We start from the raw sequence: 57,160 nt of genomic DNA, 5'->3' as shown, positions 1-57,160 counted from the left end.
GCTGGAGTCTTGATGTTTACAGGTGTTGGCGATTGCAGGGTGAAGCCTGGCACGCCAAGGCCAGCGGGCACGATGCCGGCTTCGGTAATCAGTAGGGAGGCACCGACCTGGCCCAGGCGCATGGCCCGCTGATGAATGCTGCTGGTCACGCTCACAGGGCAATGAATGAGCCCAAGGCTGGCCATGGCAAACAGCAGCGCGACATAACCCGTGCTGTTTTCCAGTTGCGTGGCCACCACGTCGCCTTCACGCAGGCCTGCGGCGTGCAGCCTGGCGCGCAATTGGTCGATGTCCTGCAGCAATTCGCCATAGCTGCGGGTTTTGCCATGGCTGTCGACGACCGCCGGATAGTCACGATGGCGCGCAACCATGCTAAAGAACTGTTGCTGGAACATGCAGGGGTCTCCTTGAGGGTCAGCCGAAATACAGCTTCAGGTGTCTTCCCGTGCCGTCCATGTGCAAAGTAGTGCCGCCTGCCGGTGCAGGCTGGTGCCACGCTAGTAAATAGGTTGCGCGCGCTGCCTGGTACCTCCCAGAACAGGGAGGTTGTGGCCGCGCCGGCAACTGAATAGTGTCTGCGACCGTTTGCGTCGCGCGTGTATCTCGTCGGCGGACATTACTCGCACGTTGATTTCAAAGTGCCATGTAACTATCTTATCGACCCACCTGAATGAGGGAGTCGATATTCCCTCGCGTGTTGTCTCGACATGAGACCACCGTCAAACGGTGTCTACGAGGAAGGGAATGGCCCTACTGGTGATGGATGAGCTGCTGCAACTCAGCGAAATGGAGCGCTTTGAGGACTGGCTGGCTCACCTGAAAATCTTGACCCGCAAGCTGGGATATTCGAACTTTCTGATCGGTCTCAAGCCTGCGCCCACTGACGCCAATCAGCAGGTGCTGATTTACAGCGATTACCCTGATGCGTGGCGTACCCGTTACGATGCCGAGTCTTACGCTGCGGTTGACCCGGTCGTTCAGCATTGCCTGAATGCAAACCGGCCCTTGCTGTGGGACCGGGAAAACTACTGCCGTCCCTCTGAATCGGAATTCTTCGAGGAAGCCGCGGCACATGGCTTGGAGCAAGGGCTTGCGCTGCCCTTGCATGGCCCGCGAGGCGAGGCAGGCATGCTCTGTCTCAAGCCAGACGAGAGCGGCGCGCAGGCGGCGGTCGCGATGATCCAGTCCTTGCCCATGGCGACCCTGCTGCGCGATTACGCGATGGAGGGGATGCTCAGGGCGCGCATTGAGTGCTCCGCGCCGGTACACCTGACGAGCCGGGAAAAAGAAGTGCTGCAGTGGAGCGCGGCAGGCAAGACGACCTGGGAAATCTCGATGATCCTGTCGTGCACGACCTCGGCCATCGACTTCCACTTCAAGAACATCCGCCGCAAGTTTCAGGTCAGCTCGCGTCAGATGGCGGTGCTCAAGGCCATCCAGCAAAAATCGATCACGCCTTGAGTGCTACTTCGGGCGTTGCGCCAGGTCGCTTTCCTCAAGGCGGCCGCTGAGGTACAGGCGCAGCAGGATGTATACCGGGGCGGGGACTTGGCTGGTGCATTCGATGCGGCTGGCGCAGGCCTGGCTGATGCCGAATCTTGACCAGAACTCGGTCTGGCTCTGCTTGAGCCCCAGGCGCAGGCTGATGGCTTGATGGGCGACCTCGCGCACAGCTGAGGTATTGAGTAGCTTCATCGGGAATCCATCCTGCAAAAGCCGAAAAATTAACAAGCCTGATTAACTTCGGCCACCTCCCAAATTAGGTAGGATTTTATTTATTCAGCGTGAATATACCGTGGGCGGCAACTCCAACCCCTGCCGGTATTTGCCACTATGCTTATCTCCATTGATCGCCGCACGAACATCGACCCACAAGCGCTGAATGCCATGCATAAACTTCGGGCGCGTATTTTCAAAGTTAAGAAGATGTGGGACATTCCGCTGATCAATGACATGGAGATCGATGGTTACGATGCACTCGACCCCTATTACATGATCATCAACCGCAATGACGATGAGGGCTATGTGTGTGGTTGCTGGCGGATACTGCCGACCACCGGCCCGAACATGCTGGCGCATACGTTCCCTGAGCTGCTACATGGGCATCCTGCGCCTTGCTCCGACACAATCTGGGAGCTTAGCCGCTTTGCCATCGAGCTGCCTGACGGCAATCGGTTCGGTTTCTCGCAGGGCACCACGCAGGCCATTCATGCCATCGTCAACTATGCCGTCGATTGTGGTGTAAAACAGTTTGTCACAGTGACCACGGTAGGGGTCGAGAAGATGTTGATTCGTCTGGGCCTGGATATCAGCCGCTTCGGCCCAGCGTTGCAAATTGGCGTTGAGCGGGCGGTAGCGCTGCGCATCGAGTTGAATGAGAAGACCACGGCAGCCTTGGAAACAGCAATTAATAGCAACTGCCATTGAGTGGCTGTTTGCTGGGATCCGGTGTTTTATCAATACGTTGCACAGTCAGCTAAATGCCAAGCGCTCTGCGTGCCCATAAAAAAAGCACCCCTAGGGGTGCTTCTTTAAATGCAATTCGCGCTTAGCGCTTCATGCTCTCTGGCAGGTGCGGCTGGATAGCCGTCAGTACCGCTTTGAAACACTTGATGTTGCCAGCGACGATGTGGCCCTTGTCGAGGAAGTCATGGCCACCGTTGAAGTCGCTTACCAGGCCGCCTGCTTCCTGAATCAGCAGTACGCCTGCAGCCATGTCCCACTCGGACAGGCCCGACTCCCAGAAGGCATCGAAACGGCCAGCGGCGACGTAAGCCAGGTCCAGGCTGGCGGAGCCCGCGCGGCGGATGCCGGCAGTTTGGCCAGTCAGGGCGCGGAACATGCCCAGGTAGTTGTCCAGGCCGTCCATCTGGCTGTCACGGAACGGGAAGCCGGTACCCAGCAGGGCGCCGTCCAGGCTGGTGCGCGAGCTGACGCGCAGGCGACGACCATTGAGCTGGGCGCCACGGCCACGGCTGGCGGTGAATTCTTCCTGGCGAACCGGGTCGAGAACCACAGCGTGCTCAAGGCGGCCACGGTATTTGCAGGCGATGCTGACGGCGAAGTGAGGGATGCCACGCAGGAAGTTGGTGGTACCGTCCAGTGGGTCGATGATCCACAGGTAGTCCTTGCCTTCTTCACCGGTGCCCGCGTGCATGCCGGTCTCTTCACCCTGAATGGAGTGGTTCGGGTAGGCCTTGCGCAGGGCGTCGACGATTTTCTGTTCGGCGGCGCGATCGACTTCGGAAACGTAGTCCTTGGCCTCTTTCTCATCGACCTTGATGCTATCCAGGCGTTCGATGGAGCGGAAAATCAGTTCACTGGCGCTGCGAGCGGCGCGCAGGGCGATATTCAGCATAGGCTGCATGGGCGGGTCACCTGGAGATGTTAAAGAAGAAAGCCGATCATTCTAGCAGAAATCTTTGACGGCAGAAGTGTCACATTTGCTTTCATGGCGTTACGTCTGTCGGTTCTGTAAGATCGAAGCCCCTGATATCTGCCTCTGAGAGCACAACACCGTGCTGCAAAATATTCGTGTTGTTCTGGTCAATACCAGCCACCCCGGCAACATCGGCGGCGCTGCGCGTGCCATGAAAAACATGGGCTTGTCGCGTCTGGTGCTGGTGCAGCCGAAAGAGTTTCCCGCTGCCGAAGCCAGTGCGCGTGCCTCGGGCGCCGACGATGTGCTGGGCAACGCCCAGGTCGTCGACAGCCTGGAGCAGGCGCTGGTCGGCTGCAACCTGGTGATGGGCACCAGTGCCCGCGAGCGCAGTATTCCCTGGCCGCTGATCGACCCTCGCGAATGCGGGGCCAAGGCTGTGGAGCATGCGCTGGGCGGCGAGGAAATCGCCCTGGTGTTCGGTCGCGAGCACGCCGGCCTGACCAACGAAGAACTGCAGCGATGTCACTTCCACGTGCACATTCCCTCGAACCCCGACTTCAGCTCGCTGAATCTGGCTGCCGCTGTCCAGGTGCTCTCTTATGAGGTGCGCATGGCCTGGCTGGCGGCCGAGGATGCACCGGCCAAAGTCGAGAAGGTCGACGCCAGCGAGCTGGCGACCATGGACGAAATGGAGCTGTTCTACGACCACCTGGAAAAGACCCTGGTGGACATCGGCTTCCTTGACCCCGAGAAGCCCAAGCACCTGATGGCGCGCCTGCGCCGGTTGTATGGGCGAAGCTCCGTCGAGCGTCCGGAAATGAGCATTTTGCGCGGTATCCTCACCGAGACCCAGAAAGTGGCTCGGGGCGAACCGCATAAAAGGAAGGGCTGACAGATGTTCGAACGTCTGCGTGAAGATATTCAAAGCGTATTCCACCGTGACCCCGCTGCGCGCAACGCCTTTGAGGTGCTGACCTGCTACCCCGGCATGCACGCCATCTGGCTGCACCGGCTTGGCAATGCCTTGTGGACGCGTGATTTCAAATGGCTGGCCCGGCTGGTGTCGAACTTCGGGCGCTGGATGACCGGGATCGAAATCCACCCCGGCGCCACCATTGGCCGGCGCTTCTTCATCGACCACGGCATGGGCATCGTCATTGGCGAGACCGCCGAGATTGGCGACGATGTCACGCTTTATCAGGGCGTGACCCTGGGTGGTACCAGCTGGAATAAAGGCAAGCGCCATCCGACCCTGGAAAACGGCGTGGTGGTGGGGGCGGGGGCCAAAGTGCTGGGCCCGTTCACGGTCGGTGCCGGGGCCAAGATCGGCTCCAACGCCGTGGTCACCAAGGCGGTGCCGGCAGGGGCGACCGCCGTCGGCATCCCAGGCCGCATTATCGTCAAAAGCGAAGAGACCGAAGTCGAAGCCCGGCGCAAAGCCATGGCCGAGAAGATCGGCTTCGATGCCTATGGCGTCAGTGGCGACATGCCCGACCCGGTTGCGCGCGCCATCGGCCAGATGCTCGACCATCTGCAAGCGGTCGATGAGCGCCTGGAAGGCATGTGCGGTGCGCTGACCAAAATGGGCAGTGACTACTGCGCCAAGGAGTTGCCGGCACTGCCGGAAGACGATTTCACCGAAGTTGCCCAGGGCGCCCAGCGCGACACTCAGTCGCATTGATCGCGCCGCGCTGAAATCATAGTGACATACGGGGCGTGTGCTCACGCCCCTCGTCTGCTACAATCGCGCCCGCCTCCCGACGCAAAACCCGACTAAAGCAGTAGGTCTAATAGTTGACTTAAATGCTCGGGAATCGCATACTCGCTCACATCCTGTAACTCCCGTGGTACCCAATAGCCATGCGACTGACTACCAAAGGCCGATACGCCGTGACAGCCATGCTTGACCTGGCGTTGCACGCGCAGCATGGGCCGGTGTCTTTGGCCGACATTTCCGAGCGCCAGGGCATTTCCCTCTCTTATCTGGAACAGCTGTTCGCCAAGCTGCGCCGCAGCAGCCTGGTATCCAGTGTGCGCGGTCCAGGCGGTGGCTATCAGCTGTCGCGGGGCATGGAAACCATCCAGGTGGCGCAGGTCATCGACGCGGTCAACGAATCGGTCGATGCCACCCGTTGCCAGGGCCTTGGGGATTGCCATGCCGGTGACACCTGCCTGACCCACCACTTGTGGTGCGATCTCAGCCAGCAGATCCATGAATTCCTCAGCGGCATCAGCCTGGCCGACCTCGTCAAGCGCCGTGAGGTGCAGGAAGTCGCCCAGCGCCAGGACCTGCGTCGTGTCGCAGGCCGATCCGCCCAGTTGGACAAGATTGAGACGTCCGCCGTCGACTGACCTTTATGAAAGCGACGAGCGACGCCACCGCCTGATAGGAGATATCCATGAAGTTGCCGATCTACCTCGATTACTCCGCGACCACCCCGGTCGATCCCCGCGTCGCCCAGAAAATGGCCGACTGCCTGCTGGTCGACGGGAACTTCGGTAACCCGGCTTCGCGCTCCCACGTCTTCGGCTGGAAAGCCGAAGAAGCGGTCGAGAACGGTCGTCGCCAGGTCGCCGAACTGATCAACGCCGATCCGCGCGAAATCGTCTGGACCAGCGGTGCCACCGAGTCCGACAACCTCGCACTCAAAGGTGTCGCGCACTTCTATCAGACCAAGGGCAAGCACATCATCACCTCCAAGATCGAGCACAAGGCGGTCCTGGACACCGCTCGCCAGCTCGAGCGTGAAGGTTTCGAAGTCACCTACCTGGAGCCAGGCGAAGACGGCATCGTCACCCCGGCCCAAGTCGAGGCCGTGCTGCGCGACGACACCATTCTGGTCTCGCTGATGCACGTCAACAACGAAGTCGGCTCGATCAACGACATCGCCGCCATCGGTGAGCTGACCCGCTCCCGCGGCGTGCTGTTCCACGTCGATGCCGCCCAGTCGGCTGGCAAGGTCGAAATCGACCTGCAGAAGCTCAAGGTCGACCTGATGTCGTTCTCGGCGCACAAGGTCTACGGCCCTAAAGGCATCGGCGCGCTGTACGTCAGCCGCAAGCCGCGTGTCCGTCTGGAAGCGATCATCCACGGTGGTGGCCATGAGCGCGGCATGCGTTCGGGCACTCTGCCGACTCACCAGATCGTCGGTATGGGCGAAGCCTTCGCCATTGCCAAGCAGGAAATGGCCAGCGAGAACGCGCGCATCAAGGCCCTGAGCGACCGCTTCTTCAAGCAGGTCTCGGACCTTGAAGAGCTGTACGTCAACGGCAGCCAGACTGCCCGCGTGCCGCACAACCTGAACCTGAGCTTCAACTACGTCGAAGGCGAGTCGCTGCTGATGTCCCTGAAAGACATCGCCGTATCGTCCGGTTCGGCCTGTACCTCCGCTTCGCTCGAGCCGTCGTACGTACTGCGTGCTCTGGGCCGCAACGACGAGCTGGCGCACAGCTCGATCCGCTTCTCCTTCGGTCGCTTCACCACTGAAGAAGAAGTCGACTACGCCGCGCAGAAAGTCTGCGAGGCCGTTAACAAACTGCGTGAGCTGTCGCCGCTGTGGGATATGTACAAAGACGGCGTTGACATCTCCAAGATCGAGTGGGCCGCCCACTAAGCAGTCGCCGGCAAGAGCGGCTCCCTGATGAGGAAGGAATTGCACCATGGCATACAGTGAAAAGGTCATCGACCACTACGAAAACCCACGTAACGTCGGCAAGATGAACGCCGAAGACCCGGATGTCGGTACCGGCATGGTCGGCGCGCCGGCCTGCGGTGACGTGATGCGTCTGCAGATCAAGGTCAACGAGCAGGGCGTCATCGAAGACGCCAAATTCAAGACCTACGGCTGCGGTTCGGCCATCGCCTCCAGCTCCCTCGCCACTGAGTGGATGAAGGGCAAGACCCTGGACGAAGCCGAAACCATCAAGAACACCCAGCTGGCCGAAGAACTGGCGTTGCCGCCGGTCAAGATCCACTGCTCGGTACTCGCCGAAGATGCCATCAAGGCAGCCGTACGCGATTACAAGCAGAAGAAAGGCTTGATCTAAGTCGCCTGTTGCGAGGTAAGGAGTTCCGATGGCTATCAGCATGACAGAAGCCGCCGCCAACCATGTGCGGCGTTCCCTCGAAGGGCGCGGCAAGGGCGAAGGTATTCGCCTGGGCGTGCGCACCACCGGTTGCTCGGGCCTGGCCTATGTGCTGGAGTTCGTCGACGAATTGGCTGACGAAGACACGGTCTTCGAGAACCACGGCGTCAAGGTGATCATCGATCCCAAGAGCCTGGTGTACCTCGACGGTACCGAGCTGGACTTCGTCAAGGAAGGGTTGAACGAAGGCTTCAAGTTCAACAACCCCAACGTGCGCGGTGAGTGTGGCTGCGGCGAAAGCTTCAACGTCTGAGGCTGGCTGTGGGTACTCCTTGTCATTTCGCACTGTTTGACCTCCAGCCAAGCTTCCGCCTGGATCTCGACAAGCTGGCCACTCGCTATCGCGAGCTGGCCCGCGAAGTCCATCCCGATCGCTTTGCCGACGCTTCCGAGCGTGAGCAGCGCGTTGCGCTGGAAAAATCCGCGGCCCTCAACGACGCCTACCAGACCCTGCGCAGTGCGCCGCGCCGAGCCCGCTATCTGCTGGCCATCGGTGGCCACGAAGTGCCCCAGGAAGTCACGGTCCACGACCCCGACTTCCTGTTGCAGCAGATGCAGTGGCGTGAAGAGCTCGAAGAGCTGCAGGACGAAGCCGACCTTGATGGTGTTGGCGTGTTCAAGAAGCGCCTCAAGGTCGCTCAGGACACGCTGAACGAGGATTTCGCCGCCTGCTGGGATGTCGCAGACGAGCGCGAGAAGGCTGAACGCCTGATGCGCCGCATGCAGTTCCTCGACAAGCTCGCCCAAGAAGTGCGCCAACTGGAAGAGCGCCTCGACGATTAACCCGGTGTCTCCCGTGATGACGCCTAAGGTATTCAGATAAGCATGGCCCTACTGCAGATCGCCGAACCCGGTCAGACCCCTCAGCCGCACCAGCGCCGCCTGGCGGTGGGTATCGACCTGGGTACCACCAATTCTCTGGTCGCTGCCTTGCGCAGCGGTCGTAGCGAGCCCCTGCCCGATGCGCAGGGTAATGTCATTCTGCCGTCTGCGGTGCGCTACCTCGAAGGGCGCAGCGAAGTCGGGCAGGCTGCGCGCGATGCCGCTTCCAGCGACCCACTGAACACCGTGCTGTCGGTAAAGCGCCTGATGGGGCGTGGTCTGGCCGACGTCAAGCAGTTGGGCGAACAGCTGCCGTACCGCTTCATTGGCGGTGAGTCGCACATGCCGTTCATCGACACCGTCCAGGGGCCGAAAAGCCCGGTGGAAGTGTCCGCCGACATCCTCAAGGTACTGCGTGAGCGCGCCGAGCAAACCCTCGGTGGCGATCTGGTGGGGGCGGTGATCACCGTGCCGGCCTATTTCGACGACGCTCAGCGCCAGGCCACCAAGGACGCCGCGCGCCTGGCAGGCCTCAATGTGCTGCGCCTGCTCAACGAGCCGACCGCAGCGGCCGTGGCCTATGGCCTGGACCAGAACGCCGAAGGCGTGGTGGCCATCTATGACCTGGGCGGCGGTACCTTTGATATTTCCATTCTGCGCCTGACTGCCGGCGTCTTCGAAGTCCTGGCCACCGGCGGCGATACCGCCCTGGGCGGTGATGATTTCGACCACGCCATCGCTGGCTGGATCATCGAGCAGGCAGGCCTTTCCTCCGACCTAGACCCGGCGACTCAGCGCCAGTTGCTGCAGGCCGCGTGCGCCGCCAAAGAGGCCCTGACCGATGCCGACGTGGTCAGCGTCAGTCACGGCGCCTGGCAGGGCGAGCTGAGCCGCGCAGCCTTCGAAGCCATGATCGAGCCCTTGATCGCCCGCAGCCTCAAGGCCTGCCGCCGCGCTGTGCGCGACAGCGGCGTCGAGCTGGAAGAAGTCGGTGCGGTGGTCATGGTTGGCGGTTCGACCCGCGTGCCACGCGTACGCGACGCCGTCGGCACGCTGTTCGGCCGTACCCCGCTGACCTCCATCGACCCCGATCAGGTGGTGGCCATCGGTGCTGCCATCCAGGCCGACACCCTGGCTGGCAACCGCCGCGAAGGTGGTGAGCTGTTGCTGCTCGACGTCATCCCGCTGTCCCTGGGGCTTGAGACCATGGGCGGGTTGATGGAGAAGGTGATCCCGCGCAACACCACCATTCCGGTGGCGCGCGCGCAGGAGTTCACCACGTACAAAGATGGCCAGTCGGCCATGATGATCCACGTCCTGCAGGGTGAGCGCGAGCTGATCAGCGACTGCCGCTCCCTGGCGCGCTTCGAGCTGCGCGGCATTCCGGCGATGGTTGCCGGTGCCGCGAAGATCCGCGTGACCTTCCAGGTCGATGCCGATGGCCTGCTCAGTGTCGCTGCCCGCGAACTGGGGTCGGGCGTCGAGGCCAGCATTCAGGTCAAGCCGTCCTACGGCCTGACCGACGGTGAGATCGCTCGCATGCTCAAGGATTCCTTCGAGCACGCAGGCAGTGACAAGCAGGCGCGTCAGCTGCGTGAACACCAGGTTGACGGCGAACGCCTGCTCGAAGCGGTACAGGGTGCCTTGGACGCCGACGGCGAACGCTTGCTCAGCAGCGAAGAGCGCGAAGCCATCGAATTCCAGATGCAAGAACTACGTGATTTGCTGACCGGCACCGATGGCCCCGCCATCGAGCAACAGACCAAGCGTCTGTCGCAGGTGACCGATGCATTTGCCGCCCGTCGCCTTGATTCGACGGTCAAAGCCGCACTGGCCGGGCGCAACCTGAATGAGATCGAGGAGTAACCGATGCCGCTGGTGACATTCCTGCCGCACGAGAAGTTCTGCCCAGAAGGGCTGACCGTGGAGGTACCGACCGGGACCAACATCCTGGAGTTGGCCCACGATCATCACATCGAGATGGAAAGCGCCTGCGGTGGCGTCAAGGCCTGCACTACTTGCCACTGCATTGTTCGCAAAGGTTTCGACTCGCTCGAGGAAGCCGACGAGCTCGAAGAGGACATGCTGGACAAGGCCTGGGGCCTGGAGGCCCAGTCGCGCCTCGGCTGCCAGGTGGTCGTCGGTGATGAAGACCTGACCATCGAGATCCCCAAGTATTCGCTTAACCACGCTGCCGAAGCGCCCCACTGAGGATTTTTGCATGAGTCTGAAATGGGTTGATGTACTTGAGATCGCCATCCAGCTTGCAGAAAGCAAGCCGGACGTCGATCCTCGTTATGTGAATTTCGTCGATCTGCACCGCTGGGTGCTGGCATTGCCTGACTTCAGCGACGATCCGTCACGCGGCGGTGAGAAAGTGCTCGAGGCCATCCAGGCGGCCTGGATTGATGAAGCCGACTAAGTGCGACGCTGCAGGTTAGGCAATCCCCTTGAACCCGCGTATAATTCGCGGGTTTAATTTTTCGCAACACTCATATTTCTGGAGTTTTCCATGGCTGTTCAACGTACTTTCTCGATCATCAAGCCTGACGCAGTTGCCAAAAACGTCATCGGCAAGATCACCACTCGCTTCGAAGACGCCGGCCTGAAAATCGTTGCTTCGAAAATCAAGCAACTGTCCAAAGCCGAAGCCGAAGGCTTCTACGCTGAGCACAGCGAGCGCGGCTTCTTCGGCGACCTGGTTGCCTTCATGACTTCCGGCCCGGTTGTTGTTCAGGTTCTGGAAGGCGAAAACGCCATCGCTCTGAACCGTGAGCTGATGGGCGCTACCAACCCTAAAGAAGCTGCTGCCGGCACCATCCGCGCTGACTTCGCCGAGTCGATCGACGCCAACGCCGTTCACGGTTCGGACTCCGAAGCTGCTGCTGCTCGCGAAATCGCTTACTTCTTCGCTGCTACCGAGGTAACCACTCGCTAAGCGAAAGCTTACGGGTGAGGGTGAATCCATGACGACATCTACTGGCAAAATCAACCTGTTGGGCCTGACCCAGCCGGAAATGGAACAATTCTTCGACTCTATCGGGGAGAAGCGCTTCCGTGCCGGCCAGGTGATGAAATGGATTCACCATTTTGGCGTCGATGATTTCGCCGCCATGACGAACGTCGGCAAGGCCTTGCGCGAAAAGCTCGAGGCTGTTGCCGAAATTCGCCCTCCGGAAGTGGTCAGTGAAGACATTTCCGCCGACGGCACCCGTAAATGGGTGATCCGCGTTGCCTCCGGCAGCTGCGTCGAGACCGTCTACATTCCAACCGACGACCGCGGTACCCTCTGCGTCTCGTCGCAAGCCGGCTGCGCCCTGGACTGCAGTTTCTGCTCCACAGGCAAGCAAGGCTTCAACAGCAACCTCACCGCCGCCGAAGTAATCGGCCAGGTATGGCTTGCCAACAAATCCTTCGGGACCGTCCCGGCCAAAGTCGACCGCGCGATTACCAACGTGGTCATGATGGGCATGGGCGAGCCTCTGCTGAATTTCGACAATGTCATCGCCGCCATGAAGATCATGATGGATGATCTGGGCTATGGCATTTCCAAGCGTCGCGTCACCTTGTCCACCTCGGGCGTGGTGCCGATGATCGACGAACTGGCCAAGCACATCGACGTGTCGCTGGCGTTGTCGCTGCACGCGCCGAACGACGAGCTGCGCAACCAGCTGGTGCCGATCAACAAGAAGTACCCGCTCAAAGTGCTGCTGGAATCGTGCATGGGCTACATGGCCACCCTGGGTGGCAAGCGCGTGCTCACCGTCGAGTACACCCTGCTCAAGGACGTCAACGACCAGCCCGAGCACGCCGCACAGATGATCGAACTGCTGCGCGACGTGCCGTGCAAGATCAACCTGATCCCGTTCAACCCGTTCCCGCACTCCGGTTACGAGCGCCCTAGCAATAACGCTATCCGCCGCTTCCAGGACCTGCTGCACCATGGTGGCTTCAACGTCACCACCCGCACCACCCGTGGCGAAGACATCGACGCCGCCTGTGGTCAGCTGGTCGGCCAGGTCAACGACCGCACCCGCCGCAGCGAGCGCTACATCGCCGTGCGCCAGCTGTCTGCCGACGCCGAGCTGCAAGACAGCGCTGCGCGCCACTGACCGAGAACCCCGCCATGAGCCTGCGCGCCGCGCTGTCGATCCTTGCGCTTTTGCTGCTGGCCGGCTGCGTGTCGGGTGGCGCGAACGACCCACTGGCCAGCCGCCAGGGGCGGGTAGAGGCGGGTAGGGCGTATGTGCAGCTTGGTCTTGGGTATTTGCAACAAGGTTTGACCGAGCAGGCGAAGGCGCCGCTGGGCAAAGCCCTTGCCCTGGACGGCAGTGATGCCGGTGCACATGCTGCGCTGGCACTGGTGTTCCAGGCTGAAGGTGAGCCGGCCCTGGCCGAGCAGCACTTTCAAAAAGCCCTGCAAGTCCGCCCGGATGACACGCGAATTCGCAACAATTACGGCAGTTTCCTTTATGCTCAGGGGCGTTTTGCCGAGGCCAAGCAGATGTTTCGCCTGGCCAGCGCCGATACCCTGTATCCTGAACGCTCCCGCGTGTACGAGAACCTTGGTTTGACCGCCCTGAAGCTCGAGCGTCGAGACCAGGCGCACGCGTATCTGTTCAAAGCGTTGCAACTCAACCCACGGCAACCCAAGGCGTTGCTGGAAATGGCTGAGTTGTCCTACGAAAACAGGCATTATGTGCCTGCCCTGGACTACTACGATCGTTTCAGCCGGTTGAGCGACCCTGACGCCCGTAGCCTTCTGCTGGGTAGCCGCCTTGCCCGGGTATTCGACGAGCAGGGCACAGTGGCCGACCTGGGCCAGCAATTACAACGACTTTATCCCGGTACGCCGGAATATCAGCAATACCTGTCGGAGCAACGATGAACGCCGCGCATCCCGAAGTAGCAGTAGCGCCTGGCCAGAACCCCGGTGAGCTTTTGCGCCAGGCCCGTGAGAAGCGGGACTGGTCACAAGCCGAGGTAGCCCGCAAGCTCAACCTCACTGTGAGTTCGTTGAACCACGTGGAAACCGGCGCCTTCGACAAGCTGCCTGGGCATACTTTCGCCCGCGGCTATATCCGCGCCTATGCCAAACTGATGGACCTGGACCAGGCCGCTCTGGTCGAGGCTTTCGACCGTTACACTGGCACCCACGCCAAGGGCAGCGAAGTGCATTCGCTGGGCCGCATCGAAGAGCCCGTGCGTCTGTCGCACAACATCCTGCGCGGCGTCAGCCTGTTGCTGCTGGTGGCGGTGGTCGGCGGCGGTTTCGTCTGGTGGCAGGACCAGGGCAGCCTGCGTGGCAAGGACCTGGCCAAGATTGCCCTGGAGCACGTCGAGGTCGAAAGCGCCGACGGCACCACGCAGATCCACCCGCTGGACGAGCCTGAAGACCAGGCCGTGAGCGCAGGCCAGCAACCCGAGAGCGCACCGTTGCCGCTGGAGCAGGCCGCTGGCGAACAGCCGGCTGCCGCTGCCGAGCAAGCACCCGCCAGCCCTGCGCAAACCCCGGCTGCAACGCCCGCGCCGGCGCCGCAAGCACAAGCGCCAGTGGCAGCCATAGCGCCAACGCCAACGCCAACGCCCGCTCCGGTAGCACCTGTGGCCGCGGCCCCCGTTGCTGTTGCACCGGTGGTAGCCGCCGCTCAGCCGGCTGCGCCTGTCGCAGTGCCAGCCGGTAGCGCCAAGGTCGCGATCCAGTTCGTTGCCGATTGCTGGACCCAGGTCAGCGACGGCAACGGCAAGGTGCTGTTCAGCGCCGTCAAGCGCAAGGGCGACAACCTGGAACTGACCGGCAAGCCGCCATTCTCGGTGCGCCTGGGCTTTGCCCGTGGCGCCCAGGTCAGCTACAACGGCCAGGCCGTCGATGTTGCTCCGTTCACCAGTGGCGAGACCGCTCGCCTGAAGTTGGGACAGTAAGTCATGCACGGCGAATCTCCGATCAAACGTCGCGAATCCCGCAAAATCTGGGTCGGCAATGTGCCGGTGGGTGGTGATGCGCCCATCGCGGTGCAAAGCATGACCAACACCGACACCAACGATGTCGACGCCACCGTGGGGCAGATCCAGCGTCTGGTCGATGCCGGTGTCGATATCGTGCGCGTCTCGGTGCCGGACATGGACGCCGCCGAGGCGTTCGGCCGTATCAAGCAACGGGTGAGCGTGCCGCTGGTCGCCGACATTCACTTCGACTACAAGATCGCCTTGCGAGTGGCCGAGCTGGGCGTTGACTGCCTGCGCATCAACCCGGGCAACATCGGCCGTGAAGACCGTGTACGGGCTGTGGTCGATGCGGCCCGTGACCGCGGTATCCCGATCCGTATCGGCGTCAACGCAGGCTCCCTGGAAAAGGACCTGCAGAAGAAGTACGGCGAGCCAACCCCAGCTGCGCTGGTCGAGTCGGCGTTGCGCCATGTCGAGCACCTGGACCGCCTGGATTTCCAGGACTTCAAGGTCAGCGTCAAGGCCTCGGACGTGTTCATGGCCGTCGAAGCCTACCGCCTGCTGGCCAAGCAGATCATCCAGCCTCTGCACCTGGGCATCACCGAAGCCGGTGGCCTGCGTTCGGGGACAGTGAAATCCGCCGTCGGCCTCGGTATGCTGCTGGCCGAAGGCATTGGCGATACCATTCGTATCTCCCTGGCCGCCGACCCGGTCGAGGAAGTGAAAGTCGGCTACGACATCCTCAAGTCGCTGCACCTGCGTTCGCGTGGCATCAACTTCATCGCCTGCCCAAGCTGCTCGCGGCAGAACTTCGATGTGGTCAAGACCATGAACGAGCTGGAAGGGCGCCTGGAGGACCTGCTGGTGCCGCTGGACGTCGCGGTGATCGGTTGTGTGGTCAACGGCCCCGGTGAAGCCAAGGAAGCCCATGTGGGGCTGACCGGCGGTACGCCGAACCTGATCTACATCGACGGCAAGCCAGCGCAGAAGCTGACCAATGACAACCTGGTCGATGAGCTGGAAAAGCTCATCCGCCAGAAAGCGGCCGAGAAGGTCGAGGCCGACGCGGCGCTGATCGCCCGTGGCTGACACACAGCATTCGTAAGGACTTTTCGTGAGCAAATCGCTGCAAGCCATCCGTGGCATGAACGACATCCTGCCAGAACAGTCGCCTCTGTGGCGCTACTTCGAGGGCACCGTGGCCGGCCTGCTGGACACCTACGGGTACAGCCAGATCCGCACGCCGATCGTGGAGTTCACCGAGCTGTTCAAGCGCTCCATCGGTGAAGTGACCGACATCGTCGAAAAAGAGATGTACACCTTCGAGGACCGCAACGGCGATTCGCTCACCCTGCGCCCCGAAGGCACCGCCGCCTGCGTGCGTGCCGTGCTGGAGCATGGCATCACTGGCAATGGCCAGGTGCAGAAGCTTTGGTACATCGGCCAGATGTTCCGCCACGAGCGCCCGCAGAAGGGCCGCTACCGCCAGTTCCACCAGATCGGCGTGGAAGTGTTCAACCTCGACGGGCCGGACATCGACGCCGAGCTGATCATGCTGACCTGGCGCCTGTGGGGCCTGCTGGGCATCCAGGACGCGGTCAAGCTCGAGCTCAACAGCCTGGGCACCAGCGAAGCGCGTGCGCGCTACCGTGATGCGCTGGTCGAGTTCCTCTCGGCACGCCTTGAGCAGCTGGACGAAGACAGCCAGCGTCGCCTCAAAAGCAACCCGCTGCGCATCCTCGACAGCAAGGACCAGAACACCCAGGCGGTGCTGGTCGGCGCGCCGAAACTCGAAGACTACCTGGACGAAGCGTCCCGCGTGCACTTCGAAGGCCTCAAGGCCCGCCTTGATGCTGCCGGCATCCCGTTCGTGATCAACACCAAGCTGGTGCGCGGCCTGGACTACTACAGCAAGACCGTGTTCGAGTGGGTCACCGACAAGCTCGGCGCCCAGGGCACCGTCTGTGCTGGTGGCCGCTACGATGGCCTGGTCGAGCAGATGGGCGGCAAGCCGACCACCGGCGTCGGTTTCGCCATGGGTATCGAGCGCCTGATCCTGCTGCTGGAAACCCTCGGCAAGGTGCCTGAGTCGATCAGCCGTCAGGTCGATGTCTACCTGTGCGCCTTCGGCGAGCAGGCAGAACTGGCGGGCCTGCGCTTGTCCGAAAGCCTGCGTGATCGCCTGCCGGGCCTGCGCCTGGTGGTCAACGCCGGTGGCGGCAGCTTCAAGAGCCAGTTCAAGAAAGCCGACAAGAGCGGCGCGCTGTTCGCCCTGATTCTGGGCGACGACGAACTGGCCAAGCAAGAGATCGGCTTGAAGCCCCTGCGTGGCCAAGGCGAACAACAGAACATTGCCTGGGATGCTCTGGCTGAGCACCTGGAAACCGCGGTCGCTCAGGCGTAACGCGGTTCAACAAGCGAATAGGCGAAAAGGAGTATTGGGGTGTCGAGTACCGATGATGATGACCTGGCAGGGGTCAAGGACTGGTGGAACCGCAACGGCAAGCCGCTGCTGACCGGTGCCCTGCTGGCCGGCGTGGTGGTGTTGGGCTGGAATACCTGGCACAAGTACCAGAACAACCAGTCGCAAGGTGCCTCGCAGCTGTACCAGGCGTTGCTTGAGACCAGCCTGACGCCGAGCGGCCAGCCCGACGCGACCAAGGTCGCCGAACTGGCCGGCAAGCTCAAGAGCGAGTTCGGCGGTACCGCCTACGCCCAGTACGGCAGCCTGTTCGTGGCCAAGGTCGCGGTCGAGAGCGGCAAGCTCGACGACGCCGCCGCCGAGCTCAAGGGTGTGCTGGACAAGCCTGCCGATGCCACCCTGGGCGAAATTTCGCGCCAGCGTCTGGCCCGTGTACTGGCAGCCCAGGACAAGGCCGAAGAGGCCCTCAAGCTGCTCGACGGCGACGCCGACAAGGCGTTCCTGGCCAGCCGCGAAGAATTGAAGGGCGACCTGCTGGTACAGCTGGGCCGCACCGACGATGCTCACAGCGCTTATGAGAAAGCCAAGGCCGCACTGTCCGATGAAGCGGCGGTCGGTGGCCTGCAACTGAAGCTGGATGACTTGGCCAAAGGGGACGCGTGACGTGATCGGTTGGAAACAAGCAGCAGTGCTGACCCTGGCCGTACTGGCCGCAGGTTGCAGCAGCAACAGCAAGAAGGAACTGCCCCCGGCCGAGCTGACCAAGTTCACCGAGGAAGTGGTACTCAAGAAGCAGTGGAGCCGCTCGATCGGTGACGGCCAGGGCGAGACGTACAACACCCTGGTTCCGGCCATCGAAAACGACCGTATCTACGCCTCTGACGTCAATGGCGAAGTCTTCGCCCTTGACCGTATCACCGGCGACGTGGCGTGGAAGAAAGACCTGGATCTGCAGGTGTCGGGCGCCGTCGGCGTGGGTTACGGGCTGGTCATGCTCGGTACCCTCAAGGGCGAAGTCATCGCGCTGGACTCCAGCACCGGTGAAGAGCGCTGGCGCTCGCGCGTGACCAGCGAAGTGCTGGCACCACCCGCCAACAATGGTGACGTGGTGGTGGTGCAAACCCAGGACGACCGCCTGATCGGCCTCGATGCCGCGACCGGCGACCGCCGCTGGATCTACGAAAGCACCCCGGCCGTACTGACCCTGCGTGGCACCGGTGCGCCGATCGTGACCAACCGCATGGCGGTTGCCGGGCTGTCCACCGGCAAAGTGATCGCGGTGGATATCAACAACGGCGTGCCAGTGTGGGAGAGCCGTGTGGCCATCCCGCAGGGGCGTTCCGAGCTGGATCGCGTGGTGGATATCGACGGCGGCCTGCTGCTGTCCGGTGGTACTCTGTACGTCAGCACCTACCAGGGCCGCGTAGCGGGCCTGGACCTGGAAAGCGGCCGCGTGCTGTGGCAGCGTGATGCTTCCAGCTACGTGGGTGTCGCCCAGGGTTACGGTAACGTCTATGTCAGCGAAGCCTCGGGTACCGTTGAAAGCGTCGACGAGCGCTCTTCCAGCGCCCTGTGGACCAACGATTCCATGGCTCGCCGTCAACTGTCGGCACCGGAAGTGTTCTCCAGCTACGTGGCGGTGGGTGACTTCGAGGGTTACCTGCACCTGCTCAGCCAGGTCGATGGTCGCTTTGTCGGCCGTGAGCGCATCGACAGCGATGGCCTGCGCGCCCGGCCCCTGGTGGTCGGCGACACCATCTACGTCTTCGGCAACAGCGGCAAGCTCGAGGCACTGACCGTCCGCTGAAGCTAAGCTCAAGACCGCCAACGGTCTTGAGCCGCGGTGTAGGAAACGCCGCACAAACTCCGGCCGCTGCCTTGCAGCGGCCTTTGCATTTTCAAGAATTCAAGAATGGAGAGCCGCATGGTTCCCGTAATAGCCCTGGTGGGACGGCCGAACGTCGGTAAATCCACCATGTTCAACCGCCTGACCAAAACCCGCGATGCCATCGTCGGTGACCTGTCGGGCCTGACCCGTGACCGCCAGTATGGTGATGCCTCCTGGCAGGGTCGCTCCTTCATCCTGATCGACACCGGTGGTATCACCGGTGACGAAGTGGGCATGGACGAGAAAATGGCCGAGCAGTCGCTCATGGCCATCGAAGAAGCCGACTATGTGCTGTTCTTGGTCGATGCCCGTGCGGGCATGACCGCGGCAGACCAGATGATCGCCGAGCACCTGCGCAAGCGGAACAAGTCGGCGATTCTGGTTGCCAACAAGATCGACAACATCGACCCCGATGTTGCCCGCGCCGAGTTCTCGCCGATGGGCATGGGCAATGCCATTCCGGTGGCGGGTTCCCAGGGCCGTGGTATCAACGCCCTGATGGAAGCCGTGCTCGGCCACCTGCCGCGCGATGCCGAGGACGAAGCCCTCGACCAGGACGTCGCCGAAGGTGAGGAAGCCGTGCGCATTCCTGGCCCAAGCGAGAAGGATGGCATCAAGATCGCCATCATCGGCCGCCCGAACGTCGGCAAGTCGACCTTGGTCAACCGCATGCTCGGTGAAGAGCGCGTGGTGGTCTACGACGAGCCGGGTACTACCCGTGACAGTATCTACATCCCGTTCGAGCGCGATGGCGAGAAGTACACCTTCATCGACACCGCCGGGGTGCGCAAGCGCGGCAAGATCCACGAGGAAGTCGAGAAGTTCTCGGTGGTCAAGACGCTGCAGGCGATCAAGGATGCCAACGTGGTCATCTTCGTCATGGATGCCCGCGAAGGTGTGGTCGACCATGACCTGAACCTGCTGGGCTTCGCCCTCGAAGCCGGCCGCGCCATCGTCATCGCCCTGAACAAGTGGGATGGCATGGAGTCGGGTGAGCGCGCCTACGTGAAGACCGAGCTGGAACGCCGGCTGTTCTTCGTCGATTTTGCCGACATCCACTTCATTTCCGCGCTGCACGGCACGGGCGTGGGCAACCTGTACAAGTCGGTGCAGGCCGCCTTCATGTCGGCGGTGACCCGCTGGCCGACCAGCCGCCTGACGCAGATTCTCGAAGATGCCGTGAGCGAGCACCAGCCGCCGCTGGTCAATGGCCGCCGCATCAAGCTGCGTTATGCCCACCTGGGGGGTGCCAACCCGCCGCTGATCGTGATCCACGGCAACCAGACCGACAGCATTCCCAAGTCGTACTCGCGTTACCTGGAAAACACCTACCGCCGTGTGCTGAAACTGGTCGGTACGCCGATCCGTATCGAGTACAAGGGCGGTGAGAACCCGTATGAGGGCAAGAAAAACACCCTCACCGATCGCCAGGTCAACAAGAAGCGCCGCTTGATGTCGCACCACAAGAAGGCCGAGAAGAAGCGCCGCGACAAGCGCTGATTTCGCGTCAGCTTCTTCGCGGGCAAGCCCGCTCCCACAGCGATCGCACATCCTTAAGGACAGCGCGGTACCTGTGGGGGCGGGCTTGCCCGCGAATAGGCCCTTGATCCAAAGCAATCCCCCTATTGTTTCAACCTTTTTCCTGACTGCTTGATCCGCTATGCTCGGGCTCCACCCCCGTGCCGGATAAACCCCAGGAAAGAGGGCTCCATGATCCGCAGCAAACTGCCGAATGTCGGCACGACCATCTTCACCACCATGTCCCAGCTCGCCGTGCAGACTGGCGCGCTCAATCTCTCCCAAGGCTTCCCCGACTTCAACGGCCCGCAGGCGTTGCTCGATGCAGTGGGCCGGCATGTGGCCGCCGGGCATAACCAGTACGCACCGATGACCGGCCTGCCGGCCCTGCGCCAACAGGTAGCGGCCAAGGTCGCGCGGCTGTATGGCGCCCAGGTGGATGCCGACCAGGAGGTGACCATCACCCCCGGTGCCACCGAGGCGATCTTCTGCGCTATTCAGGCGGTGATCCACGCCGGTGACGAGGTGATCGTCTTCGACCCGTGCTACGACAGCTACGAGCCTTCCGTGGCACTGGCCGGTGGCCGCTGCGTGCATGTGCAACTGAGCGACGGCGATTTCCGCATCGACTGGCAGAAGTTCAGCGATGCCTTGAGCCCGCGTACGCGCATGGTCATCCTCAACTCGCCGCACAACCCCAGCGGCGCGCTGATCACCCGTGAAGACCTCGACCAGCTGGCGCGGTTGATCGCTGATCGCGATATCTACCTGGTCAGTGACGAAGTCTACGAACATCTGGTCTACGACGGCGTACGCCACGCCAGTGTGCTGGCCCATGCCGAGCTTTACAGCCGTGCCTTCGTGGTCAGTTCGTTCGGCAAGACCTACCATGTCACTGGCTGGAAGACCGGCTACGTGATCGCACCCCCGGCCCTGAGCGCCGAGCTGCGCAAGGTGCACCAGTACGTCAACTTCTGTGGCGTCACGCCCTTGCAGTGCGCGCTGGCCGATTTCATGGCCGAGCACCCGCAGCACCTTGACGAACTGCCAGGCTTCTACCAGGCCAAGCGCGACCTGTTCTGCGGCTTGCTCGAAGGTTCGCGCTTCAGCTTGCGCCGCACGGCCGGCACCTACTTCCAACTGGTGGACTATTCGCAGATCCGCCCGGACCTGAGCGACGTTGACATGGCGCTATGGCTGACCCGCGAGCACGGCGTGGCGACCATTCCGGTGTCGGTGTTCTACCAGCAACCCATCCCCGAGCAACGCCTGGTACGCCTGTGCTTTGCCAAACGTGAGGAGACGCTGCGTCAGGCAGCGGAAAAACTATGCGCGATCTGAGCACACTGCCCGACCTGAAAATCGCCCTGGTGCAAACCACCCTGGCCTGGCACGACCGCGAGGCCAACTATGCGCACTTCGAGGAATTGCTCAAGCAAGTGGGGGAGGTGGACCTGGTGATCCTGCCGGAGATGTTCACCACCGGCTTCTCGATGCAATCTGAAACCCTGGCCGAACCCGAGAACGGCCCGACCTACAAATGGCTCAAGGCCCAGGCGAAGAGGTACGACGCGGTGATCACCGGCAGCGTGATCATCCAGGCCGCCGATGGCAGCCACCGCAACCGCTTGCTCTGGGCGCGCCCGGATGGCGAGATTCTGCATTACGACAAGCGCCACCTGTTCCGCATGGCGGGCGAGCACAAGCATTACACCCCGGGCGAGCGCCAGGTGCAGTTCGAAATCAAAGGCTGGCGGGTGCGCCCATTGATCTGCTACGACCTGCGCTTCCCGGTGTGGAGCCGTGATGCCCAGGACACCGACCTGCTGCTGTACACCGCCAACTGGCCGGCCGCGCGCCGCCAGCACTGGAACCGCTTGCTGCCGGCGCGGGGCATCGAAAACCTGTGCTTTGTGGCGGCGGTGAACCGCGTGGGCACCGATGGCAAGGGCTTTGCCTATTCTGGCGACAGCCAGGTGCTGGACTTCCAGGGTGAGAGCCTGCTCAGTGCAGGCGAGGCGGACGGGGTGTTCACGGTGGTGCTCAGGGCGGCGGAGCTGGCGGCGTACCGGGCCAAGTTCCCGGCCAACCTGGATGCCGATACCTTCGACTTGCACTGAATCCTTACCGGCCTCTTCGCGGGGCAAGCCCGCTCCCACAGGAACCTCGCTGGACATGAGTACGGCAGGGAACCTGTGGGAGCGGGCTTGTCCCGCGAAAAGGCCGGTACTGTTTACATCAATAGGCGATCAGTAAACATCCCTGCGATACCGCCCATCTTCGATCAACTGCTCGACCACTTCATCGCCGAGAATGCCCTTCAGCGCCGCATCAACGCCGGCCGCCATGCCCTGCAAACTGCCGCAGACATACACACAGGCGCCATCCGCCACCCAGCGCTTGAACTCATCAGCCTGCTGCAGCAACACATCCTGCACATACACCTTCTCTGCCTGATCCCGCGAAAACGCCAGGTCCAGGCGTGCCAGGTCGCCGCTGTCGAGCCAGCCTTGCAGTTCGTCACCGCATAGCATGTCATGCGCCCGATTGCGCTCACCGAACAGCAGCCAGTTGCGTTGTTCGCCCGCGTTGACCCGCGCGCGCAAAAGGCTGCGCAAGCCGGCCAGGCCAGTACCATTGCCGATCAGGATCATCGGCACCGGCGACTCGGGCAGGTGGAAGCCACTGTTGCGGCGCAGGCGCAGGCCAAGCACGCCATTCACCGGCAGGTACTCGGTCAGCCAACCGGATCCCAGGCCGAGGTTGCCATCTGGGTGACGCTCCTGGCGCACGATCAGTTGCAGTACACCGTCACTGGCGATCGAGGCGATGGAGTATTCACGCGTGCCGATTGGCACCAACGCATCGACCAGCGCCTGTGCGTGCAGGCCCACCAGTTGATCGCGGCGGCTGGGCAGTTGGCGACTGGCTAGCGCCTGGCCGAGGGTTTCGCTCAGGCCGTCCAGTTGCACGGTCGTGTTGGCATTCAGGCCCAGGCCGTCAAGGAAGGCATCCACCCGCGGCTGGCCATTGCGCGGCAGGATTTCCACCAGGTCGCCGGCTTGCCAGCTGGCAGGTGCTTCGGCGCGCAGGCCGATCAGGTAAACCGGCAGGCCCTGGCTGCCAGGGTTCATCAACTCACGCTGCACCAGGGCCCAGTTGCCGAAACTCGGCGGCTGCCAGGCCGTTACCGGTTGTGCGCCGGTCAGCTGCGCCAGTTCCTGCTGCCATTGCTGCAGGGCCGCCTGGTCGGCGTTGTCCACCTCCACCGGGCTGAACGCAGTGCTGGCACCGCGCTCACCCAACCAGGCTTGCAGGCGACGGGCAAAGCCGCAGAAGTGCGGGTATTGACGGTCGCCCAGGGCGAGCACGGCATAGTGAAGGTTGTGCAGCGCCCAGGGTTGGCCAAGCACCTTGCGTTCGAACGCGCGGGCACTGTCAGGGGCTTCGCCGTCGCCGAAGGTACTGACCACGAACAAGGCGCGGCGGGCCTGGCGCAAGTCATTTTCGCCCAGCTCGGCCAAGGCGCGGACCTGCACGGGCAGGCCTGCCGCCTGAAGTTGCCCGGCACTCTGCCAGGCCAGCTGTTCGGCGAAACCGCTCTGGCTGGCGAAGCCGATCAGCCAGCTGTCGCTGCCTGTACTGGCACTGTCAACGCTGCCACGGGCGGCGCGAACCTGGCGTTTCTTGCGGCGGCGGTCGAGGTACAGCAGCCAGCCGGTGACGAAGAACAGCGGCATGGTCAGGCTGGCGAGGGTGACGATGATCCGCCCCGGCAGGCCAAAGTATTCGCCCACGTGCAGGGCGTAAACGCTCTGTAGCAGTTGCGCCTTGAAGGATTTGTCGGTGTAACGGTCGTGGTTTTTCACCTGGCCGGTGGCCGGGTCCAGCACCAGGGTGTTGAACGCACGTGGGTGCGCGGCATCGTCGAGGAGGTAGAACAGGTTGGCCGGCTGGCCGCCCGCAGGTGGCAGGCGAAGGTTGTACATGGCCAGGCCTGGGCCGGCGGCATCCTTGAGGTTGGCCCAGATGGCATCGTAGTCGACCACCAGCGGCGGGGCATTCTTGTCGACTTTCTGCGGCCCGTGGCGGCCCCGGCCTTCGCCGCGTTTTTGCTGCTGGCCAGCGGCCGGCGCGTCGGCCAGCAACTTGTTCAGGCCCTCGCGGTACCATTCATACGACCAGAACAGGCCGGTGAGGGCGAACAGCAGATAGAACAGCAGGCACCAGGTACCGGCCACGGCGTGCAGGTCCCAGTTGAAGGCGCGGCCTTTCTTGGCCCACTCGAAGGTCAGCCAGGTGCGCCAGTTGAGCGCCTTGCGCGGCCAGCGCAGGTACAGGCCGGAAAGGCAGAAGAAAATCAGCATCAGGGTGCAGGCACCGGTGATCTGCCGGCCACTGTCGCCCATGGCCAGGAAACGGTGCAGGTTGAGCATGAGGTTGAAGAAGTCTTGCCCGGCCACTTCACCCTTGAGCTCGCCGGTGTACGGGTCGGCATAGCGCAGTTCGCCACGGCGCTGGCCCGGCGGCGGGGTGAAGAAGACCCGCGCAGCGTTGCCTTCGTGCAGGTCGACCCACAGCATCGACACCTTGTCGCCTTGCGCGGCCTCGACCCGCTGCACCAGCTCGGCGGGCGGCAACACGCCCTCCGGGCGTACTTCGACCTTGAGCACATCGGCATTGAATGCGCGCAGCAGTTCTTCCTGAAACGAGTAGAGCGCGCCGGTGATGCCCATCAAGGCCAGCACCAGGCCAGCGGTGATGCCAAAGAACCAGTGCAATTGGAACAGCGTCTTCTTCACCACATCGATCACCTTGTGTTGCCGTTTCAGTTCAGGCGGCGAGCATTATGCCTTGGTATGGGCGAACCATTGATACACACAAACCCTGTGGGAGCGGGCTTGCCCGCGAATGCGTCGGTGAATCCACCAACCCATTCGCGGGCAAGCCCGCTCCCACAGGGTCCTCGTTTGCAACCAAGATTGCAGGTGCATGCGCCGGTATCGGTCGGCGCATGCACCTTCACATCAGAAGTGAACGCTGGTGGTCAGCAGTGCGGTCCGGCCCGCCGCCTGGTTGGCGAAGTGGGTGGAGAACGCCTTGTCGTAGTACACCTCGTTGGTCAGGTTCTGCACGTTCAGCTGCAGGTCAACGTTTTTGGTCAGCTTGTAGGCGGCCATGGCGTCGTAGCGCACGTAGCTGTCGACCATGGTGGTGTTGGCCACGCTGCCGTAAACATCATCCACATAGAACGCGCCACCACCGATGGTCAGCTTCGGCGTGATCGAGTAGGTGGTCCACAGGCTTGCGCTATTGTTTGGCGTGTTCGGCAGCTGGTTGCCATCGTTGGCCTCGCCCAGCGCGCCGCCGTCGATCTGGCGCGCCTGCATGTAGGTGTAGCCCGCGAATACTTGCCACTTATCGGTCAGCTTGCCGCTGGCCGACAGTTCGATGCCCTGCACGCGGGTTTCGCCGACGTTTTCGTAGGTGGTGGTGTCCACCTGGACGCGGGCGTTTTCCTTCTCGGTGCGGAACAGCGCGGCGGCCAGGGACAGGCGCTGGTCGAGCAGGTCCCACTTGGTGCCGATCTCGTAGTTGGTGGTTTCTTCCGGCTCCATGTCGCTGCTCAGCAGGTTGCCGGCGCGGTCAGATGTGTTCGGCGGTGGATTGGTATCCACCGCTTCACCCAGTGCCGCACCTGGCGGAGTCGCGGAGGTGGCATAGGAAACATAGATGCTGCCGTTCTCAGCTGGTTTCCACACAAGTCCCAATTGGCCCGTGACAAATTCGCTCTTGTCCCGTCCCTTGGCTGCGACACCTTTGCTGTTGACTACAGTTGCCCCAGCGGCATCGTAGGTTCGGTATTGGGTATCGAAGTGATCATAACGAAGGCCCATGTTGAGCAGCCATTCGGGAGTCAATTCCAGGGTATCGAACACATAGAGGGCTCGAGTGGTGCCTTTCGTATCCGTGCCCGCGTAGTTGCGTGCAATGCTGCCGTTCCAAGGATCGTCCGGGTTCGGGTTGCTCAGCGAGGTGCAGTTGTAGCCGCTGCTGGCGCCGATCATGCTCGGGGTGCAGTTGGTGTTTGCAGTACCGCCAGGCACGGTATCGGTATCGACGGTGTACGACGAACGCTTGCTCTCTTCCCGGCTCAGTTCGATGCCGGTGGAGAAGCTGTTCTTCATCCCGCCCACATAGAACTCGCCAAACAGGTCGGTCTGGTTGGTGGTGGTCGCAGTGTTACCCACACGGCTGTTGGCGCGGCGCCAGACGCTGCCGTTGTTGACGTTGCCCTTGCTGTCGTCCGGCTGGGTCAGGATGTAGTCCTGCATGCTGTTGCCGTGACGCAGGGTGTTCTTGATGGTCAGCGAGTCGGTCAGGTCGTGCTCGATCGCGAAGGTGGCGATGTCGACACGGCTCTTGCGGAAGTCACGGCCGGTCAGGCCGTAGAAGTTGTCGCTGTCGCCACCGTCGTTCGGCTTGCTTGGGTGCGCCGAAGTACGTGCGCCGCTGCCACCTGTCGGGATGGTGTACGGGATGCCCGAGTCTGGCAGGTCGTCGCTTTCCAGGTGGTAGTAGTCGAGGTTGACGCGGGTTGGGGTACCGAGGCCGAAGGCCAGGGACGGGGCGATGCCCCAGCGGTCGTAGTTGACCTTGTCGCGGCCGGCGACGTTGCTCTCGTGGGTCATCAGGTTGAGACGACCGGCAACCGTGTCGCTGAACTGGTAGTTGCCATCGAAGGTGTAGCGTTGGGTCTGGTCACTGCCCCAGGTCCAGGCGCCGTCGAGCGAGTTGCCCAGGTGTGCGCGCTTGCTCACCAGGTTGATGGTGCCGCCGGCGGCGCCGCGGCCACCGATGGCCGAGTTCGGGCCCTTGGCCACTTCCACCGACTCGATGGCGAAGATTTCGCGGGTTTGCGCGCCGGTATCACGCACGCCATCCAGGTAGGTGTCACCCTGGGCATCGAAGCCGCGGATGAACGGACGGTCACCTTGCGGGTTGCCGCCTTCACCGGCGCCAAAGGTGATGCCAGGTACAGTACGCAGGGCGTCCTGCAGGCTGAGGGCGTTGGTGTCCTTGATGACCTGCTGCGGGATCACCGTGACCGAGCGCGGTGTGTCTACCAGCGGCGCGGTGTACTTTTGCGACGAAGCCTTCTCGACCTTGTAATCGGTGCTGGCCTGTTCGGCCTTGCCGTTGACGCTGGTGGCGTCCAGGGTGACGGCGCTGTTGGCGGCAGGCTCGGCAGCGTAGGCGGTCGAGGCAGTGATGGCGACGCCGATGGCGGTCACGATCAGGCGTGGTGAACTCACAGCAGATGGCACGTAGTGACGCATTGGTAAGGACCTTCCCCAAGGTGATAAGGCGCCGGATCTTAATGTAAGCAATTGTGACTAACAATTGAGAGTCGTTACCATTCGTGAAGAATTTACAATCTTTACAGTTTGCCCTTACGGTTTTCGATGGCTGAAACGTCTTAAGCGGCAAATGGGGCTTGTGGTATGTAAAAGGGAATCAATATCATTGACGCCTTTACAGTTGCCCAGGTGCCGCCGCCATGCTGCTTCACATCCCCGGCCTGTTCGATGCCGACGAACTCACGCGTATCCGCGAGGCCCTGGAGCAGGCCGACTGGGCCGACGGCAAGGTCACGGCGGGCTATCAATCGGCCAAGGCCAAGCACAACCTGCAGTTGCCAGAAGGCCATGCGCTGGCCAAAGAACTGGGTAGCGCGCTGATCGACCGCCTGTGGAACACCCCGCGCTTCATGTCGGCAGCGTTGCCACACAAGGTCTTTCCACCGCTGATCAACTGCTACCGCGAAGGTGGCAACTTCGGCTTCCACATCGACAATGCCCTGCGCCAGCCCAAGGGCAGCCCGGAGCGCGTGCGTACCGACCTGTCCTCGACGCTGTTCCTCAGCGACCCGGACAGTTACGACGGCGGCGAACTGGTGATCCAGGACACCTACGGCGTGCAGCAGGTGAAGCTGGCGGCCGGTGACCTGGTGCTGTACCCCGGCACCAGTTTGCACAAGGTCAACCCGGTAACCCGCGGCCAGCGCTATGCTGCGTTTTTCTGGACACAAAGCCTGGTGCGCGAGGACAGCCAGCGGGCGCTGTTGTTCGAGATGGACAATGCCATCCAGCAACTCACCGCCGATGTGCCTGATCACCCCTCGCTGCTGCAGTTGACGGGGACCTACCACAACCTGCTGCGCCGCTGGGCCGAGGTCTGAACCGTGTCATACCCGTTGCGTCGTGAGGAAGTGGTGGATGTTGCAGGCCTCAAGGCCATGCTCGAAGACAGCCCCGGCAAGGCCGCCCAGGCGATTCTGGCAGCGGCGGGGCAGGGGGCGGTCGAGGCGCAGTTGTTGCTGGGGCAGATCCTGCTGGATGGGCGTGGAATCCAAGAGGATGCCACCGTCGCCCGGCGTTGGTTCGGCATCGCTGCACAAGGTGGCAGTGCCATGGCGCACAACATGCTCGGGCGTTGCCTGGAGCATGGTTGGGGCGGCGAGGTGAGTTTGCCGCAGGCTGCCGTTCACTATGCCCGCGCGGCCGATGCCGGGTTGGATTGGGGCCTGTATAACCTGGGCAACCTGCTGGCGACCGGGCGTGGGGTGCCAGCCAATCAGGTGCAGGCACTGATGTGCTACGAGAAGGCTGCGCAGTTGGGGCATGCTAAGTCGATGAACCTGTATGGGCGTTATCTGGAGCAGGGCATTGCTACGGCGCCCAGCCCGGCGCGGGCGGTGCGCTGGTATCGGCGCTCGGCCGAGGCGGGGGATTTCCGTGGAATGTTCAGCCTGGCGCTGGTGCTGGTCGAGCGCGGGCAGACGGCCGAGGCGGGGCCTTGGCTGGAGCGGGCGCGGGTTGAGGGGAATGTGAATTTTCTGCGCAGTGCAGTGGCTACATTGCGGGGGGCTGGGCCTTTGCTGGCGGGGTATGCAGCGGGGTATGCCGAGGAGCTCGAACAGCGCGAGGATTGATCACTACAGTGCTGGTTTCTTCGCGGGCAAGCCCGCTCCCACAGGATTTTCGACAGACCTGAGGGTCGCGCCATACCTGTGGGAGCTGGCTTGCCCGCGAAGAGGGCGGCACAAGCCAGCACACATGAAAACGGGGCCTTGCGGCCCCGTTGTTCATTACAGGTAGTAAGCCTTCAGCGGCGGGAAGCCGTTGAATTCCACCGCGCTGTAGCTGGTGGTGTAGGCACCGGTGGACAGCCAGTACAGGCGGTCACCGATGGCCAGGTTCAGCGGCAGGCCATACTTGTAGTGCTCGTACATGATGTCGGCGCTGTCGCAAGTCGGGCCGGCGATGACCACTTCTTCCATCTCGCCTTTCTTTTCGGTCCAGATCGGGAACTTGATGGACTCGTCCATGGTTTCGATCAGGCCGGAGAACTTGCCCACGTCGGTGTACACCCAACGCTCGACCGCAGTGCGCGACTTGCGCGCCACCAGCACCACTTCACTGACCAGGATACCGGCGTTGGCAATCAGCGAACGGCCAGGTTCCAGGATGATTTCCGGCAGGTCGTCACCGAAGTCTTCCTTCAGGAAGCGGATGATCTCTTCGGCGTAGGTTTCGAGGCTGTTGGTACGGGTGATGTAGTTGGCCGGGAAGCCACCACCCATGTTGATCAGCTTCAGCTCGATGCCGTCTTCTTCCTTCAGGCGCTCGAAGATCACTTTGACCTTGGCGATGGCCGCGTCCCAGACGCTGATGTCGCGCTGCTGGGAACCGACGTGGAAGGAAATACCGTATGGCACCAGGCCCAGGTCGCGGGCGAGGATCAGCAGGTCCATGGCCATGTCGGTCTGGCAGCCGAACTTGCGCGACAGAGGCCAGTCGGCAGTGGTGGAGCCTTCGGTGAGGATACGCACGTAAACCTTGGAGCCCGGCGCAGCCTTGGCGATGTTGCGCAGGTCGGCTTCCGAGTCGGTGGCAAACAGGCGCACGCCCTTCTCATAGAAGTAGCGGATGTCCTTGGACTTCTTGATGGTGTTGCCGTAGCTGATGCGGTCGGCGCTGACACCACGGTCCATCACCTTGTCCAGCTCGTAGATCGAGGCGATGTCGAAGCTCGAACCTTTCTCTTTGAGCAGGTCGATGATCTCGACCGCCGGGTTGGCCTTGACCGCGTAGTAAACCTTGGCAAATTCGAAACCGGCGCGCAGGTCGTCATAGGCCTGGCTGATCATCTGGGTATCGATGAGTACGAACGGGGTTTCTTGCTTGTCGGCGAACGCCTTCATTTTCTGGAAGGTGTCACGTGCGAAATAGTCTTCGACCTGGATCGACATGCTCAGGGACTCCATGGGCAAACTGAAAAGATAAGTGGCTGCAAACTGAACGTCCTCCGTATCCCCACTTTGGTTCGCCTACTCAGTACTTGAGCCGGATGGATCGTTTCCAGCATGGACGTTCGGCGCGCACTTTAGGGCGTGAAGAATGCAAGATCAACAGGCAATCCGGGCGTGTTCGTCGTGGATTGAGGCCCCATCGTTTGAATAACCGACTCGTGTGACCGGCAGATGTTCCCTGGGATGTTTCAAGCGTTAAATATTGTGGAAGGACCCTGTCGGCCTCTTCGCGGGCAAGCCCGCTCCCACAGGCTTTGCATGGCTTATGTGGGAGCGGGCTTGCCCGCGAAAAGGCGCAAGGTGTTCATATTTATGGCCACACGCTTCAGGTACTTCCGTCCATGAAATCCGCAAAAATTTTTTGTTACCGACTGGCGGATTTGCCGATTTTGATGAGAAACATTACTATTCGCACCCTTCTCTGCCTCCCTGACGACCCCGACCGTGTCTGGACCCAAAGGCTTCCTCGACCACTACCATGAGCTGATCGGCACCTGGACGCGCAAGCTGCGCAGTCGTCAGCAGGCCGAGGACCTCACCCACGATGCCTTCGTCAGGGTTCTGGAAAACCCCCGCGAGCAGGTCGAGCAGCCACGCGCCTACCTTCACCAGACGGCGCGCAACATTGCCGTGGACGGTTTTCGCCGCGAAGACCGGCGCCAGGCGCTGGAGCTGGAAGCCTTTGACCAAAGCGCCGCCAGCAACGGCGACCCTGAAGCCTACGTCCATGCCCTGGAACTTGCTGACAGCGTGGAGCGGGCGCTGGCCGAGCTGCCACTCAACTGCCGTCGAGTGTTCATCTGGCAGAAGCTCGAAGGCCTGACCCAGGCCGAGATTGCCGAGCGGATGGGGTTGAGCAAGAACATGGTCGAAAAGTATATGATCCGCACGCTCCGACACCTGCGTGAACAGCTGGACGTGTCGGCATGATGAGTCAGGAGACCTTTTCGATGAAACAGCACGGGGCCGATACCGTCCGCGAGCAGGCGGCCGAATGGTTCGCCCGCGTGCAGGATGCGCCGCGGGATGCCGGGCTGCTGGCGCGCTTGCAAGGGTGGCTGGAGGCAGACCCTCGACATCGCGAAGAATATGAGCAGCTTTCCAGCCTTTGGCGCGCCGCCGACTTCATTCCGCGCCAGCGCCTCGACGCGCTATGCCAACCTGAGCTGGTCCAGCAATTGCCACGGCGGCGCGTCATGCGCCAGGCGCTGGCGGCCGGGGTGGCGGTGGTTGCCCTGGGGTTGGGGTGGAGTGGCTGGCAGTACCAGCGCCTCAACCACCAAGACCAGTTGCAGACCGCCTTCGGCGAGCGCCGCCAGGTCGAACTGCCGGACGGCTCGCAGCTGGCGCTCAACGGTGGTACGCAACTGCAGGTCGATTTCAGCGCCGGGCGGCGGCACATTCAGCTTGATGCGGGCGAAGCGATGTTCATCGTCGCCCATGACAGCAGCCGCCCGTTCGTGGTCGATACCGCCCAGGGCAGCGTGACCGTCACCGGTACCCGCTTCGATGTGCGCCTGGACCCTGGCGCCACCCGCGTGGCAGTGGAGCAAGGTTCGGTACGTGTGCAGGGCAAGGATACTTCGCTGGCGCAACTGACGGCCGGCCTGGGCGCGCATATAGATGCACAAGGTAACGTGGCGGCGCCTTACGCGGTGAACGCCGCTGCGCTCACCGCCTGGCGCCAGGGCAAGCTGGTGTTCGACAACGCAACGCTGGCCGACGTGGTGACCGAAGCTTCGCGCTACCGCACCCAGCCACTGCGCGTAGCCCCCGGCAAGGTGGCGCAAATGCGCCTGTCCAGTACCTTCAGCACCGACGACACCGATGCGCTGCTGCGGGCCTTGCCGAGCATCCTGCCGGTGGCCATCAAGGCCCATGCAGACGGCTCTCGCGAAATTATCGCGAAATAGATTCAGGTTTTTTTCAGCTCGTTCGTCTTCCTCGCCAGCTGCAACTGCCAAGCATTTACATTTGCATGCGGTTGGCGTTTATCCCGAACTTCAGGATGTCTTGACGACGTGAATAACAACAAGCCCTTCCCACGCTTGCGCGCCCTGGCGCTGGCCCTCGCGGTCAGTGCCGTGGCCGTCAACAGCCACGCCGAACAGGCAGGCGCTGCAATCCAGATCCAAGCGCAACCGTTGGCTTCGGCGCTGAGCCAACTGGGCCAGCAGACCAACCTGCAGCTGTTCTACAGCCCTGAGCTTGTGGCCGGCAAACAGGCGCCGGCGGTGTCCGGCAACCTGGCGCCGGTGCAGGCGCTGCAGCAGTTGCTGCAAGGCAGCGGGCTGACCTTCGAGATGTCCCAGGACACCGTAGTGGTAAAGCCGCTGCCGACCACCCTTGACCTGGGCAGCGGTAGCCTGGAACTGGCGCCAACCGACATCAAGGTGGTCGGCGACTGGCTGGGCGATGCCGACCAGACCGTGGTGCAGAACCACCCGGGTGCGCGCACCGTGGTGCGTCGCGAGGCCATGGTGGAAAAGGGCGCGATGAATGTGCGCGACGTGCTGCGTGGCATCCCCGGCGTGCAGGTGCAGGACTCCAACGGCACCGGTGGCAGTGACCTGTCGCTGAACGTTGGCGTGCGTGGCCTGACCTCGCGGCTGTCGCCACGCTCGACCGTGCTGATTGACGGCATTCCTGCCGCCTTCGCCCCCTATGGCCAACCGCAGCTGTCGATGGCGCCGATCTCCTCGGGCAACCTCGACAGCATCGACGTGGTGCGCGGCGCCGGTTCCGTACGCTATGGCCCGCAGAACGTCGGCGGGGTGATCAACTTCGTCACCCGGGCCATCCCGCAGAAAGCCTCGGCAGCGCTTTCCACCACCCTGGAAACCTCGCAGCACGGTGGTTGGAAACACACCGAATCGGCCTTCGTCGGCGGCACCGCCGACAACGGCATGGGCGTCGCGCTGTTGTACACCGGGGTGAATGGCAACGGCTACCGTGAGAGCAATAACGGCAACGACATCGACGACGTCATCCTCAAGACCCACTGGGCGCCGACCGACGTCGATGAGTTCTGGCTCAACTTCCATTACTACGATGGCCGTGCCGACATGCCCGGTGGCCTAACCCAGGCGCAGTACGACAGCAATCCGTACCAGTCGCTGCGTGACTACGACTACTTCGCTGGCCGGCGCAAGGATGTGTCGTTCAAATGGCAACGCCAGCTCGACGACGCTACCCAGTTCGAAGTGCTGACCTACTACACCGACAGCTTTCGCGGCAGCGCCATCGCCTCGCGTGACATGAAGACCCTGTCGTCGTACCCGCGCAACTACCACACCTTCGCCATCGAGCCACGGGTGTCGCGGATCTTCTTCGCCGGCCCGACCACCCAGGAAGTCAGTGTTGGCTACCGCTACCTCAAAGAAGCCATGCGCGAGCAGTCCACTCGCCTGGCGTTGATCGACAACGTACCGACGCCCACCCCGACCTCCGACGGCCATGTGTTCCAGGACCGCAGCGGCGGCACCGAGGCCAGCGCCTACTACATCGATGACAAGATCGATGTCGGCAACTGGACCATCACCCCGGGCATCCGCTTCGAACACATCAACACCGACTGGCGCGACCGCCCGGTGCTGGACGCCAACAACCGTCCGGTGGCGGAGAAGAAACGCAGCATCACCAGCAACGAGCCGTTGCCAGCGCTGAGTGTGATGTACCACATTTCCGATGCCTGGAAGGTGTTCGCCAACTACGAGACCTCGTTTGGCAGCCTGCAGTACTTCCAGTTGGGCCAGGGCGGCACCGGCAACAGCACGGCCAACGGCCTGGAGCCGGAAAAGGCCAAGACCTACGAAATCGGTACGCGGTATGACAACGGCGGCTTCGCTGGTGAGCTGACGGCGTTCTACATCGACTTCGATGATGAGCTGCAGTACATCAGCAACGATGTGGGGTGGACCAATTTGGGGGCCACCCAGCACCAGGGCATCGAGGCCTCGGTGCGCTATGACCTGGCCGGGCTGGACCCGCGTCTGGAAGGCCTGTCGATCAATGGCGGCTACACCTACACCCGCGCTACGTACGAAGGCGAGATTCCAGGCTTCAAGGGCCGCGATTTGCCGTTCTACTCACGCCAGGTGGCCACTGCCGGTGTGCGCTATGAGATCAACCACTGGACCTGGAACCTGGACGCCTACGCCCAATCCAAGCAGCGCGCGCCGGGTACCGGGATCAATGCCGATGGCAGCTTCAACGGCGACTACATCACCGAGCCGAGCGCCGATGGGCAGTATGGCGACATTCCGGGTTACGTGACCTGGCATGCCCGTGGCGGGTACGACTTCGGGCCGAAGCTGTCCAACCTGAAGCTGGCGGCGGGGGTGAAGAACCTGTTCGACAAGCAGTACTTCACCCGCTCCAGTGATAACAATGCCGGCATTTATGTGGGTGAGCCGCGGACCTTCTATGTGCAGGCCAGTGTAGGGTTCTGATACTGCATCCCCTTCTTCGCGGGCAAGCCCGCTCCCACAGGCTTTGCGCTGCGCAGAACCTGTGGGAGCGGGCTTGCCCCGCGAATGGGGCGCAAAGCGCCCCCAGCTTTCTAGGAAACCACCGCCTCAGCCGGCGAAACGATACTGGTCTTCGCCCCCCGCGATCGCCCCGAGCTCAAGTAAGCCGCAATCGACTCCTGCGTCACCTCGCCCAAAAACACCTGCTCGGCATCCAGCACCGGCAACCACGCCCGATTGAACTCGTACATCCGCGACAACAGGATGCGCAAATGCTCATCGTGCGAAGCCGTGGCATTGAACGGGCGCAGGAAGTCGCCACAGGTCCCTTGCTGGCGGTGCATGTCGCGCCGGCGCACATACCCCAGCGCCTTGTTCTGCGCGTCGGTTACTACCACATAGCGGCGGTCGTGCTCGTCCAGCAGCTCCAGCGCATCGCTCACCGGTGTTTCCGGGCTCACCGACGGCGCGTTGTCCGCCGCATCTTCGGCGCGTACCAGCAGCAGGCGTTTCAGCGTGCTGTCCTGGCCGACGAAGTTGCTCACGAAATCATCCACCGGGTGTGCCAGCAAGGTGTCCGGGTGGTCCAACTGCAGCAGCTTGCCGGCGCGGAAGATGGCGATCTTGTCGCCTAGCTTGATCGCTTCGTCGATGTCGTGGCTGACCATGATCACGGTCTTGTTCAACGCCCGCTGCATCTCGAAGAACTCGTTCTGGATCATCTCGCGGTTGATCGGGTCGACCGCACCGAACGGTTCGTCCATCAACAGCACCGGGGCCTCGGCCGCCAGCGCGCGGATCACGCCGATGCGCTGCTGCTGGCCGCCGGACAGCTCGCGCGGGTAGCGCTGCAAGTACTGCTTGGGTTCGAGCTTGATCATGTGCATCAGCTCACGGGCGCGGTCGTGGCACTTCTGCTTGTCCCAGCCGAGCAGCCGCGGGACCACGGTGATGTTCTCTTCGATGGTCATGTTGGGGAACAGGCCGATCTGCTGGATCACATAGCCGATGTGGCGGCGAAGGGTCACTTCGTCCAGCGCGCTGGTGTCTTCGCCATTGATGAACACCTGGCCGGAGGTCGGCGTGATCAGGCGGTTGATCATCTTCAGCGTGGTGCTTTTGCCACAGCCCGAGGGGCCGAGGAACACGCAGATTTCGCCCTCGTTGACAGTCAGGCTGACGGCGTCCACGGCTTTGACATCCTTGCCGTTGACGTTGAAGGTTTTGCTGAGGTTCTTGAGTTCGATCATGAGCGCAGTCCTTCTGGAGTCAGGGCACGTTGCAGGGTTTGCAGGAGCAGGTCGGCGATGATCGCCAGCAGGCTGACCAGCACGGCGCCGACCAGCAGCATCGACATGTCGCTGCGGCTGATGGAGGTGAGGATAAGCACACCCAGGCCGCCGGCACCGATGGTCGCGGCAATGGTCATCACGCCGATGTTCATCACCACGGCAGTGCGCACGCCGGCAAGGATCACCGGCACCGCGATGGGCAGCTCGACCATGCGCAGGCGCTGGCCGAAGGTCATACCGATGCCGCGTGCGGCTTCACGGATGCCGGGCTCGACGTTGGTCAGCGCCAGGTAGGTGTTGCGCAGGATCGGCAGCAGCGAATAAAGGAACACCGCAGTGATCGCCGGCAGCGGGCCGAGGCCCTGGCCGAACTTGGAATAGAACGGCAGCAGCAGGCCGAACAGGGCGATCGACGGGATGGTCAACAGCACCGTGGCACTGGCTTGCAGGGGGCCGGCGACGGCCGGAAAGCGGGTCATCAGGATGCCCAGTGGCACGCCGACGAGGATCGCCAGGCTGACGGCGATGCCCACCAGCATGATGTGCTGCCAGGTCAGCTGCAGGACCTGGGCCCAGTCGAGGTGGGCGAAGGTGTCGAGCAGGCTCATGGCTGTACCTCCTTCAGAGGGTGTTCACGCAGGAAGGCTGCGGCCACCGCGGTCGGGTTCTGGTGTTCGACGTCGACCTTGGCGTTGAGCTGGCGCATGGTCTCGTCGTCGAGCTGCTCGGCCAGCGGTTTGAGCAGGGTGGCCAGTTGCGGGTTGGCGTCGAGCACGGCCTTGCGCACCACCGGGGCGGCGGTGTAGTCGGGGAAGTAGTGCTTGTCGTCGTTCAGCAGCTTGAGGTTGAACGCGCTCAGACGGCCGTCGGTGGTGTAGACCAGGCCGGCGAATACCTGGTTGTTGCGCATGGCGGTGTACACCAGGCCGCCGTCCATCTGGCGGATGTTGCGCCGGTCCAGCGGCAACCCGTACAGCTCACGCAGGCCTACCAGGCCATCGGGGCGGTTGGCGAACTCGGTGTCCAGGGCCACCAGATGGGGGCGGTCGCTCTCGTTACGTAGCACCCGGTTGAGGTCGCTGATCGAGTTGACCTGTGGGTAGGCTTCGGCAACGTGCGGGGGCAGGCCCAGGGCATAGGTGTTGCTGAAGTTCGATGGCGTCAGCCAGATCAGACCCTTCTTCGCATCCAGTGCCTTGACCTTGGCGTAGGTGGCCTCGGCGTTGGGCATGCGCTCGTCGATGTGGTTGTAGGACACCAGCGACACACCGGTGTATTCCCACATCAGGTCGAGCTGGCCGGTTTCCTGGGCCTGGCGGGCGATGCTGCTGCCAAGGCCGGTGGTCACGCGCACGTCAAAGCCGTTGGCGCGCAGGTACTGGGCGGTGATTTCGGCGAGCACGGTCTGTTCGGTGAACACCCGCGCACCGATGCGAATCAGCGGTTTGTCCGCTGCCTGGGCAAAACCTGCGAACAGCAGGGCCGCGCCCAGCAGCAAGGCGATTCTCTTTTTCATACGTTCCCTCGTTTTATTGGGCCAGGCCACGTTCCAGCCAGCGCTTGCTGGAGAAGCTCACCAGGGCGTCGAGCAACAGTGCCAGCAGCGCCGTACAGGCGGCGCCCAGCAGTAGCTGTGGCTGGTTGTTCAGGGCAATGCCAGGGAAAATCAGGCTGCCCAGGCTGTTGGCGCCGATCAAAAACGCCAGGGGCGCAGTACCCACGTTCAGCGCCAGTGCCACGCGCACGCCGCCGACGATGATCGGTACGGCATTGGGCAGCTCCACTTGCCACAGTTGCTGGCGCGGGGTCATGCCGATGCCGGTGGCGGCTTCCTTGAGCGAGGCGGGGACGTTTTTAAGGCCCTCGTAGGTGTTGCGCACGATGGGCAGGAGGGAGGCGAGGAACAGCGCGAAGATCGCGGGCCCGGCGCCGATGCCCAGGATACTGAGCGCGATGGCCAGAACGGCCAGAGGGGGGATGGTGTTGCCAACGTTGAAAAACTGCATGAAGCGTTCGGCTTTGTCGACCCGGTGCGGTCGACTTAACGCAATGCCAGCGGGGATGCCCACGGCCAACGCCGCCGCCATCGAAGCCAGCACCAGTACCAGGTGCGCTTGCAGGTAGAACCCAAGATCGTCGCGGTAACGCGCGATTGTGTCAGTGCCGATCCAGTGGATCAGCAGGGCCAGGATGACGAGCACGGTGGCGCATCCCAACAGCCCTTTTCCGTAGCGTGTAGCCACAGGCGGACTCCTTGTGTAGTCGGCGAGCACACTCTCTTTTTGGCCGGCCATACCTGGCAGCGAGTGGTGTGTTCGCGAGTAGCAGCGTGAAGCAACCGAAGGCTGCGATCAGGCCATGAGCCGAACCCCGTCGGGCCCGAAAATGCTGATGAAACCAGTCCCCAAGCGAAGCGGGTTGCAGGGGAGTGGACGTCTCCGTGGGCGTAAAGGTTCCCATCTGAGGCGGCATTTGGCCAGTGTTAATCACTGGAGGTATCGATTGTTCGTACGAAAAAACAGCGCAATTCCTAGCTAAAGGCGTTGGATTACCTGCTATCAAGCGATTTGCACGAGAGGCAATATCTCCGCTGAAATTAACTCAATATTCACTTGAGGGAATATTCCTTCGGAGGTATGTTGGCCGTGTGGTCTATAGGGATGTGCATGGAATTCATGGTCGAGTTCGAGCAATTGGCCGATGAAGTACAGGACGAATTGCTGTCCCAACTTCATCTGCTTGAACGCCGAGGCCCTGCTCTTGGGAGACCTCGTGTGGATACCCTGAATGGCTCGAAGCACTCGAACATGAAAGAGTTGCGTTTCAGCGCCGATGGCGGTGTTTGGCGAGTCGCGTTCGCGTTCGACAAGACACGTTGTGCGCTTCTGTTGGTTGCGGGTGATAAAGCCGGCATCAGTCAGCATAGGTTTTACCGAAGCCTGATCGAGCGTGCCGATGAGCGCTTTGATCGACACCTGTCCAGAGGTTGAAAACATGTACAAGACACTTGAAGAAGTGATGAGCGAGCTTTCACCTGAGCGTAGAGCGAGAGTCGAAAAGCGCGGCCGTGAACTTATCCGCGAAGAAATGACGCTTCAGGCGCTGCGCAAGCAGCTTGAGATCACTCAGGAAGGGATGGCGGAGCGTCTCGACGTGCGTCAGGGGAACGTTTCGAAGGTTGAAAATCGCAGTGATATGTTGATCTCCACCCTGCGAACGTATCTGGAAGCCATGGGCGGTAGGCTGGAGTTGGTGGTTCATTTACCGGGACGCGCGCCGGTCACAATCGAGGGGTTTACTGAGGACCCGGTTTCACACGTCTGATTTTCCAGCGGCGCGATTAAGAGGGGGGCACGTCCGGTCGGCACGCATTTTGGTCTCGCGTGCTACTTCAGGTATGATACTGCCCCTTTTCGATCCCCAGTCAGGCGATTTCCCATGACCAACCAGGCCGCCGAAGTCGCGAAGCGCCGCACTTTCGCCATTATTTCCCACCCCGACGCCGGTAAGACCACCATCACCGAGAAGCTCCTGCTGATGGGCAAGGCCATTGCCGTCGCCGGTACCGTGAAGTCGCGCAAGTCCGACCGCCACGCCACCTCCGACTGGATGGAAATGGAGAAGCAGCGCGGCATCTCCATCACCACCTCGGTGATGCAGTTCCCGTACCGCGAGCACATGATCAACCTGCTCGACACCCCCGGCCACGAAGACTTCTCGGAAGACACCTACCGCACCCTGACCGCAGTGGACTCGGCGTTGATGGTGCTCGACGGCGGTAAAGGTGTAGAGCCGCGGACCATCGCGCTGATGGACGTCTGCCGCCTGCGCGACACGCCCATCGTCAGCTTCATCAACAAACTCGACCGTGACATCCGCGACCCGATCGAACTGCTCGACGAAATCGAGGCGGTCCTCAAGATCAAGGCCGCGCCAATTACCTGGCCGATCGGTTGCTACCGCGACTTCAAGGGTGTGTACCACCTGGCCGGCGACTACATCATTGTTTACACCCCAGGCCACGGCCATGAGCGTACCGAGGTAAAAATCATCGAGAAGCTCGATTCCGATGAAGCCCGTGCGCACCTGGGGGACGAATATGATCGCTTCCTCGAACAACTCGAACTGGTACAGGGCGCCTGCCATGAATTCGATCAGGACGAGTTCATCAACGGCCAGCTGACGCCGGTGTTCTTCGGTACCGCACTGGGCAACTTCGGGGTCGACCATGTGCTCGACGCTGTTGTCGACTGGGCGCCGCGCCCGCTGGCCCGTGTGGCCCACGAGCGTACCGTGGAGCCGGTGGAAGAGAAGTTCACAGGCTTCGTGTTCAAGATCCAGGCGAACATGGACCCGAAACACCGCGACCGTATCGCCTTCATGCGTATCTGCTCGGGCAAATACGAGAAGGGCATGAAGATGCGCCACGTGCGTACCGGCAAGGACCTGCGCATCGGTGACGCGCTGACGTTCTTCTCGTCCGAACGTGAGCAACTGGAAGAGGCCTTTGCCGGCGACATCATCGGCCTGCACAACCACGGCACCATCCAGATCGGCGACACCTTCACCGAAGGCGAAGCGCTGGGCTTCACCGGTATTCCGCACTTCGCCCCGGAGCTGTTCCGCCGCGTGCGCCTGAAGGACCCGCTCAAGTCCAAGCAGCTGCGCCAGGGCCTGCAGCAGCTGGCAGAAGAGGGCGCGACCCAGGTGTTCTTCCCAGAACGCAGCAACGACATCATCCTCGGTGCGGTCGGTGTGCTGCAGTTCGATGTGGTCGCCAGCCGTCTGAAGGAAGAGTACAAGGTCGAGTGCGCCTACGAGCCGATCACTGTCTGGTCGGCGCGCTGGATCAGCTGTGACGACAAGAAGAAACTCGAGGAATTCCAGGTCAAGGCCATGGAAAACCTGGCCATCGACGGTGGCGGCCACCTGACCTACCTGGCCCCGACCCGGGTCAACCTGGCGCTGATGGAAGAGCGCTGGCCAGACGTCAAGTTCCGCGCTACTCGCGAACACCACTGATCGTCGAGTTGGCCTAGAGCCCTGTAGGAGCAGCGCAAGGCTGCTCCTACGCTAGTTTCCGACTTTGATACGGGGCCTGATGGAGTCGATCTGTCGGGCGCCGCCTCTCTACCGCCTTCTCAATGCATGAAACCTTCCATGAAGTCCGCAAGCGAGCTGGCCAGGCGCCGTCTCCAGGGCGCGCTGGCGGGGTTGGCGAGGGTGCGGTCCTCGTGGACGAAGCTCTGGATGATCGCGTTGTAGCCCAGCCAGCGGCAGGGCTCGGGCGGCCAACTGGCCAGGCTCGACAATGGGCGGTTGTCGAGTACCCAAGGTTGGCCGGTCAGTTCGTTCTGCTGGCCGAGGATCAGTGCGGCCAAGGTCCGCCCGCCGAGGTTGGTGGCACCAACCCCTTCGCCGCCATAACCACCGGCCAGTGCAATACCACGCTGACGGTCGCACAGCATGTGCGGGCGGAAGCGCCGGGCCATGCCCAGGTTGCCGCCCCAGGAGTGGGTGATGCGCACATGCCTGAGTTGTGGGAACAGCTCGCTGAACAGGTAGCGACGCAGCTCGACTTCGGCCTCGTTCAGGGTGAAGTCTTCGCGTAGCCGGCCGCCGAAGCGGTAGCCGCCGCGAGCGCCGAACACCAGGCGATTGTCGGCGGTGCGCTGGCCGTAGGTGACCTGACGGCTGCTTTCGCTGAACGCCTGGCCTTGGCTCAGGCCGATCTGCTCCCAGGTCGACTCTGGCAGTGGTTCGGTGGCGACCAGCAAGCTCTGCACCGGCAGTTGATGCTTGCCCAGCGGTGGCAGGCTGGCGGCATACCCTTCTACGGCGGGCACCATCCATTGGCAGCGGATGCGCGCCTGGGGCGTACGCACTTCACCAGGCTGCCAGTCGATGGCGGGGGAATTTTCGTAGAGGGGCACACCCAGGCGCTCAACCGCCCGGGCCAGGCCGCGTGCCAGCTTGGCGGGCTGGATGGTTGCAGTGTGCGGGCTGTAGATCGCGCCGTAGGCGTTGCTCACCCGCAGGTGCCCATCCAGCTGCTCGGGCCGCAGCCAGCGATAGTCCTCCTCGGTCATGCCCTGGCGGTACAGGTCGTCGAGGTAGGCGCGCAGGCTGCGCTCCTGTTCCGGGTAGCGGGCGGCGCAATACAGCACGCCGCCTTTGCGGTAGTCGCAGTCGATGGCTTCGCGCTGCAGCACGGCGTGGACGTGGTCGGGGATGCCCTGCAGCAGGTCGATGCTGGCGCGGCGTTGTTGCGGCGACAGGGTGGCGAGCAGGCGGTCTTCGCCGAGCATATTGCCCATCAGCCAGCCGCCGTTGCGCCCGGAGGCACCGAAACCGGCGATGTTGGCTTCGATCACGGCAATGCTCAGGTGTGGCGCCTGGCGCTTGAGGTAATACGCAGTCCATAGGCCGGTGTAGCCGGCACCGATGATGCACACGTCTACGTCGAGGTCTTCGCGCAGCGCCGGGCGGGCACACAGCGGCTCGTCGAGTTGGTCCATCCACAGGCTGAGGGTTCGCAGGGGTTGCATCAGGTTCGGCTCCACAATCGGTCAATGTGAGCGCGAGCACCCGGTCGAGGTCGCGGTGTTTCCAGCACAGGTGTAGCGCATCACAACTTCGGCGGTGATGGCGTCTGCTTAGGGCCGTCAGTTGGGCGCAGGGTGCTCATGTACAGATAGTGCCAGATCGACCGGCATTGCAGAACACGGCGTCGGTAAGCCTTTAATCCCGCATTTTGCACGGTCAATGAGTAGCTCTGCGCATTAAGTGATTGATTTCGCTGGATGTCATTTTTTGACACAACTGGCACATCCCGTGCACCGGCTACAGGGCGAACGGACTTGTTGATCACTACAAAGGCGAAAACACCATGATCCCCTCTGCCGATTACCCCTATGTAGATACACAGCAACGCTCAGGCGTGTCCTGGGCGGCCATCTTCGCGGGGGCCGCAGCGGCAGCCGCGTTGTCATTGATCCTTGTGGTGCTGGGTGCGGGCCTGGGCTTCGCGGCCACTTCGCCCTGGGCCGATGAAGGCGCCAGCGCCCAGACCCTGGGCGTGTCGGCGATCATCTGGTTGCTGTTGACGCAGATTCTCGCTTCAGGCCTGGGCGGCTATATCGCCGGCCGGCTGCGGGTGAAGTGGGCCAATCTGCACGGCGATGAAGTGTATTTCCGCGATACGGCCCATGGCTTCCTGGCGTGGGCAGTGGCCACGCTGGTTGCCGCCCTGTTGATCGTGGGCACCGTCGGTGGCTTGGCCGGTGCAGGCGTGCAGGCGGGTGCGACTGCGGTCGGGGCTGCTGCGAGCATGGCGCCCAAGCCTGATGCCCATGGGTATTTCGTCGACAGCCTGTTCCGTAGCGATGGCCCGGCAGCGGTCAGCGACGATGCTGCCAACGGTGTAGCGGCGCGGATCCTGGCCAAGTCGATCGCACAGGGTGGCGCAATGGCCGAAGGTGATCGCGCCTACCTCGCACAATTGGTCGCGCAGCGTACTCGCTTGAGCCAGGCGCAAGCCGAAGCGCGGGTGGACGAAGTGTACGCTCAGGTGCAGCAGGCCAAGGTGCAAGCCAAACAGGCGGCTGATACGGCGGCCAAAGTGGCGGCCTGGACCGCGCTGTGGACCTTCGTTGCGCTGCTCTGCGGGGCGTTCTTTGCCAGCCTGGCTGCATTGTTCGGTGGCCGTCAGCGCGACCGCGTGGTGTGGCTGGAAGGGGAAGGCGTGGGTTACACGACCCATCGAAGCATTCAACGTTAAGGAAGGAGAAACATCATGCGCTCATTACTGCTGTGGATGCTTGGGGTGCCGATTCCGGTGATTATCCTGATCGCGATATTCATGCATTGAGACGATGGGGCCGCTTTGCGGCCCTTCGCGGGGCAAGCCCGCCCCCCACAGATATCCCACTGCTCTCAAGAACAGTGAGATATCTGTGGGAGCGGGCTTGCCCCGCGAAGAATGTCACACCGACCTAGAGAAATTGCTCCGCATAATGGCAGGCGACTTGCCGGGTCCCCACCTGCCTGAAGGCCGGCACTTCAACAGCACACCGCTCCGTCGCATACGGGCAGCGCTTGTGAAACGCACACCCATCCGGCGGGTTCAGCGGGTTAGGCAGCTCCCCCACAATGCGGATCTTCGGCTTCAACGGGTCCGGGTGAATCGCCGGCGTCGCCGACAGCAATGCCTGGGTATACGGATGCAGCGGCTTCTCGTAAATATCCGCCTTCGGCCCCATCTCCGCCGGCCTTCCCAAGTACATCACCAACACCTGATCCGCCACATGCCGCACCACCGCCAGGTTGTGCGAGATGAACACATAGGCCGTGTTGAATTCTTTCTGCAGGTCCATGAACAGGTTCAGCACCTGCGCCTGGATCGACACGTCCAGCGCCGAAGTGGGTTCGTCCGCCACCAGCACCTTGGGTTGCAGCATCATCGCCCGGGCCAGGGCGATACGCTGGCGCTGGCCGCCCGAGAACATGTGCGGGTAGCGCTGGTAGTGCTCGGGGCGCAGGCCGACCTGCTCCATCATCTTCTGCACTTTTTCGCGCCGCTCGGCCTTGCTCAGCGAGGTGTTGATCAGCAGTGGCTCGGCCAACTGGTCGCCGATCTTCTGGCGCGGGTTGAGCGAGGCATACGGGCTCTGGAAGACCATCTGCACATCGCGGCGCAACTGCTTGCGCTCGGCCTTGCTGGCACCTTTGACTTCGGTGCCGGCGATCTGCAGTGAGCCGGAAGATGGCTCTTCGATCAGGGTCAAGGCGCGGGCCAGGGTCGATTTGCCACAGCCGGACTCACCGACCACGGCCAGGGTCTTGCCCGCCTCCAGTTCGAACGATACGCCATTGAGTGCGCGCACCAGGGCGTGGCCCTTGAACAGGCCACGGGAGACTTCGTAATGCCGGGTCAGCTCCCGTGCGGTAAGTACGACGGCCATCACGCCACCTCCTGGTTCAGCGGGTAGAAGCACCGCACCAGGCTGTGGGCCTGGGGGGCGAGGGGCGGGCGTTGTTGCCGGCAATTGTCCTGCACGTACGGGCAGCGCGGTGACAGCAGGCAACCTTGCGGCCGGTCATAACGGCCAGGGACGATGCCGGGCAGGGTGGCCAGGCGCTCAGCGCCGATGCTGTGCTCGGGGATCGCCGCCAGCAGTGCTTCGCTGTAGGGGTGGGCTGGGACGTCGAACAGCTCGGGCACCTGGCCCACTTCCACGGCTTGCCCGGCATACATCACACAGACACGCTTGGCGGTTTCGGCCACCACGGCCAGGTCATGGGTAATCAGGATGAGCGCCATGTTGCGCTCCTTCTGCAAGTTGACCAGCAGCTCCATGATCTGCGCCTGGATGGTCACATCGAGGGCGGTGGTCGGCTCATCGGCGATCAGCAGCTTGGGTTCGCCGGCAATCGCCATGGCGATCGCCACGCGCTGGCTCATGCCGCCGGACAGTTGGTGCGGGTAGGCGTCCAGGCGGCTTTCCGCAGCCGGGATCTCGACCTTCTTCAACAGCTCCAAGGCACGCTGGCGCGCAGCTTTGCCCTTCAGGCCCAGGTGCTGGCGCAGCACTTCCTCGATCTGGTAGCCCACGGTGAAGCTGGGGTTGAGCGCGGTCATCGGGTCCTGGAAGACCATGGCGATGTCCTTGCCCACCACCTTGCGCCGCTGACGGCCGCTGAGCCTGAGCATGTCGGTGCCGTTGAACGTCATGGCATCGGCGGTGATGCGCCCAGGGGCGTCGATCAGGCCCATCAGGGCCATCATAGTGACGGATTTGCCTGAGCCGGATTCGCCGACGATGGCCAGGATCTCGCCGGCATCCACCGCCAGGTCCAGGCCGTCCACCACCGGTACCGCGTTGGCGTCGCCGAAGCGCACGTTCAGGTTGTTGATCTGCAACAGTGACATGGCGTTCTCCTCAGGCGGCGTTCTTGAGTTTCGGGTCCAGCGCATCGCGCAGTCCGTCGCCCATCAGGTTGATTGCCAGCACGCTGAGCAGAATGGTCACCCCCGGCAGGCTCACCACCCACCAGGCCCGCTCGATGTAGTCGCGGGCCGAGGCCAGCATGGTGCCCCACTCGGGGGTCGGCGGTTGCACACCCAGGCCGAGGAAGCCCAGGGCCGCGGCGTCGAGGATCGCCGAAGAGAAACTCAAGGTGGCCTGCACGATCAACGGCGCCATGCAGTTGGGCAGCACGGTGACGAACATCAGGCGCGGCAAGCTGGCACCCGCCAGGCGGGCGGCGGTGACGTAGTCACGGTTGAGTTCGCCCATCACTGCGGCGCGGGTCAGGCGCACATAGGCGGGCAGCGAGACGATGGCGATGGCGATCACGGTGTTGATCAGGCCAGGGCCGAGGATGGCGACGATGGCCACGGCCAGCAGCAGCGACGGCAGGGCCAGCATCACGTCCATCAGGCGCATGATCGATGGGCCGAGGAAGCTCGGGAAGAAGCCGGCCAGCAGGCCCAGCAGAATCCCTGGGATCAGCGACATCACCACCGACGACAGGCCGATCAGCAATGACAGCCGGGCGCCCTGGATCAAGCGCGACAGCAGGTCGCGGCCCAGTTCGTCGGTGCCGAGGATGAATTGCCAGGTACCGCCTTCGAGCCACACCGGAGGGGTCAGCAGGAAGTCGCGGTACTGCTCGCTTGGGTCATGTGGCGCGACCCACGGCGCGAACAGCGCGCAGAACACCACCAGGCACATGAAGGCCAGGCCCATCACCGCGCCCTTGTTTTGCGCGAAGGCGTGCCAGAATTCCTTGTATGGCGAGGGGTAGAGCAGGCTCTGGTCCACCGGGCTTGCCGGTGTGACGGGTTTTGTAATCGGGCTAGTCATGACGAAGGCCTCAGCGCTGATGACGGATGCGTGGGTTGGCCAGGCCGTAGAGGATGTCCACGACGAAGTTGACCAGAATCACCAGGCAGGCGATCAACAGGATGCCGTTCTGGACCACGGGGTAGTCACGGGCACCGATGGCTTCGATCAGCCATTTGCCGATGCCCGGCCAGGAAAAGATGGTTTCGGTCAGCACGGCACCGGCCAGCAGCGTGCCGACCTGCAGGCCGAACACGGTGAGCACCGGGATCAGCGCATTGCGCAGGCCGTGCACGAACACCACGCGGGCCGGCGACAGGCCTTTGGCGCGGGCAGTGCGGATGTAGTCTTCGCGCAGCACTTCGAGCATCGACGAGCGGGTCATGCGGGCAATCACCGCCAGCGGAATGGTGCCCAGCACGATGGCCGGCAGGATCAGGTGCATCACCGCGTCCTTGAACGCGCCTTCTTCGTCGCTGAGCAGGGTATCGATCAACATGAAACCGGTTTTCGGCTCGATGTCGTAAAGCAGGTCGATTCGCCCGGACACGGGCGTCCAGCCCAGGCTTACCGAGAAGAACATGATCAGGATCAGGCCCCACCAGAAGATCGGCATGGAGTAACCGGCGAGTGAAATGCCCATCACCCCATGATCGAACAACGAGCCGCGCTTGAGCGCGGCGATCACCCCGGCCAACAGGCCGACGATGCCGGCGAACAGCAGGGCGGCGAAGGCCAGCTCCAGGGTGGCGGGGAACAGGGTGAGGAACTCGGTCCACACGCTTTCGCGGGTGCGCAGCGATTCGCCCAGGTCACCCTGGGCGAGCTTGCCCACATAGTCCAGGTACTGGACCGGCAGCGGCTTGTTCAGGCCCAGGCGCTCCATGGCCTGGGCGTGCATTTCGGGGTCGACCCTGCGCTCGCCCATCATCACTTCCACCGGGTCGCCGGGGATCAGGCGTATGAGCGCAAAGGTCAGCAAGGTGATACCGAAGAAGGTCGGGATCAGCAGGCCCAGGCGCCGGGCAATAAAACTCAACATTGTCGGGGTTACCTCTTCAGGCCATGCGGCAGTCAGCGCGTCACGGCAATGCCGCCGGTCCCCGTGTGGGCTGCCGGCGGTCGTTGTTTTTCTACTTCACCCGAGTGGTGGCGAAGTTGTTGTTGGTCAGAGGGTTGATCACGTACCCCTCCACATTGTCACGCATGGCGGTAAACATCTTCGGATGGGCCATGCTGATCCAGGGCTGGTCGTCATCGTACACCTTCAATGCCTCGCTATAGAGCCTTGCACGCTCGCCGTTGTCGGTCACTTCACGGGCCTGGGTGATCAGCGCCTGGAATTTCGAGTTGCACCAGCGTGCGTAGTTCTCGCCATTTTTCGCCGCCTCGCAACTGAGCAGCGGGGTGAGGAAGTTGTCTGGGTCGCCGTTGTCGCTGGCCCAACCGGTGGAAACCAGGTCGGCTTCGCCTTTTTTGGCCCGGCGCAGCATCTCTGCCCACTCCATGACACGGATATCGAGCTTGATGCCGACCTTGGCTAAGTCCGCCTGGAGCATTTCGGCCGACAGCCGCGGGTTGGGGTTGGTTGGGCCGCCGCCGTTGCGGGTGAACAGCGTGATGACGGTACCCTCCGGCACGCCGGCCTCTTTGAGCAGTGCACGTGCCTTGTCGAGGTCGCGGGGCGGGTTTTTGTTGCTGCTGTTGAAGCCGATCATGGCAGGCGGGTAGGGGTTGATGCCGACCACGGCGTTGCCTTTTCCGAACAACTGGTCGACGTGGGTCTGGCGGTCGAACGCCATGTCGATGGCTTTGCGCACCCGCACATCGCTGAGGTATTTGTGCTCGGTGTTCATGGCGATGTAGCCGGTGACCAGCGCTTCGATTTCGGCGACCTTGAGCTTAGGGTCGACTTTGATCGACGGCACGTCGTCGGGCTTGGGGTACAGCGCTACCTGGCATTCGTTGGCGCGAAGCTTTTGCAGGCGCACATTGCTGTCGTTGGCGATGGCAAAAATCAGGGCATCGGCCGGTGGCTTGCCGCGGAAATAGTCCGGGTTGGGCTTGTAGCGGACCTGGGCGTCCTTGTTGTAGCGCTGGAAAATGAACGGGCCGGTGCCGATCGGCTTGCTGTTGAGGTCACCGGTTTTGCCGGCCTTGAGCAGTTGGTCGCCGTATTCGGCCGAGTAGATTGAAGTGAAGGCCATGGCCATGTCGCGCAGAAACGGCGCTTCTGGCCGGGTCAGGGTGATCACCACGGTGTGTGCGTCGGTCTTGTCCACCGACTTGAGCAATTTGCCAAAGGCCATGCTTTCAAAATACGGGTAGCCGACGCTGGTCTTGGCGTGCCAGGGGTGTTGCGGGTCGAGCTGGCGGCGCAGGCTCCACAGTACATCGTCGGCATTGAAGTCGCGGGTTGGGGTGAAGTAGTCGGTGGTGTGGAACTTCACCCCCTGGCGCAGGTGAAAGGTGTAGGTCAGGCCATCGGCGGAAATGTCCCAGCGTTCGGCCAGGGCCGGCTCGATGTCGGTGGTGCCGGGTTTGAAATCGACCAGGCGGTTGAACACCGTTTCGGCCGAGGCGTCGGCGGTAACCGCAGTGGTGTACTGGACGATATCGAAGCCTTCGGGGCTGGCTTCGGTGCACACCACCAGCGGCTTGGCCGCAAGGTGCGTGGCGCTGCCCAGGATGAGCGCTGCCAGGGCAGCGCGAAGCGGTAGCGATTTCATGAGTACTCCCTGCAAGCATTGATTCCAGCGTAGCCGCCACGGCCTGATTTTTTCAGTTTGGCGAAGCAGGCCGTGGCGTCATGGGTCAGAGGATGTTGAACGGAATGGTGGTCACCACCCGGAACTCGTCCAGGCTGCCATCGGCCTGGGCCTTGCTCGCGCGGTGCGCGGTGTAGGTGGCGCGGATGCTGGTGTCCTTCAGCGGGCCGCTCTGCACTGCGTAGCTGGTGCCGATGCCCCACTCGTAGTGGGTCTCGCCGTCCATGCCAGCGACGTCATAGGCGGTGCCACGGTAATGCGTGCCATCGATACCCCAGCCGCGCGCGTTGTACAGGTTGAACTTCAGGCCCGGCACGCCGTACGGCGCCATGTTCAGCACATAGGAAATCTGCAGCGATTTCTCGTTCGGGCCGTTGAAGTCCGAAAGCAGCGAGTTGGCCAGGTAGATGCCGTTGGTTTCGTGCAGGTAGTCGAAGTACTCGTTGCCGTTGACCTGCTGCCAGGCGGCCGAAAGGGTGTGGGCCTGGTGTGTCAGGGCAAGCGACAGGCTGTAGGTGTCGTTGTCGATCTCGCCCATCTTCTTGCTGCCTGCGTCCACGGTCTTGTAGTAGTTCAGGCCGGTGGAAAGGCTCAGCACGCCACTGTCGCCGAGTACATGGTTGGCGCCGAAGTAGTACTGGTTCCAGAAGTCGTCGACCTTGGTGGCGTACAGGCTGGTGCTCAAACTCCGCAACGGCTGGTAGTTGACCCCGGCGGTGCTGGCGCGGTCGGTCTCGACGCCAGCGGCGCCGTACTCGCTGCGGAACTTGCTGAGGCTTTGCTCGGTGCGCGGTGAGACGCGGTCGAAGGTGCCCAGGTCGAACGACAGGTTGTCGAATTCGGCGCTGTGCAGGAAGGCGCCCTGGAAGCTCGAAGGCAGGGCGCGATTGCCGATGTAGGCGATCATCGGTGTGTCCACCGACTGGCGGCCGACGGTCAGGGTGGTGTTGGACACACGGGCCTTGATGTTGCCCAGGCCCAGTTTGCTCCACTGGCCGATGGGGTCGCCGTCGCTGTGGGTCAGTGTCCGGTTGTTGGGGCCAGCGATGGCCTGGCGGTCCTGCAGCAGGGCAACGGCGTTGTAGCCGGCCGCTTCGACAGCGAAGCCCACGGTGCCTTGGGTAAAGCCCGAGCTGTAATTCAGAATGGTGCCTTGCAGCCAGTTCTCGCGGCTGTGGGTGTCGTGGCGGGTGCCGTCGCTTTTGTAGTACTTCCACAGCGGGGCGCGGGTGGCGCGCTCGCGGGCATACCAGTTGCGGGTGGAGCCGGTCAGGCTCTGGCCGTCGACGAAGCCTTTAGCCTGGTCTTGTTCGCTGCTGGTTTTGAGGCTGAAGGGGACGTAGTCCTGGCTCTGGGGTTCGGCCTCGGCCACGGAGCAGAAGCTGCCGATGGTCAAGGCCAGTGCGGTTGAGGTGAATATTCTCAAGGTGAAAGCTCCCTTTCCTTTTTCTAGTTATTACCGGCCTTGTGAGCCGGGCGTGTTGCTGCGGTGTTGCCAGGGTTGCCTGGGGGTGCCGGGCTAATCAGGGGGAGAGTCTGTTGCCAGCACTGGCCTCTTTGCGGGCTTGCCCGCGAAGAGGCCAGTGCAGGTTTAAAAATCAATCAACACTCACACCGGAAAAATCATTGCGGCCAAAGGGGCTGACCTTGAAGTCGGAAACCTTTGCACTGATCGGTTGGTTCACCGTGGAATGCGCCACCGGGGTAATCGGCACCTGCTGCTTGAGCCGCTGCTGGGCCTGCTGGTAGAGGGCCGTGCGTTGTGCGCGGTCGGTCACTTGCTTGGCTTGTTTGACCAGGTTGTCGTACTGCGGGTCGCACCACAGGGAGTAGTTGTTGCTGCCGATGGCGTCGCAGTTGTAGAGGGTGCCGAGCCAGTTGTCCGGGTCGCCGTTGTCACCGGTCCAGCCGATCAGGGCAATGTCGTGCTCGCCGCTTTTCATGCGCTTGAGGTATTCACCCCATTCGTAACTGACGATCCGCACCTTGAAGCCCAGCTTGCTCCAGTCGGCTTGAAGCATTTCGGCCATGAGCTTGGCGTTTGGGTTGTACGGGCGCTGTACCGGCATGGCCCAAAGGGTGACTTCGGTGCCTTCCTTGACCCCGGCCTGCTTGAGCAACTGCGTGGCTTTATCGGGGTCGAAGGGGGCGTCCTTGAGGCTGTCGTCATAGGACCACTGGGTGGGGGGCATGGCGTTCACCGCCAACTGCCCGGAATCCTGATACACCGCCTGGAGGATCGCCTGCTTGTTCACCGCCATGTCCATCGCCTGGCGTACTTCCAGGCGGTCGAAGGGGGGGTGCTGGGTGTTGTAGGCGATATAACCGAGGTTGAAGCCGGGTTGTTGCAGCACGTCGAGTTTTGTATCGGCCTTGAGCGCCGGCAAGTCAGCCGGTCGCGGGTGCAAGGTGACCTGGCATTCGTTGCGGCGCAGTTTCTGGATGCGCACCGAGGGGTCGATGTTGATCGAGAACACCAGGTTATCGATCTTTACCTCTTCCGGTGCCCAGTAGTCTTTGTTGCCCTTGAAGCGGATTTGCGAATCCTTCTGGTAGCGCTGGAACACGAACGGGCCGGTGCCGATGGGTTGTTGGTTGATGTCGCTGGGTCGCCCACTGGCCATCAGGTGCTCGGCGTACTCGGCGGAAAGGATGGAGGCGAAGCTCATGGCAATGTTCTGGATGAACGCGGCGTCGACCGTGTTCAGGGTGAACACCACGGTCAGTGGGCCAGCCTTCTCGATGCGGGCGATGTTCTTGTCCAGGCCCATGCTGATGAAGTAGGGGAATTCGGTGGGGTAGGCCAACCGGAACGGGTGGCCCTTGTCGAGCATGCGGTTGAAGGTGAACAGCACGTCGTCGGCATTGAAGTCGCGGCTTGGGGTGAACGCCTTGTTGGCGTGGAACTTGACGCCCTCGCGCAGGTGGAAGGTGTAGCGCAGGCCATCTTCGGAGATGTCCCATTTCGTGGCCAGGGCCGGGTGCACGGCGGTGCCGCCGCGTTCGAATTCGGCCAGGCGGTTGTAGATCGGTTCGGCAGCATCGTTGTCGGTGGCGCTGGTGTACTGGGCGGTGTCGAACCCGGCCGGGCTGCCTTCGGAGCAGAACACCAGGTTTTTTGCGAGCAACGCAGGGGATTGGCTCATCAGGCCCAGCGCAAGCAGGGTCGAAAGGGCGGTGGCATGGCGCATGGCAAGTCCTTGTTCGTCTGTTTGGCCGCCTCGGGGTACGAATGGCGGCAACAGGGTGCCTATCCCGCTGCGGGTAGCAGCGGGCGGCGGGAGGGTTAAGGCTGTGGAGGGGCAGGCACCCGCTGCGCGGCGGGTGCCGGGGGCTACCCTATTTGTCCACGCTGACGCCGTAGAAGGCGTTCAGCGCAAATGGGCTGATCTTGAAGTCCTTCACCTTGGCACTCATGGGTTGGTAGACGGTGGAGTGGGCGATCGGGGTGATCGGTACCTGCTCCTTGAGGATGTGCTGCGCCTGCTTGTACAGCTCGGTGCGCTTGGCCTGGTCCGAGGTGGCTTTGGCCTGTTTGATCAGGTCGTCGTAGGGCTTGTAGCACCACTTGGAGAAGTTGTTGCCGTCAACGGCATCGCAGCCGTACAGGGTGCCCAGCCAGTTGTCCGGGTCACCGTTGTCGCCGCTCCAGCCGATCAGCATGGCGCCCTGTTCGCCACCTTTGGAGCGCTTGATGTACTCGCCCCATTCATAGCTGACGATCTTCGCCTTGATGCCGATCTTGGCCCAGTCCGCTTGCAGCATCTCGGCCATCAGCTTGGCATTGGGGTTGTACGGGCGTTGCACCGGCATGGCCCACAGGGTGATCTCGGTGCCTTCCTTGATGCCGGCTTGCTTGAGCAGCTGCTTGGCCTTCTCCGGATCAAAGGCGGCGTCCTTGATGGTGTCGTCATAGGACCACTGGGTGGGCGGCATGCCGTTCACTGCCAGTTGGCCGGCACCCTGGTAAACCGACTCGATGATCTTTTTTTTGTCCACTGCCATGTCCAGTGCCTGACGCACTTCGAGTTTGGCCATGGGGTTGGGCTCGTTGCTGCCCTTGATCTTGTCCATTACGTTGTAGGCGATGTAGCCGAGGTTGAAGCCGGCCTGCTGCGGCATTTGCAGGTTCTTGTCAGCCTTGAGCGGCTCGATATCGGCCGGGCGCGGGAACAGCGTGACCTGGCACTCGCCCTTCTTCAGCTTTTGCATGCGCACCGAGGCATCGGTGGTGATGGCGAAGATCAGGTTGTCGATCTTCACGTCCTCGGGTTTCCAGTAGTCCTTGTTGCCCTTGAAGCGGATCTGCGCGTCTTTCTGGTACTTGCTGAACACGAACGGGCCGGTGCCGATCGGTTTTTGATTGAGGTCGGCGGCCTTGCCGCCCTTGAGCAACTGGTCGGCGTACTCGGCGGACTGGATGGAGGCAAAGCTCATCGCCAGGTTCTGGATGAACGCGGCGTCCACTTCGTTGAGGCCGAACTTGACGGTGTGGTCGTCGACTTTCTCCACCTTGGCGATGTTGTTGTCCATGCCCATGTCGGTGAAGTAGGGGAATTCGGTGGGGTAGGCCTTACGGAACGGGTGGTTCTTGTCGAGCATGCGGTTGAACGTGAATAGCACGTCGTCGGCATTGAATTCGCGGCTGGGCTTGAAGTAGTCAGTGGTGTGGAACTTGACCCCTTCGCGTAGGTGGAAGGTGTACGTCTTGCCGTCGTCGGACACTTCCCATTTTGTCGCCAGGCCCGGGATCACAGCGGTACCACCGCGCTCGAACTGGGTCAGGCGGTTGAACACGGTCTCGGCCGAGGCGTCGAAGTCGGTTCCCGTCGTGTACTGCCCTGGGTCGAAGCCTGCCGGGCTGCCTTCGGAGCAGAACACCAGGTTGGACGCCGCGTGGGCGAGCGGTGCGCCAGCGAGCAAACCTGCGCCGAGCAGGAACGGAATGACTGCGTGTTTGAGCATGGTGGCCTCATTGTTGTCATTTTTCGATTGAGGCGGCCTCGTGAGCCGACCTGAGGATACTTATGCAGGGGCTATTCCCAATGCAACACTCACAAGGATAGTTGGCGCCAGAAAGGTGGTACGGGCGTACATGGATGTCGCATTGGTATAACTTTCGGCGAAGTTGAACGTTTGCGCGGGCAAAATGATGGCAATTGCGGGATGTTTCGAAGAGGCGGGGTTTGTAAGCTGCACCTTAAAAGTGCGTAGGAAATATCTTAAGTTGCGTAATTGGGGCTGCCTTGCAGCCCATCGCGGCGCAAGGCCGCTCCCACAGGGGAAGGCGCTCGCGTCGCTGTTTGTGGGAGCTGCCTTGCGCCGCGAAAGGGGCGCAAAGCGCCCCCAGCGTCATCAGGGCATCTGAATTTCGATCAAGCCATCGGCATTCATGCTCACTTCGCTGGTACCCGCCTCGATATCCGGCGCTGGCGCCGCTTCGTCAGCGCCCATGGCTTTCATGGCCATCGGTGCGCTGCGCAGGTAAGGGCGTGGATAACCGCTGCTGTTGAGGTTCAGGTTGACCACTTTATAGCCCTTGCCACCCAGCGCCTCGGTGGCCAACTGGGCGCGTGCCTTGAAGGCATTGACAGCGTCCTTGAGCAAGTCGTCTTCGCTGGCCTTGCGCGTGGCCGGGGCAATGGAGAAGTCCATGCCGCCCATTTTCAGTTCTTGCAGCAGGTCGGCGGTCAGTTGCGACAGGGCCGGGAAGTTGGCGCTTTCCAGGCGCAGCTCGGCGCGTTCACGCCAGCCGGTGATCTTCTGCCCTTTGCTGTCGTAGACCGGGTAGCTGTTGCGGCTGCCCTGGCTGATCTTCACATCCTTGACCTGACGCGACTGTTGCACAGCCTTGTTCATGGTCTCGGTGATCTCTTTGGCGAGTTTGCCCGGGTCGGTGTTCTGCGCTTCGCTGTAGAGGGTCACGACCATCAGGTCGCGCGGCACTTCCTTGCTGACTTCGGCACGCAGCGACACCTGGTTGAAGCGCGGCTCATCGGCCGCTAGCGCGGGCAGGCTGGCGAGCAGGCCGCAAGACAGGATCAGGGCAGTGCCGCGACGAGGGATTTGCATGTAAGACTCCTTGGCAATAAAAGGGCGTGGGTTTTGGTCATCCATTCCACGCATGGCCCATCAGACCGGGAACAGTGTAGTGGGTTCAAAAGTGCCACTATGCACCTGTGACAAAGTGTGGCGCTTTGCCGCATCGCTGCAGCGAGGCGCCCGGCTTCGGTATACTCCAGCCGATTTTCTGGAGCACTCATCAGGAGAGCTCATGCTCGCTGCCGTACAACCGTTGTCCGCTACCCGTCAGAACCTCTGGCGCCTGACTGTCATCCGCGTGCTGGTCCTGGCTGCCCAGGCAGGCTCCGTGGGCGTCGCCTACTGGACCGACCTGCTGCCCCTGCCGTGGTTTTCGCTGGCGGCGACGCTGGCCCTGTCGTCGATCCTGTGCGCGTTCACCGCATTGCGCCTGCGCCTGTCGCTGCCCGTCACCGAACTGGAATATGCGCTGCAGCTTGCCTGTGACCTGCTGATCCACAGTGCCTTGCTGTATTACTCCGGCGGTTCGACCAACCCGTTCGTTTCTTATTACCTGGTGCCGCTGGCCATTGCTGCGGTGACCTTGCCGTGGCTCTATTCGCTGATTCTCTCGGGCATTGCCCTGACCGCCTACAGCCTGCTGCTGGTGCAGTTCTACCCGCTTGAGGGGCTGCCGATGGCGCGGGACAAGATGCAGGTCTACGGCATGTGGCTGAGCATCGCCCTGGCGGCTGCGGTGATCACCTTCTTTGCCGCGCGCATGGCCGAAGAGCTGCGACGCCAGGAGCAACTGCGGTCCGAGCGCCGCGAAGAGAGCCTGCGCGATGAGCAGTTGCTGGCCGTGGCCACCCAGGCCGCTGGCGCTGCCCATGAGCTGGGTACTCCGCTGGCGACCATGAGCGTGCTGCTCAACGAAATGCGCCAGGACCACCCCGACCCGCTGTTGCAGGAAGACCTGCAGATCCTTCAGGACCAGGTCAAACTGTGCAAGGAAACCTTGCAGCAACTGGTGCGTGCCGCCGAGGCCAACCGCCGCCTGGCCATGGTCGAGCAGGACGTCACTGCCTGGCTGGACGAGGCGCTCAACCGTTGGCACCTGATGCGGCCCGAGGCCAGCTACCGCTTCCAGCGGCTCAGAGACGGCCAGGTACCGCGCCTAACGCCGCCGCCTGACCTGACCCAGGCCCTGCTGAACCTGTTGAACAATGCAGCCGACGCGTGCCCGGACGATCTTGAGGTGCGC

The 57,160-nt window shown here is 62.4% G+C and carries 53 protein-coding genes (2 of these 53 only partly in view); 33 read left to right on the top strand and 20 right to left on the bottom strand.

Annotation, left to right across the window (positions count from 1 at the left end):
• Window positions 1–395, bottom strand: the 5' portion of a protein-coding gene (locus tag OGV19_RS19385) for a class I adenylate-forming enzyme family protein (protein WP_264310222.1). Its footprint begins 1,030 nt before the window's first position; only the first 395 of its 1,425 coding nucleotides appear in the window; the start codon lies at window positions 393–395; its stop codon lies beyond the left edge, outside the window.
• 349 nt (window positions 396–744) lie between these two features.
• On the opposite strand from OGV19_RS19385, the gene OGV19_RS19380 reads away from it, so the two are divergent.
• Window positions 745–1,461, top strand: coding sequence for a LuxR family transcriptional regulator (locus OGV19_RS19380; protein ID WP_264310221.1), 717 nt, complete (start codon window positions 745–747; stop codon window positions 1,459–1,461).
• Between the two features lie 3 nt (window positions 1,462–1,464).
• Here OGV19_RS19380 and OGV19_RS19375 read toward each other — a convergent pair whose 3' ends face one another.
• Window positions 1,465–1,695, bottom strand: a complete 231-nt coding sequence (locus tag OGV19_RS19375) for a hypothetical protein (RefSeq protein WP_264310220.1) — start codon at window positions 1,693–1,695, stop codon at window positions 1,465–1,467.
• Window positions 1,696–1,833: 138 nt separating this feature from the next.
• On the opposite strand from OGV19_RS19375, the gene OGV19_RS19370 reads away from it, so the two are divergent.
• Window positions 1,834–2,427, top strand: coding sequence for an acyl-homoserine-lactone synthase (locus tag OGV19_RS19370; protein WP_264310219.1), 594 nt, complete (start codon window positions 1,834–1,836; stop codon window positions 2,425–2,427).
• A 121-nt stretch (window positions 2,428–2,548) separates the two neighbouring features.
• On the opposite strand, the gene suhB is transcribed toward OGV19_RS19370, so the two are convergent.
• Complete coding sequence (gene suhB, locus OGV19_RS19365) at window positions 2,549–3,367, bottom strand: type III secretion system regulator SuhB (protein ID WP_264310218.1); 819 nt, start codon at window positions 3,365–3,367, stop codon at window positions 2,549–2,551.
• Window positions 3,368–3,518: 151 nt separating this feature from the next.
• Between suhB and trmJ the strand changes: the two genes are divergently transcribed.
• From trmJ to OGV19_RS19260, 21 genes are all read left to right on the top strand, one after another.
• Entirely contained in the window at window positions 3,519–4,274 is a 756-nt protein-coding gene (gene trmJ / locus OGV19_RS19360) for a tRNA (cytosine(32)/uridine(32)-2'-O)-methyltransferase TrmJ (protein WP_264310217.1), read from the top strand.
• Between the two features lie 3 nt (window positions 4,275–4,277).
• Entirely contained in the window at window positions 4,278–5,063 is a 786-nt protein-coding gene (gene cysE, locus OGV19_RS19355) for a serine O-acetyltransferase (RefSeq protein ID WP_264310216.1), read from the top strand.
• 179 nt (window positions 5,064–5,242) lie between these two features.
• Entirely contained in the window at window positions 5,243–5,734 is a 492-nt protein-coding gene (gene iscR / locus OGV19_RS19350; RefSeq protein WP_027595541.1) for a Fe-S cluster assembly transcriptional regulator IscR, read from the top strand.
• 47 nt (window positions 5,735–5,781) lie between these two features.
• Window positions 5,782–6,996: an IscS subfamily cysteine desulfurase gene (locus tag OGV19_RS19345; RefSeq protein WP_264310215.1), complete on the top strand. Its 1,215-nt coding sequence runs from the start codon at window positions 5,782–5,784 to the stop codon at window positions 6,994–6,996.
• 46 nt (window positions 6,997–7,042) lie between these two features.
• Window positions 7,043–7,429: a Fe-S cluster assembly scaffold IscU gene (gene iscU, locus OGV19_RS19340; RefSeq protein WP_003248539.1), complete on the top strand. Its 387-nt coding sequence runs from the start codon at window positions 7,043–7,045 to the stop codon at window positions 7,427–7,429.
• Window positions 7,430–7,457: 28 nt separating this feature from the next.
• Window positions 7,458–7,781: an iron-sulfur cluster assembly protein IscA gene (iscA, locus tag OGV19_RS19335; protein ID WP_008092567.1), complete on the top strand. Its 324-nt coding sequence runs from the start codon at window positions 7,458–7,460 to the stop codon at window positions 7,779–7,781.
• A gap of 8 nt (window positions 7,782–7,789) precedes the next feature.
• The gene (gene hscB / locus OGV19_RS19330; protein WP_264310214.1) at window positions 7,790–8,311 is read left to right on the top strand and encodes a co-chaperone HscB; all 522 of its coding nucleotides are present in this window, start codon (window positions 7,790–7,792) and stop codon (window positions 8,309–8,311) included.
• 42 nt (window positions 8,312–8,353) lie between these two features.
• Complete coding sequence (hscA, locus tag OGV19_RS19325) at window positions 8,354–10,216, top strand: Fe-S protein assembly chaperone HscA (RefSeq protein WP_264310213.1); 1,863 nt, start codon at window positions 8,354–8,356, stop codon at window positions 10,214–10,216.
• Between the two features lie 3 nt (window positions 10,217–10,219).
• Entirely contained in the window at window positions 10,220–10,561 is a 342-nt protein-coding gene (gene fdx / locus OGV19_RS19320; protein WP_264310212.1) for an ISC system 2Fe-2S type ferredoxin, read from the top strand.
• A 10-nt stretch (window positions 10,562–10,571) separates the two neighbouring features.
• Entirely contained in the window at window positions 10,572–10,772 is a 201-nt protein-coding gene (gene iscX, locus OGV19_RS19315; RefSeq protein WP_264310211.1) for a Fe-S cluster assembly protein IscX, read from the top strand.
• Between the two features lie 90 nt (window positions 10,773–10,862).
• A complete protein-coding gene (gene ndk, locus OGV19_RS19310) occupies window positions 10,863–11,288 on the top strand; it encodes a nucleoside-diphosphate kinase (protein WP_033701183.1) in 426 nt (141 codons plus the stop codon).
• Between the two features lie 28 nt (window positions 11,289–11,316).
• A complete protein-coding gene (gene rlmN / locus OGV19_RS19305; protein ID WP_027595547.1) occupies window positions 11,317–12,462 on the top strand; it encodes a dual-specificity RNA methyltransferase RlmN in 1,146 nt (381 codons plus the stop codon).
• Window positions 12,463–12,476: 14 nt separating this feature from the next.
• Window positions 12,477–13,238, top strand: a complete 762-nt coding sequence (gene pilW / locus OGV19_RS19300) for a type IV pilus biogenesis/stability protein PilW (RefSeq protein WP_264310210.1) — start codon at window positions 12,477–12,479, stop codon at window positions 13,236–13,238.
• Window positions 13,235–14,272, top strand: a complete 1,038-nt coding sequence (locus tag OGV19_RS19295; protein WP_264310209.1) for a RodZ domain-containing protein — start codon at window positions 13,235–13,237, stop codon at window positions 14,270–14,272. Before pilW ends, OGV19_RS19295 begins: the two co-directional genes overlap by 4 nt.
• A 3-nt stretch (window positions 14,273–14,275) precedes the next feature.
• Window positions 14,276–15,385, top strand: a complete 1,110-nt coding sequence (ispG, locus tag OGV19_RS19290; RefSeq protein ID WP_027595550.1) for a flavodoxin-dependent (E)-4-hydroxy-3-methylbut-2-enyl-diphosphate synthase — start codon at window positions 14,276–14,278, stop codon at window positions 15,383–15,385.
• Window positions 15,386–15,410: 25 nt separating this feature from the next.
• Window positions 15,411–16,700 (top strand): histidine--tRNA ligase, encoded by a 1,290-nt coding sequence (hisS, locus tag OGV19_RS19285; RefSeq protein WP_264310208.1) that lies wholly within the window; start codon window positions 15,411–15,413, stop codon window positions 16,698–16,700.
• Between the two features lie 39 nt (window positions 16,701–16,739).
• Entirely contained in the window at window positions 16,740–17,381 is a 642-nt protein-coding gene (locus OGV19_RS19280; protein WP_264310207.1) for a tetratricopeptide repeat protein, read from the top strand.
• A gap of 1 nt (window position 17,382) precedes the next feature.
• A complete protein-coding gene (bamB, locus tag OGV19_RS19275) occupies window positions 17,383–18,525 on the top strand; it encodes an outer membrane protein assembly factor BamB (RefSeq protein WP_264310206.1) in 1,143 nt (380 codons plus the stop codon).
• 117 nt (window positions 18,526–18,642) lie between these two features.
• Window positions 18,643–20,106: a ribosome biogenesis GTPase Der gene (gene der, locus OGV19_RS19270; RefSeq protein ID WP_264310205.1), complete on the top strand. Its 1,464-nt coding sequence runs from the start codon at window positions 18,643–18,645 to the stop codon at window positions 20,104–20,106.
• 210 nt (window positions 20,107–20,316) lie between these two features.
• Window positions 20,317–21,465, top strand: coding sequence for a pyridoxal phosphate-dependent aminotransferase (locus OGV19_RS19265; protein ID WP_264310204.1), 1,149 nt, complete (start codon window positions 20,317–20,319; stop codon window positions 21,463–21,465).
• Window positions 21,453–22,244, top strand: coding sequence for an amidohydrolase (locus OGV19_RS19260; RefSeq protein WP_264310203.1), 792 nt, complete (start codon window positions 21,453–21,455; stop codon window positions 22,242–22,244). The genes OGV19_RS19265 and OGV19_RS19260 overlap by 13 nt, the downstream gene beginning before the upstream one ends.
• Window positions 22,245–22,373: 129 nt before the next feature.
• Here the strand turns inward: OGV19_RS19260 and OGV19_RS19255 are convergent, their stop codons facing one another.
• Together OGV19_RS19255 and OGV19_RS19250 are read right to left on the bottom strand one after the other, a co-directional pair.
• Window positions 22,374–24,929 carry a PepSY domain-containing protein gene (locus OGV19_RS19255; protein ID WP_264313976.1) on the bottom strand — a complete coding sequence of 852 codons (2,556 nt, stop codon included), beginning with the start codon at window positions 24,927–24,929 and terminating at the stop codon, window positions 22,374–22,376.
• A gap of 222 nt (window positions 24,930–25,151) precedes the next feature.
• Window positions 25,152–27,464: a TonB-dependent receptor gene (locus tag OGV19_RS19250; RefSeq protein ID WP_264310202.1), complete on the bottom strand. Its 2,313-nt coding sequence runs from the start codon at window positions 27,462–27,464 to the stop codon at window positions 25,152–25,154.
• 221 nt (window positions 27,465–27,685) lie between these two features.
• Here OGV19_RS19250 and OGV19_RS19245 point away from each other — a divergent pair, with 221 nt between their 5' ends.
• Window positions 27,686–28,366, top strand: coding sequence for a Fe2+-dependent dioxygenase (locus OGV19_RS19245; RefSeq protein ID WP_264310201.1), 681 nt, complete (start codon window positions 27,686–27,688; stop codon window positions 28,364–28,366).
• 3 nt (window positions 28,367–28,369) lie between these two features.
• On the top strand, window positions 28,370–29,119 hold the full coding sequence (locus OGV19_RS19240; RefSeq protein WP_264310200.1) for a tetratricopeptide repeat protein: 750 nt from the start codon (window positions 28,370–28,372) through the stop codon (window positions 29,117–29,119).
• Between the two features lie 156 nt (window positions 29,120–29,275).
• Here OGV19_RS19240 and OGV19_RS19235 read toward each other — a convergent pair whose 3' ends face one another.
• The gene (locus tag OGV19_RS19235; RefSeq protein WP_264310199.1) at window positions 29,276–30,439 is read right to left on the bottom strand and encodes a type III PLP-dependent enzyme; all 1,164 of its coding nucleotides are present in this window, start codon (window positions 30,437–30,439) and stop codon (window positions 29,276–29,278) included.
• A gap of 504 nt (window positions 30,440–30,943) precedes the next feature.
• On the opposite strand from OGV19_RS19235, the gene OGV19_RS19230 reads away from it, so the two are divergent.
• The 3 genes from OGV19_RS19230 to OGV19_RS19220 all read left to right on the top strand — a co-directional run bounded on the left by OGV19_RS19230 (window position 30,944) and on the right by OGV19_RS19220 (window position 34,950).
• On the top strand, window positions 30,944–31,429 hold the full coding sequence (locus OGV19_RS19230; protein ID WP_264310198.1) for an RNA polymerase sigma factor: 486 nt from the start codon (window positions 30,944–30,946) through the stop codon (window positions 31,427–31,429).
• A 20-nt stretch (window positions 31,430–31,449) separates the two neighbouring features.
• Window positions 31,450–32,412, top strand: a complete 963-nt coding sequence (locus OGV19_RS19225; protein WP_264310197.1) for a FecR family protein — start codon at window positions 31,450–31,452, stop codon at window positions 32,410–32,412.
• Between the two features lie 108 nt (window positions 32,413–32,520).
• On the top strand, window positions 32,521–34,950 hold the full coding sequence (locus OGV19_RS19220) for a TonB-dependent siderophore receptor (RefSeq protein WP_264310196.1): 2,430 nt from the start codon (window positions 32,521–32,523) through the stop codon (window positions 34,948–34,950).
• A gap of 110 nt (window positions 34,951–35,060) precedes the next feature.
• Here OGV19_RS19220 and OGV19_RS19215 read toward each other — a convergent pair whose 3' ends face one another.
• From OGV19_RS19215 to OGV19_RS19200, 4 genes are read right to left on the bottom strand one after another with little or no spacing between them, the layout of a single operon-like run.
• A complete protein-coding gene (locus tag OGV19_RS19215; protein ID WP_264310195.1) occupies window positions 35,061–36,218 on the bottom strand; it encodes an osmoprotectant ABC transporter ATP-binding protein OsmV in 1,158 nt (385 codons plus the stop codon).
• On the bottom strand, window positions 36,215–36,868 hold the full coding sequence (locus OGV19_RS19210; RefSeq protein ID WP_008090677.1) for an ABC transporter permease: 654 nt from the start codon (window positions 36,866–36,868) through the stop codon (window positions 36,215–36,217). The genes OGV19_RS19215 and OGV19_RS19210 overlap by 4 nt, the downstream gene beginning before the upstream one ends.
• Window positions 36,865–37,776: a glycine betaine ABC transporter substrate-binding protein gene (locus OGV19_RS19205; protein ID WP_264310194.1), complete on the bottom strand. Its 912-nt coding sequence runs from the start codon at window positions 37,774–37,776 to the stop codon at window positions 36,865–36,867. Before OGV19_RS19205 ends, OGV19_RS19210 begins: the two co-directional genes overlap by 4 nt.
• Before the next feature lie 13 nt (window positions 37,777–37,789).
• Window positions 37,790–38,503 carry an ABC transporter permease gene (locus OGV19_RS19200; protein WP_264310193.1) on the bottom strand — a complete coding sequence of 238 codons (714 nt, stop codon included), beginning with the start codon at window positions 38,501–38,503 and terminating at the stop codon, window positions 37,790–37,792.
• Between the two features lie 432 nt (window positions 38,504–38,935).
• Here OGV19_RS19200 and OGV19_RS19195 point away from each other — a divergent pair, with 432 nt between their 5' ends.
• The 3 genes from OGV19_RS19195 to OGV19_RS19185 all read left to right on the top strand — a co-directional run bounded on the left by OGV19_RS19195 (window position 38,936) and on the right by OGV19_RS19185 (window position 41,282).
• Entirely contained in the window at window positions 38,936–39,250 is a 315-nt protein-coding gene (locus tag OGV19_RS19195; protein WP_413470144.1) for a type II toxin-antitoxin system RelE/ParE family toxin, read from the top strand.
• Window positions 39,216–39,584: a type II toxin-antitoxin system RelB family anti-toxin gene (locus OGV19_RS19190; protein WP_264310191.1), complete on the top strand. Its 369-nt coding sequence runs from the start codon at window positions 39,216–39,218 to the stop codon at window positions 39,582–39,584. Before OGV19_RS19195 ends, OGV19_RS19190 begins: the two co-directional genes overlap by 35 nt.
• 114 nt (window positions 39,585–39,698) lie before the next feature.
• A complete protein-coding gene (locus OGV19_RS19185) occupies window positions 39,699–41,282 on the top strand; it encodes a peptide chain release factor 3 (protein ID WP_264310190.1) in 1,584 nt (527 codons plus the stop codon).
• 119 nt (window positions 41,283–41,401) lie between these two features.
• On the opposite strand, the gene OGV19_RS19180 is transcribed toward OGV19_RS19185, so the two are convergent.
• Complete coding sequence (locus OGV19_RS19180) at window positions 41,402–42,808, bottom strand: NAD(P)/FAD-dependent oxidoreductase (protein WP_264310189.1); 1,407 nt, start codon at window positions 42,806–42,808, stop codon at window positions 41,402–41,404.
• A 341-nt stretch (window positions 42,809–43,149) separates the two neighbouring features.
• Between OGV19_RS19180 and OGV19_RS19175 the strand changes: the two genes are divergently transcribed.
• A complete protein-coding gene (locus OGV19_RS19175) occupies window positions 43,150–44,040 on the top strand; it encodes a hypothetical protein (protein WP_264310188.1) in 891 nt (296 codons plus the stop codon).
• A 214-nt stretch (window positions 44,041–44,254) separates the two neighbouring features.
• Here the strand turns inward: OGV19_RS19175 and OGV19_RS19170 are convergent, their stop codons facing one another.
• From OGV19_RS19170 to OGV19_RS19130, 9 genes are all read right to left on the bottom strand, one after another.
• Complete coding sequence (locus OGV19_RS19170) at window positions 44,255–45,223, bottom strand: peptide ABC transporter ATP-binding protein (protein WP_264310187.1); 969 nt, start codon at window positions 45,221–45,223, stop codon at window positions 44,255–44,257.
• Window positions 45,223–46,191, bottom strand: coding sequence for an ABC transporter ATP-binding protein (locus OGV19_RS19165; RefSeq protein ID WP_264310186.1), 969 nt, complete (start codon window positions 46,189–46,191; stop codon window positions 45,223–45,225). The genes OGV19_RS19170 and OGV19_RS19165 overlap by 1 nt, the downstream gene beginning before the upstream one ends.
• 10 nt (window positions 46,192–46,201) lie before the next feature.
• Window positions 46,202–47,128, bottom strand: a complete 927-nt coding sequence (locus OGV19_RS19160; protein WP_264310185.1) for an ABC transporter permease subunit — start codon at window positions 47,126–47,128, stop codon at window positions 46,202–46,204.
• Between the two features lie 10 nt (window positions 47,129–47,138).
• Window positions 47,139–48,149, bottom strand: coding sequence for an ABC transporter permease subunit (locus OGV19_RS19155; RefSeq protein WP_016485006.1), 1,011 nt, complete (start codon window positions 48,147–48,149; stop codon window positions 47,139–47,141).
• Window positions 48,150–48,240: 91 nt separating this feature from the next.
• Window positions 48,241–49,836, bottom strand: coding sequence for an ABC transporter substrate-binding protein (locus OGV19_RS19150; protein WP_264310184.1), 1,596 nt, complete (start codon window positions 49,834–49,836; stop codon window positions 48,241–48,243).
• Between the two features lie 85 nt (window positions 49,837–49,921).
• Window positions 49,922–51,301, bottom strand: a complete 1,380-nt coding sequence (locus OGV19_RS19145) for an OprD family porin (protein ID WP_264310183.1) — start codon at window positions 51,299–51,301, stop codon at window positions 49,922–49,924.
• A gap of 172 nt (window positions 51,302–51,473) precedes the next feature.
• On the bottom strand, window positions 51,474–53,066 hold the full coding sequence (locus OGV19_RS19140; RefSeq protein ID WP_264310182.1) for an ABC transporter substrate-binding protein: 1,593 nt from the start codon (window positions 53,064–53,066) through the stop codon (window positions 51,474–51,476).
• A gap of 148 nt (window positions 53,067–53,214) precedes the next feature.
• Window positions 53,215–54,840: an ABC transporter substrate-binding protein gene (locus tag OGV19_RS19135; protein WP_264310181.1), complete on the bottom strand. Its 1,626-nt coding sequence runs from the start codon at window positions 54,838–54,840 to the stop codon at window positions 53,215–53,217.
• 390 nt (window positions 54,841–55,230) lie between these two features.
• Window positions 55,231–55,947, bottom strand: coding sequence for an SIMPL domain-containing protein (locus OGV19_RS19130; protein WP_264310180.1), 717 nt, complete (start codon window positions 55,945–55,947; stop codon window positions 55,231–55,233).
• 202 nt (window positions 55,948–56,149) lie between these two features.
• Here OGV19_RS19130 and OGV19_RS19125 point away from each other — a divergent pair, with 202 nt between their 5' ends.
• Window positions 56,150–57,160 carry the 5' portion of an ATP-binding protein gene (locus tag OGV19_RS19125; RefSeq protein ID WP_264310179.1) on the top strand. The gene runs 246 nt beyond the window's last position, so 1,011 of the gene's 1,257 nt are visible here — the first part of the coding sequence; it begins with the start codon at window positions 56,150–56,152; the stop codon falls past the right edge of the window.

Source organism: Pseudomonas putida, from assembly GCF_025905425.1.
Classification (GTDB): Bacteria; Pseudomonadota; Gammaproteobacteria; order Pseudomonadales; family Pseudomonadaceae; genus Aquipseudomonas; species Aquipseudomonas putida_AF.
The sequence above is the reverse complement of the archived record's forward strand: the minus strand, read 5'-3'. Positions and strand labels throughout refer to the sequence as shown.

Bases quoted from the DNA above. Each gene is read 5' to 3' on its own strand.
- OGV19_RS19165 (WP_264310186.1), bottom strand. From the start codon at position 46,191: ATGTCACTGTTGCAGATCAACAACCTGAACGTGCGCTTCGGCGACGCC.
- OGV19_RS19150 (WP_264310184.1), bottom strand. From the start codon at position 49,836: ATGAAATCGCTACCGCTTCGCGCTGCCCTGGCAGCGCTCATCCTGGGC.
- cysE (WP_264310216.1), top strand. From the start codon at position 4,278: ATGTTCGAACGTCTGCGTGAAGATATTCAAAGCGTATTCCACCGTGAC.
- OGV19_RS19180 (WP_264310189.1), bottom strand. From the start codon at position 42,808: ATGCAACCCCTGCGAACCCTCAGCCTGTGGATGGACCAACTCGACGAG.
- pilW (WP_264310210.1), top strand. From the start codon at position 12,477: ATGAGCCTGCGCGCCGCGCTGTCGATCCTTGCGCTTTTGCTGCTGGCC.
- suhB (WP_264310218.1), bottom strand. From the start codon at position 3,367: ATGCAGCCTATGCTGAATATCGCCCTGCGCGCCGCTCGCAGCGCCAGT.
- OGV19_RS19225 (WP_264310197.1), top strand. From the start codon at position 31,450: ATGAAACAGCACGGGGCCGATACCGTCCGCGAGCAGGCGGCCGAATGG.
- OGV19_RS19170 (WP_264310187.1), bottom strand. From the start codon at position 45,223: ATGGCCGTCGTACTTACCGCACGGGAGCTGACCCGGCATTACGAAGTC.
- OGV19_RS19195 (WP_413470144.1), top strand. From the start codon at position 38,936: ATGGTCGAGTTCGAGCAATTGGCCGATGAAGTACAGGACGAATTGCTG.
- OGV19_RS19380 (WP_264310221.1), top strand. From the start codon at position 745: ATGGCCCTACTGGTGATGGATGAGCTGCTGCAACTCAGCGAAATGGAG.
- OGV19_RS19265 (WP_264310204.1), top strand. From the start codon at position 20,317: ATGATCCGCAGCAAACTGCCGAATGTCGGCACGACCATCTTCACCACC.
- OGV19_RS19245 (WP_264310201.1), top strand. From the start codon at position 27,686: ATGCTGCTTCACATCCCCGGCCTGTTCGATGCCGACGAACTCACGCGT.
- rlmN (WP_027595547.1), top strand. From the start codon at position 11,317: ATGACGACATCTACTGGCAAAATCAACCTGTTGGGCCTGACCCAGCCG.
- OGV19_RS19295 (WP_264310209.1), top strand. From the start codon at position 13,235: ATGAACGCCGCGCATCCCGAAGTAGCAGTAGCGCCTGGCCAGAACCCC.
- der (WP_264310205.1), top strand. From the start codon at position 18,643: ATGGTTCCCGTAATAGCCCTGGTGGGACGGCCGAACGTCGGTAAATCC.
- OGV19_RS19375 (WP_264310220.1), bottom strand. From the start codon at position 1,695: ATGAAGCTACTCAATACCTCAGCTGTGCGCGAGGTCGCCCATCAAGCC.
- OGV19_RS19205 (WP_264310194.1), bottom strand. From the start codon at position 37,776: ATGAAAAAGAGAATCGCCTTGCTGCTGGGCGCGGCCCTGCTGTTCGCA.
- iscR (WP_027595541.1), top strand. From the start codon at position 5,243: ATGCGACTGACTACCAAAGGCCGATACGCCGTGACAGCCATGCTTGAC.
- iscA (WP_008092567.1), top strand. From the start codon at position 7,458: ATGGCTATCAGCATGACAGAAGCCGCCGCCAACCATGTGCGGCGTTCC.
- OGV19_RS19190 (WP_264310191.1), top strand. From the start codon at position 39,216: ATGAGCGCTTTGATCGACACCTGTCCAGAGGTTGAAAACATGTACAAG.
- OGV19_RS19250 (WP_264310202.1), bottom strand. From the start codon at position 27,464: ATGCGTCACTACGTGCCATCTGCTGTGAGTTCACCACGCCTGATCGTG.
- OGV19_RS19215 (WP_264310195.1), bottom strand. From the start codon at position 36,218: ATGATCGAACTCAAGAACCTCAGCAAAACCTTCAACGTCAACGGCAAG.
- hscA (WP_264310213.1), top strand. From the start codon at position 8,354: ATGGCCCTACTGCAGATCGCCGAACCCGGTCAGACCCCTCAGCCGCAC.
- OGV19_RS19370 (WP_264310219.1), top strand. From the start codon at position 1,834: ATGCTTATCTCCATTGATCGCCGCACGAACATCGACCCACAAGCGCTG.
- ispG (WP_027595550.1), top strand. From the start codon at position 14,276: ATGCACGGCGAATCTCCGATCAAACGTCGCGAATCCCGCAAAATCTGG.
- OGV19_RS19175 (WP_264310188.1), top strand. From the start codon at position 43,150: ATGATCCCCTCTGCCGATTACCCCTATGTAGATACACAGCAACGCTCA.
- OGV19_RS19160 (WP_264310185.1), bottom strand. From the start codon at position 47,128: ATGACTAGCCCGATTACAAAACCCGTCACACCGGCAAGCCCGGTGGAC.
- OGV19_RS19235 (WP_264310199.1), bottom strand. From the start codon at position 30,439: ATGTCGATCCAGGTCGAAGACTATTTCGCACGTGACACCTTCCAGAAA.
- OGV19_RS19140 (WP_264310182.1), bottom strand. From the start codon at position 53,066: ATGCGCCATGCCACCGCCCTTTCGACCCTGCTTGCGCTGGGCCTGATG.
- fdx (WP_264310212.1), top strand. From the start codon at position 10,220: ATGCCGCTGGTGACATTCCTGCCGCACGAGAAGTTCTGCCCAGAAGGG.
- OGV19_RS19185 (WP_264310190.1), top strand. From the start codon at position 39,699: ATGACCAACCAGGCCGCCGAAGTCGCGAAGCGCCGCACTTTCGCCATT.
- iscX (WP_264310211.1), top strand. From the start codon at position 10,572: ATGAGTCTGAAATGGGTTGATGTACTTGAGATCGCCATCCAGCTTGCA.
- OGV19_RS19260 (WP_264310203.1), top strand. From the start codon at position 21,453: ATGCGCGATCTGAGCACACTGCCCGACCTGAAAATCGCCCTGGTGCAA.
- OGV19_RS19210 (WP_008090677.1), bottom strand. From the start codon at position 36,868: ATGAGCCTGCTCGACACCTTCGCCCACCTCGACTGGGCCCAGGTCCTG.
- ndk (WP_033701183.1), top strand. From the start codon at position 10,863: ATGGCTGTTCAACGTACTTTCTCGATCATCAAGCCTGACGCAGTTGCC.
- OGV19_RS19130 (WP_264310180.1), bottom strand. From the start codon at position 55,947: ATGCAAATCCCTCGTCGCGGCACTGCCCTGATCCTGTCTTGCGGCCTG.
- iscU (WP_003248539.1), top strand. From the start codon at position 7,043: ATGGCATACAGTGAAAAGGTCATCGACCACTACGAAAACCCACGTAAC.
- OGV19_RS19345 (WP_264310215.1), top strand. From the start codon at position 5,782: ATGAAGTTGCCGATCTACCTCGATTACTCCGCGACCACCCCGGTCGAT.
- OGV19_RS19155 (WP_016485006.1), bottom strand. From the start codon at position 48,149: ATGTTGAGTTTTATTGCCCGGCGCCTGGGCCTGCTGATCCCGACCTTC.
- OGV19_RS19135 (WP_264310181.1), bottom strand. From the start codon at position 54,840: ATGCTCAAACACGCAGTCATTCCGTTCCTGCTCGGCGCAGGTTTGCTC.